We start from the raw sequence: 55,802 nt of genomic DNA, 5'->3' as shown, positions 1-55,802 counted from the left end.
TCGTGGCTCGCTGGACTTCGTCCGGCAAAGGGCCCTTGAGTGCGATGACGCACACCACGGCGGCCATGATTGCGAGCACCGGCCATATCAGCACGATGTACCCGAGCGACCCTGTGATCAACTGGAACTCGGACGACCAGTCGACTGCGTCGAGAGCCTCAAGGAGGCCGAATGCCAGAAGGAGGAGGTGAGCACCGAACACCGCCGCGGCCCAATAGAACAGCCGTCGTCCAGTTCGAGCGTCACGTGCCTTCGCCGAAGGCGGCGGAACCGACTCAAGCCGACTCATGCTGCGAGATTATCGGAGCACCTCGTCGTGCGAGTCGCCGCCACGCGCACCCAGGCGGGCGAGGACGGCTGCCTTCCGCTCACGACCCACGACCCACGACGGTGGCGGCACCCAATCCACCCCGGCTCCGTCATCAGCCGACGGATGTCCTCGACGAGCCGCGCCGTGTGGAACCCGTCGGCCGAGGCGTGGTGCACCCGCACGGCGAGCGGCATGAGGGTGCGCCCGTCGCGTTCGACGTACCGGCCGATGGTGAAGATGGGCAGCAGGTGGCGGGTGCCGCCGTCGATCTGCAACGTGAACCCGGTGAAGCTCGTCCACGGCACGCTCGAGACGTCGAACACGTCGGGCGGCAGCTCGCCCTGCGGGAACATCGTGTCAGCGGATGCCGCGTCGGCGACCACCGCGGACGCGCGATCGTGGAACGCGGCGAAGTCCGCATCGTATGGCGTCCAGACCGCGGCGAACGTCTCGCGAGCGGGGTTGAACACCGTGAACGCGCGATGCACGACCGGCCAGGTCGCGGGCGCGCCGGCCTCCGTGAGCGCATACGGAACTCACGGTGGCGGTTCACGGCGGTGGCGATCGCCCAGATCTGGGCGGGATAGGTCTTCCGACCGGTGCGTCGCATCGCCGCGACGAGTTCGGTCACGTCGATCTCGACGGTGATGGCGTAGGTGTACTGCACCTGCTCGCGGTAGTACTCGAAGGTCTCGCGTCGCGTCCAGGTGCCGAGGTCGAGCGGGTCGGGATTGGCTATCCGTCGATTCTCTCTCCGGGCCGACGCCTTCCCTTGCGACGAGGAGGATCTCGCAGCCTGATCCGCATTCTGGTATCAGCCTGATACCAAGCGGTACGATGGTGGTCGACGGAAGGACCTTGCCATGGCGATGACCCTGCGACTCGACGAGTCCCACGACCAGCTCCTCGAGGCCCTGGCCGCGAAGTTCGGGCGCTCGAAGACCGAGGTCGTGCAGATCGCGCTCGACGACCTCGCGGCTCGTGCCGACAAGTCCGCCCGCACGCGTGCGGCATTCGATCGAGTCCGTTCCCGCGACGCCGAACTGCTCGAGCGTCTCGCCCGGTGACGGCGGGTCGCGAGGTCGAGTACCTCGACCCCGACGACGTCGAGGCGCTGCTCGACGACGAGGGATTCCACTTCAAGGACGGCGCTCGCGGGCGCAATCTTCTGCTCTCGGCTCTTGCCGCACCGATGCCCGTGTTCGGCGAGGAGGTGCATCCGACGCTCGACGAGAAGGCCGCGGCGCTCCTGCTCGCCGTGATGCGCAACCATCCGCTCGCCGACGGGAACAAGCGGCTGGCGTGGTTCGTGACCGTCGCGTTCCTCGAGCTCAACGAACTCGACCTCGTGGTCGATGACGTGGGCGAGGCCGACCAGTTCCTCCGCGAGGTCGCGGCGGGTGCGGTCGATCTCGACGCGGTCGCCGCGTGGGTTCGCGCCCGCATCCGTCCGCTCGCGTGACCGTGACCATGCGGTGCCGCGTCGTGGCGGCGGTGTTCCGCTGACGTGATGAAGGTCGAGTACGAGGCGGCTCACGCCGTCGCCGCGAGCGCCCGCACGGTGCGGTCGACCGCCGGACGCACGTCGAGTTCGGGGTCGACCGTGAGTCGGTGCAGCACCAGCCCATCCCCGAGCGCCATGAGGGCGCGTGCCGCCGGCACGGGGTCGGGGATGCCGGCTGCGGCGACGAGCCGGTCGGTCCACCGTTCGAACTCGCGACGCTGGCGGCGCAGCGGCTCGAGCAGCTCGGGGTCGGCGGCGAGTTCGACGAAGAGGGCGTAGCGCGCGCGAGTGCGGGTCGCGGCGGGGCCGGTCTGCACGAGCAGCACGGCGCAGATTCCCTCGGCGATCGAGTCGGGCGTCGGCTGCTCGAGCAGTTCCGGCGCGAAATCGGCGCGCTCGAGTTCGGCCATCCAGTCGATGATGCCGGCGAGCAGGGCCCGCCGGGTGCGGAACCAGTTCGAGGTCGATCCTGCGGGCAGCCCGGCCCGTTGGTCGACGCGCGCGTGGCTGAGTGCCCGCACGCCATCGGTGCCGAGGACCTCGACCGCCGCCTCGAGGGCTCGCTCCCTGGTTGCTGCAGCCATCGGCGCCTTTCACGTCGCGTACGTCGACGAGTCTCGCACGGGCGCGCGTGGCGCCGTGGCATCCGCTCGCCGTGGCATTCGCAGACCGGGTCGGGGGAGGCGGGTCGAGCTCAGTCGGCTCGCCGAATCCAGTCAAGCGTGAGGCTCGCGACCGCGTCAGGTGCCTCAGCGGGGAGGAGCTTGCCCCCGTCGTCGACGAACGCGAACTCGACGTCGTCGGCGAATCGCTCGGGATTCGCGCAGAGGCGGTGGATGAGCTCCTCGTCGAACCTGGTGTCGACCCGGCCGAAGGCGAAGAGCGTCGGGACGGTCAGGCGCATCCGCTTGTACACGCCACGGCTCAGACGCATCGACTCGGGGATCACCATGCCTCGGTAGAGCGCGCGGACCGCCTGGTCGATGGCGGGGCGCTGCATGGGCGCGAGATGCGCGTCGATCTCCGCCTCCGGCGTCCGTCTCGCGTTGTACTGATCGGCCCATACGCCCCGGAGCGAGCTGCCGGGGCGATGCCAGAGCAGCTTCGGCATGTGCCGGAAGGCGGCGACCAGTCCGGGGCTGAACGAGATGAACCCGGGCGGCACCGAGAGCTGAACCGCCCTCCCCACGCGTTCAGGGTGGGTGTAAGCGAGCTGCATCGCGGTGATCGCGCCCATGTCGTGACTGACGAGGTGCGCACGTTCGACGCCGAGCGCGTCGAAGAGGGCGAGCAGGTCATGCAGTCGCGTCTCGCGCTCGATGCCGGGGTCGTCGGCTTCGGTCCAGCCGGCACCGCGAAGGTCGGGACAGATCACGCGGTAGCCCTGCTCGGCGATCAGCGGCGCGACCTGATGCCACTGCCACCAATGCAGCGGGAAGCCGTGGAGCATGACGACGGGTTCACCGTCGCCCACGGTGGCGACGTGCGTGCGCACGCCCGGGGTCTCCACGATGAGGTCGTCGAACCCGGATGCCTCGGGCAGCGGCGGTGCGAGATCCGCCGGTGCGGCGGTCGAGTGACGGTGAGGTTCTGGTGCACGCATGACGACTCCCTCGTCGGTGCGGGTTACTACGTTTATAGTACACGGATGGCGCACGCTTGCCTGCGCGGCATCTCCGTCCGAGACTCGGCCTGGTCACGTCGTCGGCGACGGTGCTCGCCGACTTGGGGCACATCGAGGGCCGATCTGCATCTCGCGGGTCGGGCTCCGCGGGTGGATGGCGCGGCCGCGCGCCGGATAGCCGTTCCGGGGCTTGCTGATCGAGGTGCTGCCGCGGCTGCGGGAGGAGCATCTGGCGTTGCGGGTGCCGACGCGTCAGCGAGCCGCGGGAGACGACCGTGCTGGCCGCGTCGGGTCAGCGCGACCTCGGCATCGTGCACCGGTGGGGCGGGGTCGCGCTGGCGATGCCCGATCACCTGGTCGAGACGCCCGTGTTCACGGATGTCGCGGACGTCTCCTGCGCCGCGAGCACCCGCTCGCCGACCGCTCCCAACTGACCCCGCTCGACCTCGCCGAGGAGCAGTGGATCGCGACGTTCGACTCGACGATCTGCCGCCAGTGGTTGCGGCGCCTCTTCGACGGCGTCTCGAACTCGCCGCGCATCGTGCACGAGTCCATGGAGTTCGAGAACCACCTCGAGCTCGTGCGCGCCGGGCTCGGCGTGGCGTTGATGCCGCGGATGGGGCGCCCGCCGCTGCACCCGGATCTCGTGGCCGTGCCGACGGTGTGGCCGGCGTCGACGCGCGTGGTCTCGGCCGTGCACCGACGCAGCCAGGCGGACTCCCCCGTGTTGAGGGGGTGCTTGGACGCGGTGGAGCGGGCGCGGCCGGGCTGCACACTCCGTGCTGCGGCCGGTCTCCGATGTGGGCGGCGTGGATGCGCCTCCATCGCCTCCGACTATCCGTGCTCGGGAGGTGCTCTTTCCCAGCCGTTCGAGGGGATGCCGAAGCCGCTACCGCGTCCGAATGTGCGCTCAGGCGGTGACCGCGATGCATTCGCGTAGGCAACGCGACTTGGTTGCCCGCTATGGTCGCATCATGGCCACAACTAGCCCCGAAAGCCTCGAATCCGACGAGGATATCCACCGAGGCATGGCGGTGCTCGAACGAATTGGTCTCCGTATGCACGGGCTAGAAGACCTCTCACGCCCGAGTCCGGGTTCAATTCTGGCGGTTGAGGATCAGCTCGTCCCGTACGAGCCGGCCAGCCACCTCGTTCGTCACTACGACGGGGTAGCCCGAGATAACCTGCAAGCCGTAACAGATGTCGCGCTCGCGGCACTAGAAGACCCCCGAAACAGCGGACTGCCATCGTTTGCCCTCTATAGCCAGTTGCGCGGAAGCATCGAGGCCACCGGATGGGCGCATTGGCTCATTCTGCCGAGCCCTAAGGCCAAGCGGCTTCTTCGTGCAATGCAGATCACCTACGGTCATGCCGAAGACTTCGGTGACACGATTCGCAATCTTGGGCTTGAATTTCCTTCCGAGGCTCGAAAGGAGCGTCTAATTCAAATCAAGGATGAGATCCCGCAACTTCGACAACGGAAGCTGACTCGGCCGCCAACGACAACGGCAATGCTGCGCGAATCGGGATCGATACTTCCGCCCCACCCGCTCAGCGCACTCAACGCATGGAAGTTGTGCAGCGGCATGGCGCATGGCAGTCGTCCGGTTGTTTACAACTTGAGTGAGCGGCGGCAGCTTGCAGGTCCTGACGAACACGGTAGCGTAGCGCTGCAGTTGCAGGTACGAATCGGATGGGTTGCAACTATCGCGAAATTGGCGGACGACTTCATAACCGCAACACGAGGCCACTACCTGTATCTTGCATCTCACGACCATGCAGGCCGGCCGGTTCTGCCATAGCACGACGCGCACCACGAGGGACCAGCGCCTTCGATGAGTGACGTTGCGCGCGCGATGTATGGCGGCACCTCCTCGATTCGTTCTCAGGACCGCCGTGACCTGGATTTGTACCGAGCGCAGGCTGTGGCGACGCTTGCCGTGTGCCAGACTAGGCGAACCTATCGCGAGGAGTACGGTGTCCGAAGTCCGTCCTTTCCAGAGAACTCCCAGCCCGCAGACTGCTAGCTGGTTCCTGGATCTTAACTCTGCCCGTCAATTGGAACTCGATCCGCCTTACCAGCGTCGTAGCGTTTGGAATCTCGAGTATCGCCAATTCTTCATCGATTCCGTTATTCGCAACTATCCAACGCAATCAATATTTGTGGATGTGGCCATCGACCCCGACGGGCCGACCCAGTATCGAGTCCTGGACGGAAAGCAGCGACTCACTTCGTTGATCATGTTCACGCAAGACCAATTCGCCACTCCGGAGACGTTATCCGACCTCAAGCTGGAGGATACATACTATTCCGACTTGCCGCGCGAAGTCCGGACGAGAGTGCTGAGCTACCTCTTCACCGTTGAGACGGTCACAAATGCAACGGCAGCAGAACTCAATCAAGCGTTTGATCGGCTCAACCGCAACGTCTCACGCCTAAACAAGCAGGAACTGCGCCATGCACAGTACGGCGGGGCATTTGTGACGAAGATGGAGACATTTGCTGAGGACACATTCTGGGATCAGATCGGTCTAATCACGCCGGCCCGCAGGCGCCGAATGCTCGACGTTGAGTACGTTTCGGAACTATATGTGATCGCCGCACGAGGGATCCAAGACGGCAAGGACTATCTGGACAGGGTATATTCCGAGTGGGACGACGAAATCGAGGGCGAAACCCACGCTGACGTCCGATTCCGCAGTGCTCGCCGGTTCTTCGAAGACCTGAACGACCACCTCCCGCTTGGTGCAACGAGATTTAGCAACGTCGCCGATTTTTACTCCCTATGGTCAGCCGTTCTCGATGTTCTTGAATTGGGAGCTATCGATCCGATTGCTGCAGCTGAACGCCTGCAACGGTTCCAGGAGGAGTTGGAAGCTCAAGAGACCGAGCGTGCTAGGACGTACTACCTCGCCGCACGCCAAGGCTCCAACAAGTCGACCAACCGGATCGCGCGCGCCGAGACGTTGAAGCGGGTACTCCTGGGGCAAGAATGATCCCTGCTTCGCTCTCCGCCCGATTCGAGCTGCTCGAACCACTATTGACGAAGCTTGTCAAATTCATGAAGGATCGCATCGAGAACGACCTAAGCGACCTGAATTTGGTATCCGTAACAGCCAGGCCCAAATCCGCGGCTAGTACGCTCCAGAAGCTTCACACTGGCAAATATGATGGAGTTGACTCACTAAAAGACTTGGTCGGCGTTACGGTTGTGGTTCTCTATAGGCGGGAGGTCCAAGAAGCTCTGTCAATAGTGAAGGGTGCCGGATTAACGCTCGTAGAGGAGCCGACGCGGGCGGTCGAGCCAACGGACTTCAGATACCGCGAGCCGAAATTGCTCTTGAAGCCGCCGCCGGATTACCTCGATCGGAATCCCGACCTTGCGGACATCGTGTGCGAGGTTCAGTTCACGACGGCCCTCCAGCATGCGCTCGATATGACCACTCACGACTTCGACTATAAGGGTCAATCGTATTCATGGAAGAATTTCCGTCTGGTCGCGCAGCTTCGCGGAATGCTCGAACTTGTCGATAGAATGATCGACGATATTGAGGGAGTTTCGATCGCTGATCATGAAACGATCGAGATCCCCAAGCGGTTTGTGTTTGCTTCCTCTGTCCTCGAGAAGCTGGTTGACTTCTTCGGCGAGGGTGCGCTTCCCACCGACCGGCGACGACTGGCTGATACCGCTGCGGACTGGGCGATCGCGGCAGGCCTGACCGTGGAAGAGCTCGCCGAGCTCCTCACTCGCCACGCCGACCTTACGGCTGCGGTGTCCCTGGATCCGACCAGCGCCATCCTCGGCGCAATAGTGCGTGAGCGATCAACTCAGTTACTCGAAGGCTTTTCAGGGAAGTTCTGCGTCAGCAGCGAACTCGAGTCGCTCTGCGCTGAGGTGGCTCAGATCCCGCCGGAGCGTCGAACCACTCTGAGCTAGACACGGCGGGACACACCGCGCGCTTCCCGGTCGACCGACTACTCCCTCGAACCGCGTGTTCTCGACGTTGCGGTGGTCGCGGCGTGACCAGGTGGCGAGACGGGATGCAGCTCTTATGAAGTCGGATCTGGACAGACCCTCTCGGAATGCCCCATCACCCGTCCGTACATCCTCGGCCGTCGGTAATCTCGGACTGTGAATGTGAACCCGCCGCAGAGAACGCACAAAAACGCTCTGTTCGAGATTGCGCTTGGTGGCGCTGGTGTGCTGGTCGGTTGGGTCGTGACGCGCGTGCTCGACGGGTGGGCGAGTGAAGCCGGCTGGCCGTGGTGGGCTTACGCGGTTGGTATCGTGATCGGGCTGAGTGTGGCGCTGCTGTTGATGTCCCTCCTCATCACGTCCTGGCGTGCGAGGACTTGGGGTCGCATCGCCGCGGGTTTCGCGTGGCTTAGCAAGATCCGACTCGTTACCGAGCGCCAGCGAGAAGAGCTGCTGAAGGTCGGTTACGACCGCCGTAACGAAGAGGTGGCCGCCGAGAGGGCGACGGTTCCTCAACCCAGTTGGCGAGTGGAGTCGCGCGACATGCGTGGTGAGCACGGGCTCCATTGGCTATACAACCACGGCCATCAGGTCCACGACGTGGAGCTGTCCTGCGACCCCGACCTATTTGTTCTGGAGGCGAGCGTCTTCTGGAGGGGGCCATTTGGTTCCGATGGCCCCGGGGGTGCCGAAGGACGATGGTTCAAGGGCGCCGCAACCGAACGGGGGCGAGTCGAAGGCGTCACCTTCTATGTGAGCTGGGTAGATCGAAATGGGGATCGCCACTCCCAGAACGTTCGCCTTGCCCCCGCATCGATCCGGGCCGCTGCCGATAGGGTACGAGAAGCTGCGCTTTTGGAAGGCGTCCAGTTGGGAAAAGAGATGGCCGCCCAAGAAGCAGCGGCGTCGCTTCCCCGGCCGGCGCCGAGATGGCGGATCGAAGTCGTGGAAGCTACGCGATCGGCTGAGGGCGCAACGGCCGCGATGGTCCTTCAGAACCGAATGCCGGACAGCATTGCTCGAGGCGTTCGTATTGAGCCGACGAATGGAGAAACGGAAATCGTAAGCGCGGGATACTGGGCGGACCTCTCGGGCGAAGCATCCGGCACGTTCGAGCTCTCCGCCAATCAAAATGCGGCGCATTACGGCTCGCTAATGGAAGTGGAATGGTACGACGAGAAGGGCAACCCACAGCACGAAGCAGTGCGGCTGATCTCGCTGTTCGAGCCTCCGAGTGAGCCATATCTGACCGTGTCCTAAGCCAAACCAGTCTGACGAGGCAGGTGGGCCCTCGTGAACCGCGAGTCGACCCATGGCTCCGCACGGTGACTGCGCGCTGCGCCCATCAAAGTGGCCCAGCTCTGAACCTTGTCCTCCTGCGGGGATGGCCGAGATCAGTACGCGCTCTCGTTTGCCTGCACGATCGTCCCAACGAAGGGCCGCAGTCCCGCAAGGCGACTGGCGTCTGGAATATCCGAGCGCCCCGCGCGTTGAACTTGAGCGTACCCAACTCAAGTTCCCCAGGAGGACTAGGTGCCCGACAACTTCAACGAGGCCGGCTCGAGCTCGTTCGACGAGTTCCTGAGCCGCTACCTCGCGGGTGAGCAGGCCAGGCAAGCGCGGTCGATCGACCTCAGCCGGTTCCTGACCTCGCGCACCCAGAGCATCCTGCAGCGTGCCGGACGCTTCGCGCTCGAGCGCGGACAGACCGAGCTCGACGCGCTGCACATCCTGCGCGTCATCGTCGAGGACGAGTCCGTCGCGCAGGCGATCACGCGCGTCGGCGCGAGCCCCGAGCGCATCATCTCGGCGACCGAGGCGCGGCTGCCCGCGGCATCCGACACCGCCGACGCGAACGCGGCGACCATCACCCCGTCGGCCAGCCGCGCGCTGTTCCACGCGTACCAGGTCGCACGCTCGAGCGGGTCGACGTACATCGACCCCGAGCACCTCTTCTTCGCGCTCGTGCTCGGGCAGGACGCCCCCGCCGGGCAGGTGCTCGCGCGCGCCGGCGTCACCGCCGAGGCGCTCGCGGCCGGCCTGGGGGAGCACGTGGCATCCGATGTCGACTCGGACGAGGGGTCTCGATACGGCGCTGGCGCGCCTACTCGACCCACGGAGGAGTCCGCCACGCCCATGCTCGACAAGTTCGGCCTCGACCTCACCGAGCGCGCCATGAACGGCGAGCTCGACCCCGTGATCGGCCGTGCCGACGAGATCGAGCAGACCATCGAGATCCTCAGCCGTCGCACGAAGAACAACCCCGTGCTGATCGGCGAGGCCGGCGTCGGCAAGACCGCGATCGTCGAGGGCCTCGCCCGCGCCATCGTCGAGGAGAACGTGCCCGAGGCACTGCTCGGCAAGCGCGTCGTCGCACTCGACCTGCCCGCCATGCTCGCCGGCACCCGCTACCGCGGCGACTTCGAGGAGCGCCTCACCAAGACGATGGAGGAGATCGCCGAGCACAAGGGCGAGCTCATCGTCTTCGTCGACGAGGTGCACTCCGTCGTCGGCGCCGGCGGCGCCGGTGAGGGCATGGACGCGGGCAACATCCTGAAGCCCCGCCTCGCCCGCGGCGAGCTGCACCTCGTGGGCGCGACCACGCTCAAGGAGTACCGCACCATCGAGAAGGACCCCGCGCTCGAGCGCCGGTTCCAGCCGGTTCGCGTGGGGGAGCCCTCGATCGAGGACTCCGTGCTGATCCTGCAGGGCCTGCGGCCCGCGTACGAGGAGCACCACGGCGTCACCTACACCGACGAGGCGCTGCGCGCCGCCGTCGAGCTCTCTGCGCGGTACCTCACCGACCGCGTGCTGCCCGACAAGGCGATCGACCTGATCGACCAGGCCGGCGCGCGCCTGCGCCTGAAGCTGGGCGTGAAGGTGGATGTCTCCGCCCTCATCTCGCGGTTGGCAGACCTGGAGGCCGACAAGAACGCGGCCGTCCGCGCCGAGCACTACGAGGAGGCGTCGCGCATCCGCGACGAGATCGAGAAGGTGCAGGAGCGGCTCGACGAGGCCACCGCCAAGATCAGTCAGCAGAGCGCCGCCGCGCAGGGCCGTGCCGTGGCATCCGCTTCGACTTCGGCGGATGGCGCTGCCGCGACCTCGACCGTCATCGACGAGGCGCAGATCGCCGCCGTGATCTCGCGGGCCACCGGCATCCCGGTCAACCGGGTCACCGAGGGCGAGCGCGAGCGTCTCGCGAACCTTGAGGGCGAGCTGCACGCCCGGGTCATCGGGCAGGACGACGCGGTCACCGCCGTCGCCCGCTCGGTGCGGCGCAACCGCACCGGCATGGGCGACGCGAAGCGGCCAGTCGGCTCGTTCCTGTTCCTCGGACCGACCGGCGTCGGCAAGACCGAGCTGGCGCGTGCGCTGGCGTCGTCGCTGTTCGACGACGAGGGCGCGATCATCCGCTTCGACATGAGCGAGTTCGGCGAGCGGCACACCGTGTCGCGGCTCGTCGGCGCCCCTCCCGGCTATGTCGGTTACGACGAGGCCGGGCAGCTCACCGAGCGGGTGCGGCGCAACCCGTACTCGATCGTGCTGTTCGACGAGATCGAGAAGGCGCACCCCGACGTGTTCAACCTGCTGCTGCAGGTGCTCGACGACGGACGCCTGACCGACGGCCAGGGTCGCACGGTCGACTTCCGCAACACGGTGGTCATCATGACCTCGAACCTCGGTTCGGAGTTCCTCGCGTCGCGGTCGGGTGCGCTCGGGTTCGTGGCGTCGGCGGATGTTGCGGCCAACGGCTTCTCGTCGATGGACGACGTGCGCCAGCGCGTGATGGGCAAGGTGCGCGAGGCCATGCGGCCGGAGTTCCTGAACCGCATCGACGAGATCGTGCTGTTCCAGAAGCTGTCGTCGGCCGAGATCGCTGAGATCGTGCGCCTGATGCTGGGTGCGACCTCGTCGCGGCTGGCCGCGCGCGAGATCGGCTTCGAGGTGACGGATGCCGCGGTGGCGCTCCTCGCGGAGCGCGGCTACGAGCCCGAGTACGGTGCTCGTCCGCTGCGTCGCCTGATCCAGCGCGAGATCGACGACCGCATCGCCGACCTCTTCGTCGCCGGCGCCCTCGGCGACGGCGAGGGCGTGCGGGTGGATGCCGCCGACGGCGAGTTCGTCGTGGCATCCGTGCCGAACGCGACGGTGGACCTGGCGCAGGCGGCGTAGCCCGAACTGGGGTCGAGGATCACCGCGCAGCGGCGCTATCGACACTCCAACACCCGCGAGTCCCGGGAACTGGTTGCCTGACGCACCAGTTCCCGGGACTCGTCGCATACGGGCTGCGCTTCGCTCCCGAACATTGCGCGAGTGGAGCACCGCCTCGGGACGGCGCGATTCGATTCCTGCTGACATCCCGGGCTTCTGCGACATCGACCGCGGAAGCCCGGGACGCGGTCGTTCGGTGGCGTGGACCGCACGTGCATGAGCAGGATGGACCCCTCGACACTCGGGCGGCTACGTCAGGTCGACCACCTGGATCGCCGACTCCGTCTCCGCTGCGTTCGGACTGCCGCTGGTGAACACCTGGACGCTGTAGGTGCCCGGCTCCAACGTGATGCCGTCGTCGGGCGTCGAAGCGTGGAACCGCCCGTCGGACTCGCTGGTCGTGTACAGCCTCCAGGTCTCGCCGTGTTCGTCGACGATCTCGACCACGATCGGGACATCCCAAGCGCCCGGTTCGAGTACGCCCCATACGTAGAGCGCGTCACCGCCGGCCTCGAGCCCGAAGTCGATCTTGACGCCCGGCACCGCGCGCACCGGGGCAAGTATGCCGCCGATCGACCGGTACTCGTCGACGTAACGCGTCCACCCTGACACCGTCGGGAGGGCGAGCCGTTCGCCGGGGCCGAACTCGAGGCCCCAGGTCTCGACATCCGTCCAGATGATCGTACGGACGGGCGCCGATGCATGGTCCTCGAGCCAGACGTGCGAGGTATCCACGACGGCGTGCCATCCCTCGGGAAGGCGGTCGACGATCAGGTCGATCCGTTTCAGGATGGTGAACGGACTGCGCACCTCGGCGGCGAGGATCACCGGCTTGTGAGACGAGCTCGACGGGCTGTCGAAGATCGCCACGTTCTCCTGTGCGAAGTTGTTGTCGACGTCGATCTCGCCGAGCTGCGGCAGCACGGCGACCGAGATGCAGGTATGCGCTGCGACGCTCGGTCGCCATGCGAAATCGACGACGACCTCGCCGTGGCCGGGGATCTCGGCGACCTCTGTGGTCTCGAGCAACTGCCAATCGCCGTTGTCGCCGATGCCCGGCGGCTGCGTGATGTAGCACGACACCCAGACGTGCTCCGCCTTCTGGGGGCCGGTGTTGCGAACGCGCGCGTGGATCGTGTTGTCGTGGCCGACCCACGGTCGGTCGCCGCTCAGGATCGGGCGTCCCGGGTCGCCTTCCTCATGGAAGTCGTAGGTGCCCGCCGGACCACGGGACGAATCGATCCAGATATCGACCGTCTCGTACGTCGTGAGATTCCACGGCGTGATCGTCATGTCGAACGTGCCGTCCGGAGTGTCCGGGATCGGCTGGTTCCAGCGCACACGGACCCGTTGGACGAGCGGGTCGGGTTGCACCTCCGACTCGACCGTGATCACGAGGTTGCGGATCGCATCCACCGCCTGCTGGCCCTCTCTGAGCGCGCCCATCAGCTGCAATGGCCGCTCGAACGTATTGTTGAGCACGCTCTTCTCCTCGGTCGCGCGGATCACGACGACGCGACCGGGTTGACCGGCAGGAACCGGCAGATTCTGGTCGAACGGGAGGCCAGGCGGACTGGCTTGCCGGAGCTCGACCCAGTACGCGAGCCCACTCGCCGCGACGAGCTTCAGCGCGTGCCAGCGGTCGCTCGCAGCATCCGCTGTCGCGCCGTGAGCGACCAGGTCGAACGACTGGTCGAGCTGTGTGGTGGCCGACCAGGTGAGCTGCTTCACGTTGTCCGACGGCGCGTCGCCGATGGTCCACCACTTCAGGATGTCGGCGGTGCGCTGTGCGCTGAACAGCGGTCCGAGGTGATGCAGGCCGCTCATGCACCACGCCTCGGCCGATCCCGCCAGGATGGTGCCGTTCGAGAACGCCTCTTCGTATATGTCGGAGATGCCGAGCCAGTGGACGATTTCGTGAGCGAATCGGTCCCACGTGAAGTTGGATGCCACGTAGAACACGCCCTTCTTGGCGTTGAAGTTCTCGATGCGGCCGGCTCCAGCGTCGAACCCGGACGAGAGTCCGCTTTGTCCACGGAGGAACGGGCCGTTCACGACGACCACCACGCCCTCGTAGGAATCGAGATCAGCCATCGAACGACCCGTGGTGGCGTACCAGGCTCGCAGAGCATCGACGTAGAAGCGGTTCGCGTCCTTGATCAGGTTCTGACCGTCGATGGCGAGGTGCAGCGCGGCGCGGCGACCGGGCAGGTCGCCCTCGGAGCCCGAATCGAGCTCGGTACCGTTCACTGCCATATTCGTCGGGTCGCTGATCTTCACCGAGACGAGCACGGTCGAGCCGACGGCGACCACTGCTTCATCGCCGGTGACGCTCAGCGCATAGGCAGGTTTGCGGAACTTCCTCACTCCCAGCTTCACCGGTGCAGCGAGATTGCTGAGGTCGTAGGCGACGAGCCCATCCTCAGACGCCGCCGCGAACGCGCGCGTACCCGCGAGCCGTATGGAGCGCAGGTGGGGGTGCTCAGCATGCTCGCCGCGGACGACGGCGCCGCCGGGAGTGACCTCGACCGCAACGAGGCCCGCGCCGTCCGTCGCGACCGCGCAGATGCTTCCGGCCACGACTATGTCGGTGATCCATTCGTCGAGTCCGAGAGCGGCGAGGTTCGTGAGCCCGCCTCCGCCCGAGATCGTGTCGACCCGGAGTGTCGCCCCGCGGTTGGAGTACACACGACCGCCCGCGACGGCGACGCGCGTCGTCCAGTTCGAACCGGTGCCGACCCCGGGCGCCAGCACCGACGGCAGAGCGGGATTCGACACGTCCACCCTCGCGATCCCGCCTGGGCCGAGCGCGACGAACGCCGTCGTGCCGGTGACGTCGATGTCCCACACCGGGTTGCCGAGGTCGACGGCGCCCCGGAGCACCGCCGAGCCGGGAGTGGACGCGTCGTAGACGGCGAAGCGACCTCCGGCGGTTCCGACGTACAGCGTCGACCCGACCCGCTTCAGAGCGCGGACGGGCGTGGCGTCAGGCGCCTTGCCCAGAAGGAAGCTCCACGAGAGCGGCGACGGATGGTCGATCGGGATGAACCCCGCACCGCTCGTCGAGGTGATGATGCTCGACCCGTCACGGATCATCGTCCGGGCGAGGGACAGGTAGTGCAGGCGGGCGTCATCGATGTCCCGCTGCTCCCAGAAGTAGGTGCGCCGGGGCTGGGGGAGCGGCACCCAGTCGGTCACGTCGACGGACCAGGTCGTCGAGCCGTAGGAGGCTCGGTTCCAGTAGTCACGGGCGGTGTCGACGCGGTTGATGATGTCGGTCCGCAGATTCGCCCGCGCCACTGCGCCGCCCGGATCGTGGTCGGTGGGGTAGGTGATGATCGTCATGACCCGCTGATTCGTGCGGTTCGTCTGAGGCGTGCCGTCCTGCGGCCCATGGAAGAACCTGGGTGCACCGTGTGTCGTCGGGTCATCGGGGTCGGGCCAGTCGAGGACGCTGAACTCGCCGCCGTCGGCGAGCTTGCCGGCGACCTCGACCGTGATCGGTCCGCTCTGCGTCTGCTCGCCTGCCATCACGAGCAGCCGTTCAGCGGAGGCCTCGAGGACCAGCGCTCGATCGCCGCCGATCATGACAACGTCGGCGTCGCGATTCGCGTCGAAGCGCGTACCGCGGATCTCGACGACGGTTCCGGGCCACCCCTCGCGCGGCGAGACATCCGTCACGCTGAGCTTCGGTTGCAGCGGTGCGAGGTGGTCCCAGCGCACCCAAGGCTGCTTCCACCATTCCTTCAGATACTCGGACATGACAAGCGCCCTTCCCCCGGCGATGCTGGTCGTCGCACGCCAATTTTGGCGCGGTCGCACCGCCTCGTCCAGCAGCCGGATGGCGATGTCACCATGGTTCGGAGTCCTTGGCGTGGGCCGGCGGGCGTGCGCCGCCCCTCCGCCGCCCCCATATCCCCGCTTGGACGGAATTCGGCGTCCGGCACCCGCCCCGACCGCGACAATTCGTCCAACGAGCAACGAAGGCCCGGCACCCCATCAGGTGCCGGGCGTTCGTCGTACTCGTGCGCCGCGTGCGGCAGCCGTCTGCCTTCCGGCGCCAGTCGGGCGTCACCACCCCGGCGCGCAGGGAGCCTCCCGCTAGGGTCGGGGGAGGCGAGCGCGACCCGGGGGAAGCGATGGCGACGACACAGGCGACCGATGCCGAGACATCACGGCGGTTCGCCGCGATCGTGACGAAGGCGCCCGCGACGATCGCCACGGTCGCGGTCATCCTCATCGCGGGGCTCGCGACCGGGGCGCTGTGGTCGCCGTTCGTCGACCATCCGCTGTTCGAGAGCGTCGCCTACGGGCTTCCCGCCTTCGCCGAGGGCAAGTTCTGGACCCCGATCACCGGCACGTTCTTCGTCGACCATCCTGTCGTCTACCTGTTCGCGATCGCGAGCTTCGCGGGCATGGCGTTCCTCGAGATCAAGCGCGGCACGCGCACCGCGCTCGGGTACTTCTGGGTCGGGCAGCTGTTCGCGATCCTCGCGAGCGCGCTGTTCCTCTGGCTCGCCGCCCTGCTGCCGTGGCCGTGGGCCCAACTCGAGGCCACCGTACTCGATGTCGGGCCGTCGGGCGGCACCGTGGCGTGCATCGCCGCCGCGGTCGGGCTGTTCGTGCAGCCCTGGCGGGTGCGGGCGTGGCTGGTGCTCATCGCGTTCAGTGTGGTCACGCTGCTGTTCTGGGGGAGCCTCGCCGACCTCGAGCACGCCTTCGCCGTGGGCCTCGTGCTGGTCGTCGACCGGTCGCTGAAGGTCCAGCGGACGACCGTGCACGAGCAGCGGATCATCGCGGGCATCGCGAGCCTCGCCCTCGGCGCCATCGTGCTGCTCACCACGCTCGCGCCCACCTTCGGCCCGTTCGGTCGCACCGAGCCAGCCGGCGGCTCGCTCGTCGACCTCGCCCTCGACGTCGCCGTCATCCTCATCGTCACCAACGGCCTGGTGCGTGGTCGACGCTGGGCCTGGGTGCTGACGGTCATCTGGGGTCTGCTCAACTTCTTGGTGTCGGTCGCGCTCGTGGTGCTGCTCCTGACCGTGCTCCGCGATGCCGAGGCCGACGCCGTGATCGGCGGCGACGCCGGCGTCGCGATCGCCACCGGCATCCTCTGGCTGATGATGGCCGTCTACCTGATCACCGTCCGCCGGGCGTTCGCGGCGGGGCGCCGGTCCGAGCTCGGCATCGCGCCCGCGCCGACGCGCGACGACGTCGCACGGGAACTCCGCGCGCACGGCGGCGGCACGCTGTCGTGGATGACCACCTGGCCGCACATGCAGTACGCCCGCACGTCGTCCGGCATCGTCGCCTACCAGCGCCGGGCCGGCGTCGCGCTCGTGCTCGCCGACCCGCTCGGACCGGCCGCATCGCGCGACGAGTCGGTGCTGGAGTTCATCGACATGGCCGAGCACGCGGGGCTCGTGCCCTGCTTCTTCAGCTCGGGCGAGGCCACCCGGGCGGCCGTTCCCGACGGATGGCGCAGCCTGGTCGTCGCCGACGACACCATCGTCGACCTCGAGGGGCTCGCGTTCTCGGGCAAGCGGTGGGCCGCGGTGCGCGGTGCGCTGAACCGAGCCGAGCGCGAGGGGATGGAGTTCCGCCTGACGCGACTGGCCGACGAGAGCTGGGGCATCCGAGCCCAACTGCGGGCCATCAGCGAGCAGTGGGTCGGCGACAAGGACCTTCCCGAGATGGGCTTCACCCTCGGAACGCTCGACGAGGCCGCCGACCCCGAGGTGCGGCTCGCGCTCGCGATCTCGCCGAAGGGGGATGTCGACGGGTTCCTGTCGTGGCTGCCGGTCTACGGCGACGCCGGCATCCGCGGATGGACGCTGGAGCTCATGCGCCGCCGCGAGCACGGGTTCGGGCCCGTGATGGAGTTCCTCATCGGCTCGTCGGCGCAGCGCTTCGCCGAGGAGGGGGCGGAGATCATGTCGCTGTCGGGCGCGCCACTGACCCACGACTACCCGCCGGACGCCGGGAGGATCGCCGAGCTCTCCGAGCTGCTGTCGAGGGTGCTCGAGCCGGTGTACGGCTTCCAGTCGCTCCATCGGTTCAAGGGCAAGTTCAACCCGCGCTTCGAGCAGCTCTACCTGCTCTACCGCGACGAAGCCGACCTCACCCGGATCGGAGCCGCCCTGACCCGAGCGTTCCTGCCCGATGCCAGCGTCCGGCAGTTCGCCGGCGCCGGGCTCGAGCTGGTGCGGAGGCCCGGCGGCGCAGACTGACGACCGGCGCCCGGCTTCGTCTCGAGGTCGGGCGTCGGCGGATGGTTCGGGGCTCTCGTCTCAGGACGACGCGCCGCGCGCGCCCACGAGCACCGCCTGCAGGGCGGGGCCGAGGCGGGCGGCGAGCTCGTCGATGTCGAGCGGTTCGAGCGCGTCGACCCCCAGGATGCGGGTGTGGAAGGCGACGCCGACCATGAGCGCGCTCGCGAGGGCGACGCGGACGGGAGCGTCGTCGTCATCGCCGGCGAGCCCCGCCGCGTGCGTCAAGAGTGCGCGACCGATCGTGTCGCGGACGCCCAGCGGATCAGCGAGATGCCGATGCCCTAGGGATCGCCGATGAAGCGGCGCAGGAACGTGCGGGCGAGGACCTCGCCGCGGTCGAGAAGACGCACCGCGACGGGTTCACCCTGCTGCTGCAGGTGCGCGGAGCAGTTCGTCACTGCCGTGCCGCGCATGCTCGATTCGATCGCACAGGCCGACGAACCGGTCGGTCAACGTCGAATAGACGACTGCTTTGGTGGTCTCGTCGGCGTCGCTGAGGCGAGCGTCGAGCAACCCGATGCGCCCGTCCGGCAACTGATGGTCGAGGAGCAATTCCAAGCACGCGTCGGCCAACTCGTCCCACCGGCCGAGTTCTACGAGCCAGCCGAGTACCCCGATGAGCGCTCCGTAGTCGCGTTCGGCCGCGAGCGCCGTAGCCAGCGCGATGAGGACCTCGGGGTCGTTGGTCGGGTCGGGCCCGCTCCGGAGGGTCGCGGCGAGTTCCAGGCGGTCCACGCGGAGCGTCGTGTCCCAGCCGATCTTCGCGACGCCCTCGGGTTCGGTTTCGGGTGCGGTTCGCACGCCCTCGGCACGCCCGAGATGGGCGACCGCCAGGAGCTTCGGCGAGGCGATGTCGCGTTGCGGTCCGGTTCGCCAGACCCGGTGCGAGGCCGCAGGTGCGCTGCGCGGCGTGGAAGCGGCGAGGAACAAGCCGACCAGAGTGGTGTGGTAAACCGCATCGAAGTCGGCCTGCGGCTCGATGCGGTCCATCGCGTCCAGGGCACGGGCCGTGGCATCCGAGGGCAGAATCGCCCCGTCCGGGCGGACGGCGGAGGCGAACTGCCGCTCCGACTCCTGCGCGAGCTCCCGGTTCGCGCCAGGCAGCAGCTTCATGCAGATCAGGAGCTCGCCGACGAGATCCCAGTCGCGTCGGCGCGTGAAGCGCACCAGGGCGGATTCGACGAAGTGGCGGGCGGCCTGCAGGTGTGGCCATGACGCATCGACCGGGACCAGCCCGAAGGAGGTCGCGTACAGGATGGTGTGCGTGACACTGTACGCGGCATCGCGATCGGCATGGATGATGCTCGGACCGGACGCAAGTGACGTCCGATCGATCGCCGTTCGCAGTTCAGGAGCACGGGATGGATCGAGCAACTGAAGGAAGAAGAGCTGATCCGCTCGGCGGTAGGGCACTACCTCGAGCGTCTCGGGGAATCCCCAGCGCTGCGCGGCCCGGAGGGTCTGATCGTGCCACGAGTCCGACCACAGGTCGAGGCTGCGGAGCACGACGTACGGCATGAGCCATGCGTGCGCCGTCGGAAGCTCCGCGCGGGAGCGCTCCCGGATGGAGTCGCGGTCGAGGTACGCCACGAGGGAGTCGCGCCATGGCAGCCAGCCCAGGGCATCGACCGACCCCTCGGTGAGCACCCGCGTACGAAGGGCGAGCGCGAGCTCGCCGCAGCGCTGGATCTGCTGGATCCGGGTGACTCCCTGGTCCGAAGTGAACGCGTGGAGATGACGATCGAGCCAGCCGACGTGCGCCCAGTACCGCTCGTCCCTCGTCAGGGCGCCGAGGCCGCCCGCCGGCCGGCCCATGATCACCTCGTACCCTCGGTGATGATGACCTCTTCGATGCCATCGTCCGCAATACCGGACTTGTAGACATACCAGGGGCCGACGAGCGTCGCGCCCGCCTTCTCGAGGGCGGTCTCCAACGCGTTCGCCTCGACGACCGAGCCGAGCGTGGCATCCAGGTCGATGACGCCGAACTCCGCGAGCACCTTCACGTGCTCGGAAGAGATCATCTCGTCAACGCCCTCGGGCAGCTGGTGGTACACGTACCAGTCGCCGATGAGCGTGGGCACGCTCACCGTGCCGTCCAGTTCGCTGAGCCGTTGTCCCGCCTCGACCAGGCGAGCGAGCGTGACATCCGGGTTGACCAGTCGGGCATCGAGTGCGCGGCCGATATTTCGCTTCTCAGGCATGGGTCTCTCCATTCTCGAACCGTGCCGCCTCCAGTGGCGGTACGTGTTCGAAGCCCACCGCATCGCCCGATCGGCGGTCACCGGGCTGTCCCGGACTCGCGGCTCCGGGGAGACGCGGATGAGTGATCGACGAAACGAGCCGTCAGGCGGCCGGACCATCCCCCATGCGCTCGTGCCGACGCGACGTGTGCCCGGAACAGGGCGGATCTCGGCGTAAGGACCGCCTGAGCATGCCCGCTACGATCCGACCACGGCGGCCCGGCGACGCCCCCGCTTCAGCGCACCGCACCGCGCTCGTGCGCCCAGATCGCGAGCTCGACGCGGTTGCGCACGCCGATCTTCGCCATGAGGCTCGCGACGTGCGTCTTCACCGTGCTCAGTGAGATGTGCAGCGCCCGGCCGATCTCGTCGTTGCCGAGGCCGCGGGCGACGGCGGCGAGCACGTCCTCCTCGCGGTCGGTCAGCGGGGTCGCGGGCGGGGGCGCCGCCTTGGATCGCGCGGATGCGGCATCCGACCCGGCGAACGCCTCGATGAGCCGGACGGTCACGTTCGGGTCGATGAGCGCGTCGCCCCGGGCCGCGGCGTGCACGGCTTCGGCGAGCATCGTCGGCCCGGCGTTCTTCAGGAGGAACCCGCGCGCGCCGGCGCGAAGCGCGCCGTAGACGTACTCGTCGAGGTCGAACGTCGTGATCACGACGACGGGGATCGGGTCGGCGACGTCCGCGCCGGCCAGCAGGCGCGTGGCCTCGAGGCCGTCCATGGCGGGCATGCGGATGTCGAGCAGGCAGACGTCGGGCCGGAGGTCGCGCGCGAGGGCCACGGCCTCGACACCGTCGACAGCCTCGCCGACGACCTCGATGCCGGGCTGCGCGTTCAGGATCATGCGCAGCCCGGCGCGCACGAGATCCTGGTCGTCGGCGATGAGCACCCGCACGGGCGCGCGGTCGCTCACGCCGACCATCCGTCGCGCGGCAGCACCGCGGTGACGACCCAGCCGCGGCCGTCGGGGGCGGGCCCTGCGGTGCAGGTGCCGCCCAGCACGGCGGCGCGCTCGGCCATGCCGGTCAGGCCGAATCCGGGGGCGACGGATGCCGCGGGCGCACCGTCGTCGACCACGTCGACCCGCACGCCGTCGCCGGCGACCCGCACGCGGACGTCGACTCGCGTGGCGTCGCGCGCGTGCCGACGTGCGTTCGTCACGGCCTCCTGCGCGATGCGGAAGACCGCGGCGCCGACGGCCGGCGGTACGGCGTCGGGGTCGCCATCGATGCGCACGTCGATGGCCGGGTCACCGGACGCGGCCGCGGATCGGTCGTCGCGGGCGGTGGGAGAGTCGGACGGGGTCGAGGCGGGGTCGTTCCCGAATGCGCGGACGCCCCCGTCGCCGGGCGCGCTCGGGCCGGCCCGCGCGAGCCGCCGGATGTCGGCGATGCCGGGCGTCGGCGCCAGCTCCGCGGCATCCGCTCGCCTCAGGACCCCGACCATCGATCGCATCTCGTCGAGGGTCCGGGATGCCTCGCCCTCGATGACGCGGAGGGCCTCGGCCGCCGCCTCCGGGTCGGACTCGGCGACGGCGCCGCCCGCCTGCGCCTGGATCGCGATCGCCGAGACGTGGTGTGCGACCGTGTCGTGCAGGTCGCGCGCGAGCTGCTCGCGTTCGACGAGCCGCACGCGATCGAGCTCCCGCGCCCGCGCGGCCGCCCGCTGCCGGAAGACGATGCCCAGCGCCATCGTCGTCGCCGCGACCGCGATGCCGCCGACCACGTCGCCGGGCGTCGGATCGCCGAACGGCAGGGAGACGAGCGCGCCGGCGATCACGAGCGCCGCGCCGCCGAGCATCGCGCGGCCCGATCCCCACCGCATCACCGCGTAGACGAGGATCAGGAAGTACGCCGTGCCGAACAGCTGCGGGTCGCCGCCGGTCGCGAGGCCGACGGCCGTTCCGACGCCGAACGGGATCGCCAGCATCGTGAAGGGGCGGATGCGGCGCCACAGCAGCGTCGGCACGAGCACCACCAGCACGACCGCCCAGAGCCAGCGCCACGGGACATCCGCTCGCAGGGCCGCCTCGATGAGGATGAGCGGCGGGAGCGCCGCGACGAGCGCCCAGTCGCGCCAGACCCGGCGGGGCGGCGGCGGGGAGGCGGCCGGAGCATCCCACAGCGCCCGGACGGGACTCGTCATGCCGCTCATGATAGGCGCGCGCTCGCCGCCGCGGATCGGCCGGAAGTACGGGAACGGCGGGGCCCTCGGGCGGTGCCCGCCGCGCGGCGCCGGATGACGAACTCGGCGACGACGAGGTTGATCACCCAGCCGGCGCCCATCAGCACCGAGTGCATGGCCTGGTCGGGCGCGCCGAGCACGAGCGTCCACGGCAGGAAGGTCAGCACCTGCGTGCCGGCGCCGAGGCCGATCGCGTAGGCACGAGTCATCCACGCGCTGTGCGTCGTAGCGTCGCCCCGACGGATGGCGCCGAAGGCGACCACGATCGCGGCGGCCATCGCCGAGGCGAACACGAGTCGCATCACGAACAGGGCCGGGCCGTTGATGGCGGGCATCTCGTAGAAGAGAGTCATCCAGAGCGCCGACCCGGCCGAGAGCAGGCCCGCGGGCGCGACGATGCGACCGGCGATGCGGTGCCAGCGCCGTCGGCGGAGGGATGGCACGAACTGCAGGGCGCCGAGCACGAGGAACACGACCGAGCCGATGATGTGGACGATCACCGGCACGGGGGAGTCCACGAAACGGGCGTTCTCGGCGGTCACCCGGGCGCCGGTCGCGAGCGTGGTGAGGCGGAAGGCCCCGGCCGCGACGGGCACGAGGCTGAGCGCGATGAGGCCGGCGGGCGCGAGCCACTCGGGAAGGCGGGGACGGCGTGTGCCTGGCGCGGTGCGGAGAGCGGTCGTCATACGTCGATGCTCGCCGTGCGGGTCGCAGCGCACATCGGCCGTCCGGCTCCGGCCGCCTCGGCCGATCGGCCGAGGACGCGACCCCCGTTCGCGGGCTGGCGCGCTGTTCCGGCGTGGTCGAATGTTGGCCTCAGTGCCGTGCCTCGCCGCGACGATGCGTCTCGATGGCCACGGCGGCCAGAGGAGACCCGATGTCCCACGCGTCTGTCCTGAACTTCCGGCTCGGTGCGCGGGCAACGAATCCGCCATCTCGATTCGTCGTCGTGCTGCTTGCTGTGACGGCGATGATCCTCGCGCTCGTCACGCCGTCGGTCGCCTTCGCCGACACCGCCGCCACCGAGCTGCGCGTGGCGTGCGCGCAGAAGTCGAACGGCCTGATGCGCGCCGCGGCGACGGCCAGCGACTGCCGCCCCAAGCAGGAGACTGCGGTCACCATCTGGCCGGGGCCGACGTCGCTGTGCATCCAGCCCGACGGGTCGGTGCGGCGCTACACGTCGGCGAAGGCGTGCATGGGCGCGAAGCCTGCCGGCGCCGTGCTGGTCGTGCCGACGACGAACGGGCAGCCCGTGTTCTTCTGCGCGCCGAGCTCCGGGGTGCTGCGGCGAGTGGCTGCGTCGACCGAGTGCCTCGCCGGCGAGCAGCGGTACGTCATCGGCAACCACGACCCGAGCGACCTGACCCTCTCGAACGCCGACGTGCTCGAGAACGAGCCCGCCGGCACGACCGTCGGCACGCTCGGCCTCGTCGACCCCGATCCGGCCGCCACGCCCGCATTCGCCCTCGTGAGCGGCACGGGCGACGCCGACAACGCCTCGTTCACGATCACCGGAACGACGCTCAAGACCGCCGCGAGCTTCGACTTCGAGACGAAGGCGAGCTACTCGATCCGGGTGCGCGGCACCGACGGGTACGGCGGTGCCCGCGAGGAGGTCTTCACCGTCTCGGTGCTCGACGTGGTCGAAGACGTGCCGCCCACGGCCGTCGACGACGCCGCGAACGTCACGGAGGACTCCGCCGCCTCGACGCTCGATCTCCTCGCGAACGACACCGATCCCGACGGCGGTCCGATCTCGATCAGCCAGGTCAGCCAGCCGGCGCACGGCACCGTCGTGCTCGCGGCCGACGCGGCATCCGTCACCTACCAACCCGACGCGGACTCCTGCAACGCCCCGCCCGGCACCGTGACCGACGACTTCACCTACACGCTCGCGCCGGGCGGCTCGACGGCAACGGTCAGCGTCACGGTCGCCTGCGTCGACGACGCCCCGATCGCCGTGAACGACGACGCGACCTTCGACGAGGATGCCCCGGCCACGGCGATCGACGTGCTCGCGAACGACACCGACGTCGACGGCGGCCCGATCAGCATCGCGAACGTGACGCAGCCGGGCATCGGCACGGTCGTCATCACGGGTGGCGGCACCGGCCTCACGTACGACTCGCCCCCCGGGTACTGCAACCTGCCGAGCGGTGACGGACCCGACACCTTCACGTACACGCTCGCGCCCGGTGGGTCGACCGCGCTCGTGAGCGTGCAGGTCACCTGCGAGGCCGACGCGCCCGTCGCCGACGACGAGACCTTCGACGGAGCCGACTCGGCCATCGGCAACACGGTGCTCGTCATCGACGACCCGACCGACGGGCCGCCGGCAGTCGCCGGCCCGCACCTCACGATCACCGGCGACCTGCTCGACGGCGACACCGACCAGGACCCCGGGACCGTGCTCGCCATCGTGCCCGGCACGTTCGCGACCGAGCAGGGCGGGAGCGTGACGATCGAAGCCGACGGCGACGTCGTCTACACGCCGCCGGCAGGGTGCACGACCGTCTCGGACGGCTTCGACTACACCCTCACCGACCAGGGGCCCGTCGTGCCGCTCACCGACACCGGCCACGTGACGATCGCGATCGCCGACTGCGTCTGGTACGTCGACAACGACGCGCCGGGCGACAGCGGTACATCGGCCGAGCCGTTCGACACGCTCGCGCAGGCCGCTGCGGCGAGTGCCGACGGCGACGACGTGTTCGTCTTCGCGGGCGACGGCACCACGACCGGCTACGCCGACGGCATCGTGCTCGACGACGACCAGCAGCTCATCGGCGAGGCATCCGACCTCGTCGTCGGCGGTCGCACCCTGCACACGGGCGACCCGGCGAAGCGACCGACGATCACGACGACCGCGGCCGGCGGAACGTACGTCGTCGGACTCGGCGTCGGCAACCGCATCGCGGGGCTCGAGGTGCACCCCGTCACCGTGGCGGGCGGCATCGGCGTCGTCGACTACAACGCCGACCCGGCGGGCGATGTGACCATCGACGACGTGCGCATCATCGACACCGTGGCGGGCGGCATCGGGCTCGCCCTGCAGGGCGCGACGGGCACGAACACGATCGGCGACCTCGAGGTCGACGTCACCGGTTTCGGCGTGCTCGTCGACGACACCGCGAAGGTCGTGTTCGACCCCGCGGCGACCGTGCAGATCCGGACCACGGGCACCGGCTGGGCGCTGCTCGCGCAGGGTACCAACCTCGAAGGCAGCCAGATCGACCGGGTCGTCGTCGACGGCGGTACCGGCGGTACCGGCGGCATCTTCCTGCAGCAGACGACCGGCGCCGTCGCATTCGGCGACCTCGACCTGCGCACGACGAACTCGAGCCAGGCGGTCTTCAGCCTCAACTTGACCGGCCCGGTGACGGTGCCCGCGAGTGCGACCGCGAAGATCGTCGCGACCAACGGGCCGGCGGTCCAGGTCGTTGCATCGGCAGGTTCGTCGCTCTCGTTCGACGAGGTCACCGCGACGAAGAGCAACGTGTTCGGCATCAACATCGACCAGATCGGCGCAGGCTCGTTCTCGGCGGCGAGCGGCGAGCTCTCCGGGGGAGCGTTCGGCTTGACTCAGATCCGCGTGGTCGGCGGCAGCGGCGACATCTCGTACGGCGGCTCGATCAACGACGGACCCGCGACGAACAGCGTCGAGATCCTGAACCGCACCGGCGGCACCGTGACCCTCTCGGGGTCGATCACCGACGGCAGCGATGCGGGCGGCGGCGTCAGGGTGGTCGGCAACACCGGTGGGGCGACCGTGCTGTCCGGGGCGTCCAAGCACCTCGAGACCGGCACATCGACCGGCATCGAGTTCGGCGCATCCGGCGGGCACCGCCTGTCGATCACGGGCGGCGGGCTCGACGTCGCGACGACAAGCGGCGGGGCCCTCGACGCGCACACGTCCGGCACCATCGTCGTCACCGGCACGGGCAACCGGCTCGCGAGCACGACCGGCGTCGCGCTCTCGATCTCCGGGACAAGCATCGGAGCCGACGACGTCACGTTCGAACGCATCTCAGCGAACGGGGCGCCTTCGGGCATCAGGCTGGTTTCGACTGGCTCCGCAGGCGGCCTGCACGTCACGGGCGGCGGCAGCGCGGCACAGGGCGGCGACGCCTCGGGCGGCACCATCGCCGCCGCCACGAACCATGCGATCGACCTCTCCGGCACCGCGGATGTCTCGCTCCGCAACATGCGCATCGTGAACCCCGCCGGCAACGGCATCAGCGGGGCGGATGTCGCCGGGTTCACGTTCCGCGACGGCACGATCACGGGCGCGGGCGACGCCGACGGCGAAGACGGCATCGCCTTCGACGGCAGTGCGCTGTCGAACCTCTCGGGCACGGTGGACATCTCGAACAACGTGCTCGAGCTCAACGAGGCATCCGGCGTCTCGATCGCGAACCGCGGCGGCACGATCCCGTTGGTGACGATCAGCGGCAACCGCATCTCGGACGCGGGCGACCTGCTCACGCCCGGCTCCGCGATCGTGCTGTCGGCCACCGGCAGCGCGACCGGCGCCGCGACGATCACCAAGGCGACGATCGCGTCGAACACGATCACGGACTTCCGTGCCGGGTACGGCATCCGCCTCCTCGGCGGCAACACGGCGGGCACCGCGAAGTCGACGCTCGGGGTGCCGAACAGCGACCAGGACTTCGTCGCCGTCGTGGGCAACCGCATGGACGGCGGCGACGGCGGTGTCGGGCAGCAGCCCGACGGGTTCGTCGACATCCAGGTGTCCGGCGGGGCCGACGCCAATCTCGCCGTCTCGCGCAACGGCGAAGTGGGTGACCCGATCCGGCATGTGGACTGCCAGGCGATCGGGTTGACCGCGGCGGGCCAGGCGAACGTCACCGCCGTCATCGCGGTCAACAAGATCGCCGCGGGCAGTGCGTCGGGGTGCGCGGGCATCGCCGCGACGGCGAGCACGCTCGGCAGCGCCTCGGCCAAGCTCGCCCTCGTGGTGGCGAACAACGAGATCAGCGCGGCCGGTGGGCCGGGCATCGCCGTCGAGGCCGCCGACTCGGGCATCGTCACGGCGCAGGTCGTGTTCAACACGGTCGCCGCCCCGACCGGCCCGGGCCTCGCGGGCATCCGCGCGTCGTCGGGCTCGCCGTTCGGCGGAGACGCCGCACTCTGCCTCGCGATCACGAACAACGTCACCACGGGCTCGCTCGATCCGGGGTTCGGGTTCACGGCACCCGGCATCCAGCTCTCCAAGATCACGACCGACCCGGCCATCAACGTGTTCGGCATCCAGGGGCTGCCGGCGGGCCAGACGGCTTCGCCCGCGGTCGAGGCGTCCGTGAACTCCCTCAACCCGGGCAGTGCACCCGGCACCATCGGCGTCGGCGGCACTCTGCTCTCGCCCGCAAAGAGCGGGTTCACCCCGTGCACGATCGTCGAGTGAGCGTGCGGGGTCGCGTGCCCGGAGACCTCGAGGCCGGCGCGGCTACCAGCCGAAGGAGCCCGGACCGCCCTTGAACGGGCCGACGACGTTCGAGGTGATCCAGCCGCCGTAGAACCCGCCGGGCTGCGGCGGCGTCGTCGCCGGCGTGCCCGTGGCCGTGGTCAGCGTGCGTCGGCCGAGCCCGACACCAGCCCGTCGAGCAGCCAGCCGAGGCCGCGCTCGAAGACCTCGTCACCGCTCCACCGCGAGATCGGCTCGCTGAGCTCGGCGGTCACGCCGCCGAACTCCGCCGCCCGCTCGCGTCCGCGGCGACCCCGTGCTGCGGGGTCGGGGTCCCGCGTGCGGCCGGTCTCGAACGCCGCCGACCCGATGGTGTGCACGAGCAGCAACTGGAGCCCCGTGACGGCGGCCGCGCCATCCAGCCCGGCCTCGCGGAGCGCACCGAGCGTGGCCTCGCCGAGGCGCAGCGCGTTCGGTCCCACCGACTGGCGAACCAAGGCGAACGGCACGAGGTCGGGATGGGCGAGCAACTCACGTCGGCTGTCGCGCATGACGCGTTCGATGCGGGCGCGCCATCCGTCGTCGGTCGGGGTCGGGACGCCAGCGAGCATCGCGTCGATCAGGTCGTCGACGAGCGCCGCCTTGTCGGCGACGTGCGCGTAGATGCTGTTCGGCGCGACGCCGAGTCGTTCGGCGACCCGTCGCATCGAGACGGCGTCGAGGCCGTCCTCGCGCAGCAGCTCCATCGCGGCATCCGTGACCTGCTGCCGGGTGAGGCCGGCTCGCTGTCCCGCGGTTCGTCCCATACAGGTATTGTACGCCGATCAATTGAGTTGTACGCTGTCCAATATGAACGAGATCCTCCTCTTCCACCACGGCCAGGGACTCACCGACGGGGTCCTCGCATTCGCCGAGACGCTGCGCTCGGCGGGTCACGTCGTGCACACGCCCGACTACTACGACGGCAAGGTCTTTGCCACGCTCGACGAGGGCGTCGCGTACCGCGACGAGATCGGCATCCCCGAGCTCTCGAATCGCGCGGTCGCGGCGGCGCAGTCGCTGCCGGCCGGCCTGGTGTACGCCGGCTTCTCGCTGGGCACCGGCCCGGCGCAGCTGCTCGCGCAGACTCGCCCGGGCGCCCGCGGCGCGCTGCTCATGTCGGGCTGCCTCCCGTCGGCCGCCTTCGAGACGCCGTGGCCGACGGGCGTCCCGGTCGCCGTGCACACGACCGAGCACGACCCCTGGGTCGACCTCGAGGTCGCGCGCGGGCTCGTCGCCGAGGCGAACGGGGTGCTCGAGGTCTACCCGGGGTCGGCGCACCTCTTCGCCGATCCGACGAACGCCGATCACGACGCCGAGCTGAGCGCCCGGCTCGAGGCATCCGTCATGGAATGGCTCGACGTCGTCGCGCGATCACCGCGTGCGACCCCGGCCGCGCGGGTCGGCTGACGACGAGCGTCGGCACGGCGGCGCGACCGGGCGAATCAGATCGATCGCAGCAGGGTCCACAGGCCGATCGCACCCGCCGCACCCGTGCCGATCGCCGCTCCGGGGCCTCGAGCGCGCCCGAGCGCGACGAGGCCCCGGCCGGCGAGCACGCCCGCCCCGGTGATCGCGCCCCAGGCGACGATCCTGAGCCCGATCGCGCGGCTCGCCCTGGCGAACAGCGGCGAGGTCGTGCCCATCCTGGGCAGGTCGGCCGACGGACCGGCCGACGCCGGGGGAGTCGACCCGGCGAGGTACCCCGCAACGTCGACCAACTGGGCCGGCTTCGCCAGCGCCGCGCCGTGGCCGCCGACGAAGGTGCGCGATTGGTCGATGGTGACGCTCGAGACGTTCTCGAACCCGCTGACGCCGGCGGTGCCGACATCCGCACTGCCGAGCCCGCTGAGCCACGAGCACAGCATCCCGACGGGCACGTCGCGCGTCGCGCGGTCATTGCGGATGGTTCCGGGCGACCACGCGCCGTCCTCGTCCCAGTACCCGATCTGCCGTTGGTCGAAGCGTCGCTGCCAGTCGAAGCGGCGCGGCAGCACCGTCCCGGCGAGGAAGATGCGCCGGAAGCGCATCGACGGCACCCGGTCGAGCGCGCGTGCCATCATGTACGTGCCGTTCGAGTGCCCGGCGAACACGAACAGATCCGGGTCGCGGGTGGCGTACGCGTCACCGTAGAGCTTGAGGAACTCGTGGACCTTGCGCCGACGCGTCCCCGGGAGCGCGAACTCCATGGCCGTGAAGTAGCCGGTGTCCGGGCTCACCACGAGTGCCGAATCGGATGCCGCGGCATCCCGATAGGCCGTGGCGAGGTCCTCGACCCAGGTCCCCAGTGCCGAGGCGCGGATGCCGTGGAGGATGAACGCCGTGGGGCTGGGGTCGAGCTGCTTCTCGTCATCCACCGCCTCGTCGGCGCGCCCGAGGATCGCGGTCTTCACCTGCTCGTAGCGCCGCGACGGCGATGGCGCGTCGTCGATCGCGATCAGACCCGGATGGTCGGCCCCGGGGATCTCGTACACCGTCGAATTCGGCATGAATCGGAGGTCGAGGATGTCCTCGTGCGTGACGAGCCGGTCCGACGTGCCGAGCACCTGGACGACCTTCGGCTTCGATTCGAGCCGGCGGAACGTCTCGAGCCAGCGGAGCCGGAGGTCGGTGATCCAGTAGCCGCCGGACTGCACGTTCTCGATCGTGAAGTCGAAGAACGGCGTCGCGAGCGCGTAGGCCAGGCGCCACGCCGCCGGAGTGCCCGGTGCGTCCAGCCGGAAGCCGGCGTTCGGGCTCCCGAGCAGCACGAGGCGTCGCACGAGGCGCGTCCATTCCCGGCCGGGGTGATCGGCGGTGCCGGCGTCGTGCAGGAATGCGGCGCGGGCCAGCACGCCGCCGAAGCTGTGCCCGACCAGGATGATGTCGGTCGGAACCTCGACGTCGGTCGACAACTCTCCGGTCCAGTCGCGGATCTGCGCCGCGAGATGCCGCACCACCTCGTCGGGATCGGTGCGCGAGGTCGCGTGCACACCGTGCTCGAACACCTCGACGCGCCATCCCGGCCCGAGCTCGGCGCGCATCCGTTCGATGAGCGACACCCAGCCGGGCCGACCCCGTCGGCGCACGGGCAGCCCGGGAACGAAGATGAAGAGCCCAGCGGATGCCTCGGTGCCGGCTTTCGACGCAGGGCGTCGGGATGCATCGGACATCGACCCTCGCCTCCCCCCGATGACGTGGTCGTCTGGGGCTCATCATGGCCCGACGGACAGCCGACGTCCAGCGTCGGCGTGTGCCCGGAACGGGTTCGAGATCGGTGACGGCGTCGCCGTCGGGCCGGGATTCGTCGCGCTGACCTGCGCGGGACCGAAGGCCCGGCGGCGCCTTCGACCCGTTGTTAGGTTCCCGGGGGGCGGCGCCGCCGCGGCGCGGCCGAGTCTGGGGGAGACATGTCCGAGGAACCGCAGCTGCACGAGTATCGACCCGGGACGACGTTCCCGGGCGTGATCGCGCGCACGTTCGACGAGTCGTCGCCGGCCTGGCCCGAGCCGCTGCGGCCAGCCGAGGGGGCGCCGAACGTGCTGTTCATCGTCATCGACGACATGGGCTACGGGCAGCTCGGCTGCTACGGCAGCCCGATCCGCACGCCGAACATCGACCGCATCGCGGCCGGCGGCGTGCGGTTCGCGAACATGCACACGACCGCGCTGTGCTCGCCGTCGCGCACGTGCATCCTGACCGGTCGCAACCACCACTCGAACCACATGGCGGCGATCACCGAGACCTCGACGGGCTTCCCGGGATACGACGGCAACGTGCCGTTCGAGAACGGGTTCCTCGCCGAGATCCTCAAGGGCGAGGGCTACAACACGTTCGCCCTCGGCAAGTGGCACCTCACGCCGACCGACCAGGCGACGGCGGCCGGGCCGTACGACCGTTGGCCGCTCGGGCGCGGGTTCGAGCGGTACTACGGGTTCCTCGGCGGCGACACGCACCAGTACTACCCGGAGCTCGTGCACGACAACCACCGGGTCGAACCGCCCAAGACGCCCGAGGAGGGATACCACCTCACCGAGGACCTCGTCGACCGCGCGATCACGTTCATCGCCGATGCGAAGCAGGTCGCGCCGACCAAGCCGTTCTTCACGTACTTCGCCACCGGCGCGATGCACGCGCCGCACCATGCGCCGAAGGAGTTCACCGACCGGTACGCCGGCATGTTCGACGAGGGATGGGACGTCTACCGAGAGCGGGTGTTCGCGAAGCAGAAGGAGCTCGGCCTGGTGCCCGCCGACGCGGAACTCTCGCGCCACGACCCCGACGTGCAGGACTGGGACTCGCTCTCGGCCGACGAGCGCCGGCTGTACTCGCGCATGATGGAGGTCTTCGCCGGCTTCCTCGAGCACACGGACCACCAGATCGGCCGACTGCTCGCCTTCCTCGAGGAGCTCGGGGTGCTCGACGACACGCTCATCATGCTCATTTCCGATAACGGCGCGAGCGCGGAGGGCGGCCCGACCGGGTCGATCAACGAGAACAAGTTCTTCAACTTCGTGCCCGACTCGCTCGAGCAGAACCTCGCCGCGATCGACGACCTCGGCGGTCCGAAGTACTTCAACCACTACCCGTGGGGCTGGACCTGGGCCGGCAACACCCCCTTCCGGCGGTGGAAGCGCGAGACGTACCGCGGCGGCATCAGCGACCCGTTCATGGTGCAGTGGACGAACCGCATCCCCGCGCGCGGCGAGATCCGCACCCAGTACGCGCACGCCATCGACATGGTGCCGACCGTGCTCGACCTGCTCGGCATCGAGCCGCCGACCTCGATCCGCGGCGTCACGCAGTCGCCGATCGAGGGCGTCAGCTTCAAGGACGCGCTGACCGATGCATCCGCCACCTCGCTGCACACGACGCAGTACTTCGAGATGATCGGGCACCGCTCGATCTACCACGACGGATGGCGCGCCGTGTGCCCCTGGCCCGGAACCTCGTTCACGGAGTCGGGGCGCGCGTTCGGCGACCCGATCACGGCCGACGTCCTGCGCGAGCTCGACGCCGACGGCTGGGAGCTGTACCACGTCGCCGAGGACTTCGCCGAGAACCACGACCTTGCCGCGGACCATCCCGACCGCCTCGGCGAGCTCATCTCGCTCTGGTACGTCGAGGCGGGCAAGTACCACGTGCTGCCCATCGACGGCCGCGGCCAGCAGCGCTTCGCCGAGCAGCGTCCGGTGATCGCGAAGGACCGCTCGCGGTACGTGTACTTCCCGCACACCTCGGAGGTCGCGGGCAGCGCCGCGCCGCGGCTCGTGAACCGCCCGCACTCCATCAACGCGCTCGTCGAGATCCCGGACGGCGGCGCCGAGGGCGTGATCGTCAGCCAGGGCGGCGTCGATGGCGGTTACAGCCTTTACGTCAAGGACGGGCGGCTCGTCTACACGTACAACTACGTGGCGGCGGAGTACTTCCACGTCACGAGCGACGGCGACGTGCCGACCGGCAGGCACATCCTCAGCATGGAGTTCGCGCCGACGGGGCAGCCGAGCATCCGCGAGGGCAAGGGCACCCCGGCCACGGTGACGCTGTTCGTCGACGGGGAGCCGATCGGGAGCGGCGACCTGCCCGTCACGATCCCGATCATGCTCGGACTCGCCTCGGGCGTGTCCGTCGGCCTCGACGCCGGGGCGCCGCTGACGGATGCCTACACCGCGCCGTTCGAGTTCACCGGCACGATCCAGCGGGTCGTGTTCGACGTCTCGGGCGAGCACATCGTCGACCACGAGGCGGAGCTGCGGGCCGCGCTCGCGCGCCAATAGGGGAGAGGCGGGGCGATCCAGCCGGTCCGCAGCGTCGCATCTACGAGTTCGCGGAAATCGCGAGCCCGCCGAAGATGAGGAGGAACATCGCGGTGAGCGCACCGAGCGCGACGGCGATCCATCCGATGATCACGGCGGCGAGCGCCAGCCCGCGACCCCTCTCGCCCGTCTTCTTGATCTGCGAGAGCGCGATGTGGCCGAAGATCAGGCCGAGGATGACCGTGAACCAGACGGTCACGAAGGCGACGATCGCGAGGACGTTCCAGCGATCGGTCTGCGGGGTGGTGGCGGCAGTCATGGCTGGAGGCTAGCGCGGGGTGCCGCATCGCGGCAGGGGTCCAAGGGCCTGCGGCGGTCGCACGCCGGCACGACGGAGGCCCGGCTCCCTGGGGGAACAGGCCGGGCCTCCGGGTCGCGATCGCCGAGGCGATCGCCGCGCGCCGGGTCAGTGCGCGTGCGGCGCGTCGCTGCGGCGGTACTGGTACGGGTTGGTGAGGATCTCGGTCTCCGGGATCTCGGGGTTCATGCCCGCCTTCCACGTCTCCTCGCCGAGCTCGCCCTTCAGGTACTCCACCGTGTTCTCGAGCTTCGTGCGCACCGACGGCAGGTCGCCCGAGACGAGCTTGCCGTCCCACTTGACCGGCTCCCCGCCGACGAGCACGGTGTGCACGTCGCCACGGCCCGCCTGGTACACGACATGGCCGTAGGGGTTCACGATCGGCACCATCGTGGGCGAGTCGTCGTTCTTGATGAGCACGACGTCGCCGAGCTTGCCCGGCTCGAGGCTGCCGATCTGGTCCCACTTGCCGAGCGCCTTGGCGCCGCCGCGCGTGGCCCAGTCGACGACCTCCTCGACGCGGATCTTGGCGTGCGTGACGGTCTCGTCGGACTGGTGCGCGATGTAGTGCTCGAGCGCCCGGTCGGCGCCGATCGTGGTGCGCATGGCCGAGAACATGTCCGCGCTGAACCACACGCTCGTGTCGACCGACATCGAGGCCGGGATGCCGTGCTTGCGCAGCGCGTGCGCGGGCGGATAGCCCTGGCCGCACGTGAGCTCGCTCTCGGTCGCGAGCGCGACCGACCCGCCCGAGGCGGCGATCATCTGGTACGACTCGTCGCTCAGCGTCGCGGCGTGCACGTAGATGTTGCCCGGCTGCATGGCCCCGTGCTCGTACATCAGGCGGATGCCGTTGTCGTTGGTCGCACCCCAGACGCCGGCGTGCGTGGTGACCTTCAGGCCGAGGTCGCGCGCCGTGTCGAACGCGGGCTGCTCGGGGAAGTTCTCGTCGCCGGGCACGTCGAACGCGATCTGCGCGCCGAAGAGGCGGGAGTCGTCGCGTGCGCGTTCGATGAGGCTGCGCACCGCCGGGTCCTGCGTCCACTCCCACGGCGCCTGCGCGAGGTTGCCGTAGGCGAGCACGAAGCGTCCGGGCGAGGTCGCGAGGGCCTCGTAGGCGGCCTCCCCGTGGTCGACGGTGCGCAGGCCGTGCGACCAGTCGACGGCGGTGGTGACCCCGGACTCGATGGCGTCGAGCGCGGAGATGAGGTTGCCCGCAGCGACGTCCTCCGGCCGGAACTTCATGCCGTGCTCGAGGTAGTACCAGACGAAGTACTGCGTGAGGGTCCAGTCGGCGCCGTAGGCGCGCATGGCGGTCTGCCACATGTGGCGGTGCGTGTCGACCATGCCCGGCATCACGATGCCGCCCTTCGCATCGATCTCGAGGGCGCCGTCGGGCACCGGCACGTGGGTGCCGACCTCGGCGATCTTCCCGTCGACGACGAGGACGTCGCCCTCGGGGAGCACGGTGTGGGCGTCGTCCATGGTCAGGACGATCCCGTTGCGGAACACGATGGGTTGGCCGGGCTGAGGTGCCGGGGTGCCGCTCATTCTGACGCTCATCCTCCTTGACTCGCGATGGTGCGCGTCGTCGCGCAGGCCTCCGAGACGGCGCCGGCGGCGGGTGGGCCGCTTGACTTCGACCGAATCGGTCGGCTTGACTCAGGTTAAGCAATGCTGCACAACGATGTCCAGTAACACTTTCAGGAGGCCGGAGCGGTGGCAGACAACGCGAGGACGATCGTCATCGTCGGCGGAACGTCGGGAATCGGCCTGGAACTCGCTCGCGACACCATCGCGCGCGGCGACCGCGTGGTGATCACGGGGCGCGACCAGGCCCGTACCGAGGAGATCGCCGCGTCGCTCGGGCCGGGGGCGACCGCGGTCGCGCTCGACATCTCCGAGCCGAAGACGATCGCCGGGCAACTCGGCTCGATCGGGCAGGTGCACGGGCTCGTGCTCGCCGCGATCGAGCGCGACCAGAACACGGTCCGCGACTACGACATCGACCGCGCCACGCGGCTCGTCACGCTGAAGCTCATCGGCTACACCGAGACGGTGCACGCCCTGATCGACCGGCTGGAGCCGAGCGTCGACACCGGCATCGTGCTGTTCGGCGGTCGTGCGAAGGACCTGCCCTACCCCGGTTCGACCACCGTGTCCTCCATCAACGGCGGGGTCATGGGCCTCGTCAACACGCTCGCGCTCGAGCTCGCTCCGATCCGCGTCAACGCGCTCCACCCCGGCATCATCGGCGACAGCCCGTTCTGGGCGAACAAGCCCGAGGGCGTGCTCGAGCAGTACGAGCGCCGCACCCCGGGCGGGAAGCTCGCCACGATGGCGGACGTCGTCGACGCCGTGCAGTTCCTGCTGCGCAACCGCGGGGTCTCGGCGGTCAACCTCTACGTGGACCGCGGCTGGAGCATCACCTAGGCGCGAGATCCTGCAACGCGCTGTCCAGCCTCAGCGCACGCCGAGGGCAGCGGCCGTCGGGCGAGTCGGGCCGCGCCCACGCATTCCGGTCAGGTCGCGCCGCGCCCGGACCGGGCCTCGGTCGCTCAGAGCAGGTCGCGCCGGCTGACCTCGGCGATGGCACTCCAGTCCGCGTCCTTCAGGTCGGGATCGGCCATCGCACGCTCGAACACCGCCACGAGCGCCGGCATCGTCGCGAGCGTCACGCCGCCGGCCTCGGCGACCTCCTCCGCGAGGCCGAGGTCCTTCCGGCCGAGCGAGATGTGGAAGCCGGGCGGCGTGTAGCGCTGCTCCGCGATGATGCCGCCGTAGCCGCCGTAGACCACCCCGCCGAACAGCGTGCTCGAGAGCAGCTCGACGAACTGCGCGGCGGGCACGCCCTGGCGCTCGGTCATGGCGATCGATTCGCCGAGCGCCTGCATGGCGTGGATGATGTTGTAGTTCACGGCCGCCTTCACGGCGTTCGCGACCGAGGGGCGCTCGCCGAGCCGCCAGATGCGCGACCCCATCGCCTCGAGGTACGGCAGCGCGGCGTCGACCGCGTCGGCCGGCCCGGCGGCCATGATGTTCAGCTGCCCGGCCGCGGCGACGGCGGGCCGGCCGAGCACGGGCGCCGCGACGTACGTGGCCCCTGCGCGGTCGAACCGCTCGGTCAGACGGTCGGCGAGCGCCGGGCTGATCGAGGCCATCATCACGTGCGTGCGCCCGGCGGCGGCGCGGATCGCGTCATCCGTCAGCACCGCCTCGGCGGCCTCGTCGTTGGCGAGCATGGCGAACGAGACATCAGCCGCAAGGGCCTCGGCGGGCGTCGCCGCTCGCTCGGCGCCGGCGGCGACCAGCTCGTCGACGGCATCGGGAGACCGGTTCCAGGCGATCACCGCATGGCCCTCGTCGACGAGGCGGCGCGCCATCCCGCTGCCCATCGTGCCGAGGCCGAGGAACCCGAGCGTCGTCACGCCTCACCCCGTCCCCACGTGGTGTTGCGGTGCGACTGCGAGTCCCGCTCGAGGTTCAACGGGCCGTCCACCGTGTAGTACCGGCGGCCGGCCACGATGAGCTCCTCGGCCGGGAACTTGGTGATGACCTCGCAGCCGTCGGCGGTGACGACGACCTCCTCCTCGATGCGCGCCGCGCCCCAGCCGTCGGCCGACGGCCAGTACGTCTCGAGCGCGAACAGCATGCCCTCCTGCAGTTCCTCGGGGTGGTCGAGGGAGGTCAGCCGCGAGAAGATCGGCTTCTCCCAGATCGAGAGCCCGACGCCGTGGCCGTACTGGAGGGCGAAGGCGGCCTCCTCGTCGGGGAAGCCGAACTCCTGCGCCGTCGGCCAGACCTTCACGATGTCGGCCGTGGTGGCGCCGGGCTTCACGAGCGCGATCGCGCGGTCCATGTACTCGCGCGCCCGCGTGTAGGCGTCGCGCTGGGCCGAACTCGCCGAACCGACCGCGAACGTGCGGTAGTAGCAGGTGCGGTAGCCGTTCCAGCTGTGCAGGATGTCGAAGAACGCCGGGTCGCCGGGCCGGATCAGCCGATCGGAGAAGACGTGCGGGTGCGGCGAGCAGCGCTCGCCGGAGATGGCGTTCACGCCCTCGACGTACTCCGATCCGAGGTCGTAGAGCGTCTTCGCGACGAGCCCGACCGCCTCGTTCTCGCGGACGCCGGGGCGGAGGAACCGGTAGAGCTCCTCGTACGCGGCATCCACCATCGACGCGGCCTGGGTGAGCAGCCGGATCTCGTCAGGGGTCTTGATGCGCCGGGCCTCCATGAACAGCTGCTGGCCGTCGACGACGTCGATGCCCTCCTGCTGGAGCGCGAAGAGCACGGGGAGCTCGATCACGTCGACGCCGAGCGGCTGGTCGGCGACCCCGAACTTCTCGAGCTCGCGCTTGATCTTCTTCGCCAGCCCCTGGGCGATCTCCGCGTCGGGCGGGAACGCGCCGCGGAGCGTGGAGATGCCCGCACGGGCGCCCGACTCGAGCCGCGGGCGCTTCGCGCCCTCGTGCGGGGCGTTGGGGTCGGCATCCATCTCGGCCGTCGTGAGGTCGAGCCAGGGGTTGTACAGCGCGTGGTGCTTGGCCGCCGAGCCGAAGTCCCACACGATCGGGTCGGTGTTCCGGGTGAGCAGCGCGAAGCGGATGAGCTTGTCCATCGCCCACGTGCCGATGTGGGTGGCGCTCATGTACCGGATGTTCGAGAAGTCGAACGCGAGGACGGCGCCGAGGTCGGATGCCTCGAGCTGCGCCTTGAGCCTCGCGAGGCGATCGTCCCGGAGCCGCGCCATGTCGACGCGCTCCTCCCAGTCGACGGCGTTGGGTCCGGTCGAACCGGTGCTCTTCATCGAGACCTCCTTGACGTTCCTCCGCGCGCCACTGTACGCCGCGTACAGCACAGCTTAACATTTCGCGACCCGTCGAGCCCTAGAATGGCCTCGACGGCCGGGCCGAAGGCGGCGGACGGCCGCAGCCCGGGGACAGGGGAGCAGACATGGCGGACAGCCTCGGTGAACGCCTTCGCGAAGCACGCCTGCAGCGCGGACTCAGCCTGCGGAGCGTCGCGCAGGCCCTCGGGGTGTCGGCGAGCCTCATCTCGCAGGTCGAGATCGGCAAGACGCAGCCGTCGGTCGCCACGCTCTACGCCCTCGCGAACCACCTGGGCGCCTCGCTCGACGACCTGCTCGGCATCGGTGCGCCCGGCGGGGCGCCCGCACCGTTCTACGGGCATCGCGGGCCGGCGCTGCCCCCGGTGCAGCGTGCGGCGGACAACCCCGTCATCGAGATGGAGAACGGTGTCCGCTGGGAGCGACTCGCAGTCGGCAGCAGCGGCCCGGCCGACGCGCTCCTCGTGACCTACGAACCCGGCGCGAGCAGCTCGGTTGAAGGAAAGCTCATGCGCCACGCGGGCGTCGAGTACGCCTACCTGCTCGAGGGGCGGCTCACGCTGCACCTCGAGTTCGACACGTACACGCTCGGCCCCGGCGACTCGCTGGAGTTCGACTCGGTGCGCCCGCACCTCTACGTCAACGAGGGCGACACGGTCGCGAAGGGCGTCTGGTTCGTCGTCGGGCGGCGCCAGCAGAACCAGTCGATGCCGGCGGCGCCCGGCTCCGATGCAACGAACGGATCGCCCGCGATCGGCTCGGCCGTCGACGTGCTGCGGTCCATGGACGAGCTCGGGGCCTGACCCGCCGCGTCCGGCCGGCTCCCTCCGACGCCGATGTCGCCGCCGATGCCGGGGAACGGCGCTACTCGCGGACGTGCACCGCCGGCCGCGCCTCGGAGATCCACGGGTCGACGAGCGTCTTGATCCGGCGAGGACCGCCGCGCAGCATCGGCTCGAGCGCGTCGACGGCGACGCGCTCGAGCGGGATCGCCTCGCCCGCGACATCCGACCAGTCGGACCTCATCGCGAGCAGGCGCACCGCCTCGGGGAAGTCGGTCGCGAAGACGTGCGCGACCGTGCCGACGACGAGGAACTCGCCGAGCGTCACTCGCGCCAGGTGCAGCTGCGGCTCGCCGCGCTGCACGCCGACCGGCACGATCGTCGCGCCGGGCTTCGCCGCCTCGAGCACGGAGGCCAGGCCGGGTGCCGATCCGCTGACCTCGAAGAACACGTCGGGTTCGATGCCCTTGCCCTCGAGGTGCTCGGCGAGCGACGTGGTGCCTGCGCGGAGCGACGCGGCCGCCCCGAGCCGCTCGGCGAGCTCGAGGCGTTCGGCGTTCGGGTCGACGACGAGGACGTTCGCACCCGTCGCCGCGGCCGCGAAGGTGATGAACGCACCGATGCCGCCGACCCCGACGATGACCGCGTGCTGTCCCGCGCGGAGCCCGCTGCGACGCACTGCGTGCACGCCGATCGCCATCGGCTGCGCGAGGCCGAGGGTGTCCATCGGCAGTCCGGAGTCGGACACGTCGAGCACGATGCCCGCGGGGGCGGTCACGTATTCGGCAAGCCCGCCGTCATGGTGGAACCCGATCGTGGTGTAGCTGCGGCAGAGGTTCGTCCGCCCCTGCCGGCACGGGCCGCACTCGCCGCAGGAGACGCCCGCACCGCACACGACCGTGGCGCCGACCGCGACCGAGGTCACGCCCTCGCCGACCGCCTCGACGACGCCGACGAACTCGTGCCCGAGCGTCACCGGCGGCTGCGCGAGCACCAGGCCGCGACCGTACTCCGTCGCGTCGCTGCCGCACACGCCGCAGACGCCGACCCGGATCAGCACCTCGCCGGGGCCGGGCTCGGGCACGGACACCTCGTCGATGCTCAGGCGCCCGACCTCGTGCAGCACCGCGGCCCGCATCGGGCTCACCGGAACGAGCCCTCCTCGACCGGCAGCTGCACGGCGCTGCGCTCCGCGATCATCCGGCCGAGCAGCCGGTCGTAGACCGCCGTGTGCGACGGGTGGTCGAGGTAGGCGTCGAGTCCCGCGGCGTCCTCGACCAGCGCGGCGACGCCGAAGTCGGCACCGCCGGGCCGCAGGTGCAGGTTCGGGCCCGCCGCGTACGACCGGATCTCCGGGATGCGGCCTGCCATCTCGAGCAGCGCGTCGGTGAGGTCTGCGACATCCGTCTCGGCGACGTCGTCCTTCCAACGGAACGTGGCGATGTGGAGGATCATGGCTCCTGCTCTCGTCTTCGAGAAGTGTTCACCCTCGATGAACAACGAGGGTCCGATTGGTCCAAATTATCAGCGAACCCGCGCGCTGGTGTACATCACTGCTGTATTCTCATCGCGTTCCGATGGAGGTGCGGAGGCGTCATGGGCGAGCAGCGGATCGCGGTGCTGGGAGCGGGGGCGAACGGCGCCTCGATCGGCGCCGACCTGACGGCGGCGGGGCTCGACGTCGTGCTCATCGAGCAGTGGCCGGCCCACGTCGAGCGCATGCGCGACGACGGCCTTCGCATCCACTCGCCCGAGGGCGAACTGCACGTGCGGCCGCGCACGATGCACCTCTGCGAGGTCGCCGAGCTGCGGCACCGGTTCGACGTCGTGCTGATGCTCATGAAGGCCTACGACTCGCGCTGGGCGGCCGAGCTCATCGCACCGTACCTCGAGCACGACGGCCTCATGGTCGGCGTGCAGAACGGCATGACCGCGCGCACGGTCGAGGAGGTCGTGGGCGTTCACCGCTCGATCGGTTCGGTGATCGAGTGCTCGGCGACGATGGACACGCCGGGCGAGGTGCAGCGCCACACCGGCGTGCCACGGTCGTGGTTCGCGGTCGGCGCGCTCCCCGGCGGTCCCGTCGACCGCGTCGACGAGATCGCCGCCCTGCTCCGGCACTCCGGCACCGTGCAGGCGGTCGACGACATCGAGGCCGCGAAGTGGATGAAGCTCGTGAGCAACTCCACGCTGCTCGTGACCTCGGCCATCCTCGGGCTGCCGATGCTCGACGCGCTGCACCTGCCCGGCTTCCGCGACGTCATGGTCGCCGCGGGGAACGAGGCCCTCGCGGTCGGCGTCGCCCTCGGGCATCCGATCCTGCCGATCTTCGGGCTCGAGCCGGCCGACGTCGCCGACCCCGGCCGGGTCGTCGACATCATGACCGACAAGCTCTTCGCGGGGTTCGTGGTCCCGGGCGCGACCACGACCGTGCTGCAGGACTGGCGGAAGGGGCGGCACAGCGAGGTCGACGACCTCAACGGGCACGTTCTCGCCGAAGGGGAGCGGCTCGGGGTGCCGACCCCGGTCAACGGGGCGGTCGTCGGGCTCGCGCATCGCATCGAGCGCGGCGAGCTCGACCCGGACCCGTCGCACCTCGGGTCGCTCATCGCCGCGCTCGGCTGAGCCGCGCCGGCCCGGCGTGCTCGGTGGCGCCCGGCCCGGCCGGCGGGCTCAGGCCTGCAGGGCCTCGAAGAGCTCCGGATGCCGCGACAGCCGCCGCCGCGTGCGCCGGATGTGTCCCGCCAGCACGCGCTCGGCGTCCTCGACGTCGCCGTCGCGGAGGTCGGCCACGATCAGGTGGTGCTCGTCGTGCACGATGCGCGCGGCGTCCGCGTCCATCGACCGCGAGTAGGCCCGACGGTACGGCTGCGTGGTGTTCCACAGCTTGACGACGAGTTCGCCGAGCTGCGTCGTGGTCGCACCGCGGTACCCGCCGAGGTGGAAGGCGCGGTCGAGTTCGAGGAACTCGTCGACGTCGGTCGTCGCCGCCATCCGCTCGGCGAGGCCCTGCAGCTCGTCGAGGTCGGCCGCCGTGAGCCGGGGCGCGCTGAGGCGGAGCAGCAGCGGTTCGAGCCGCTCGCGCATCTGGTAGATCTCATCGCACTCCTCGAGCGTGAGGCGCGACACCCAGGCCCCGGTGTTGGCCACGAGCGTCACCAGGCCGTCGTGCTCGAGGATGCGGAGCGCCTCCCGCACCGGCACCCGGCTCGCGCCGAACTGCGCGGCCACGTCCTCCTGGCGGATGCGGGAGCCGGGCGGCACCTCGCCCTTCAGGATGCGCTCGCGGAGCTTCTCCGCGATGCGCGCGCCCGCGTCGCCGCCGCGCGTGCCGCGCCCGCCTGCCGTGACCGTCATGCCCTCATGCCTACCGGCTCGGGTGGGCCGGGTGCCAGAGCGTGCGGTCGAGTCCGCGCTCGTACGCCTTGCCGTCGGGGTAGCTGACGAGCTCGAACTGCATGCCCCACGGGCTGAGGAAGTAGACCCAGCGCTGGCCCTCGCTCGCGTTGCGGCTCACCGTGGGGTCGCCGAGCACGCGCACGCCCTCGGCGCGGAGGTACTCGACCGCCGCGTCGAGGTCGTCGACGTAGATCGCGAGGTGGTGTCCGCCCAGGTCGCTGTTGCGCGGCACCGGCCGCTGCCCGTCGGCGGGCTCGTACTCGAACACCTCGAGGTTCGTGCCGTTGCCGAGGCGGTAGAACCGGAGCCGCCGCATCACGGTGCGCGGATGGACGTTCAGGTGCTCGGCCATCCAGTCGCCCTCGTCGAACGAGAACGGGCCGAGCTCGTAGAAGCGCTCGGCGCCGAGCACACGCACGAGGAAGTCGTCGGCCTCGTCGAGGTCGGGCACCGTGACGCCGAAGTGGTCGCTGCCGCGCATCCCGGGGAGTGGCATCGAATCCTCCTTGATTGGATACAAGCATCCCGCTTCAGGTGGCGGATGTCGAGCTTCGGCCCCATTGGTCCTTTTGATTGGATGCAATCACGACTAGCATCGGCACCAGCGCACGGTCGTGCGCGACGCATCCTTCATCGATGGGGAAGAGGGAGATGCCGAGACGGACACCGCTCGACGCGGCCCAACCGTGGGTCGAGCTGACGACCACGCCCGAGGACTGGGAGAACGCCGATCCCGAGCTGCTGTCGGGCATGCTCGCCCAGCTCCACCTGATCCGCGCCTTCGAGGAGACCGTGCTCGAACTCGCGGCCGAGGGTCTCGTCCACGGCCCGGCGCACTCGAGCATCGGGCAGGAGGGCGGTGCGGTCGGCTCGATCATCGGCCTCCGCTCGAGCGACGCCGTGAACGGCTCGCACCGGGGGCACCACCAGTTCCTCGCCAAGGCGCTCACGCACGTCGCCGGCGGGCGCCACGACCTCGAGGGCGTCGTCACCCCGCCCGTCCAGGAGGTGCTGCAGCGCACGCTCGCGGAGATCCTCGGCCTCGCGCAGGGGTACTGCCGCGGCCGCGGCGGGTCGATGCACCTCCAGTGGTTCGAGGCCGGTGCGCTCGGCACCAACGCGATCGTCGGCGGTGGAGTGCCGATGGGCGCCGGCAACGCGTGGGCGCAGCGGCACGCGGGAACGAGCGACCTCACGGTGAGCTACTTCGGCGACGGCGCCGTGAACATCGGCTCGGTGCTCGAATCCATGAACCTCGCGGCGGCGTGGCAGCTGCCGTTCGCGTTCTTCATCGAGAACAACCGCTACGCGGTCTCCACGAACGTCGACGAGTCCACCGCCGAGCCGCGACTCTCGGCGCGCGGCCTCGGCTTCGCGATCCCGGCGTGGCGGGTCGACGGCATGGATCCACTCGCCGTGCACCTCGCCATGCGCGACGCGGAAGCGCGGCTCCGCGCCGGCGAGGGGCCCGCGGTCATCGAGGCCGAGGTGTACCGCTTCTTCCACCAGAACGGGCCCTACCCGGGCAGCGCCTTCGGCTACCGAACCAAGGAGGAGGAGGCCGAGTGGCGCGAGCGCGACCCGCTGCTCCTCGTCGCCCGCGAGATGGAGCGGCTCGGCCAGGTCACGCCGGAGGGGGTCGCGGCCGTGCGCGAGCAGGCGCAGACGGCGATGCGCGCGGCCGTCGGCGAACTGCTCGAGGACGACCCCGACCAGCCCGGGAAGCGCCGCATCCGCCCCGAGCTCTGGCCCGACCCCGAGTTCGTCGACGTCGGGGTCCGGGGCGACACGAGCGAGCTCGCCGGCGCCCGCACGCTCGAGCCGATCGGCGCCGACGTGCCGATGACGCCGACGAAGTTCGTCGACGCCGTGGCATCCGTCATGGGCCGTCGCATGGAGGCCGACGACCGCATCGTCGTGATGGGCGAGGACGTGCACCGGCTCGCCGGGGGAACGAACGGTGCCACGAAGGGGCTCGCCGCCCGATTCCCCGACCGAGTGCTCGGCACCCCGATCAGCGAGAACGCGTTCGTCGGACTCGGCGGCGGCATGGCGCTCGACGGCCGCTTCCGGCCGGTCGTGGAGTTCATGTACCCCGACTTCATGTGGGTCGCCGCCGACCAGGTCTTCAACCAGATCGGCAAGGCGCGGCACATGTTCGGCGGCGTGAACCCGGTGCCGCTGGTGCTGCGCACCAAGGTCGCCATGGGGTCGGGCTACGGCTCGCAGCACCTCATGGATCCCGCGGGCATCTTCGCGACCAGTGCAGGATGGCGCATCGTCGCGCCGTCGACCGCGGCCGACTACGTCGGCCTCATGAACGCCGCGCTCGCGCTCGACGACCCCGTGCTCGTCATCGAGCACGTCGACCTGTACGGCCTCGCCGATGAGATCCCCGAGGGCGACCTCGACTACCAGCTGCCCTTCGGGCGAGCGGGTGTGCGGCGCACCGGCGACGACGCGACGATCATCAGCTACCTCTCGATGGTGCGGCACTGCCTCGAGGCCGTCGAGCAGACGGGCTTCGACGCCGACGTCATCGACCTGCGCTGGCTCGACCGGGCGTCGATCGACTGGGAGACGATCGAGGCATCGGTGCGGAAGACGAACGCCGTGCTGATCGTCGAGCAGGGCGCCCGCGGCACCTCGTACGGCGGATGGCTCGCCGACGAGATCCAGCGACGGTGCTTCGACTGGCTCGACCAGCCCGTCCAGCGGGTCACGGGCGGCGAGGCGAGCCCGAGCATCTCGAAGGTGCTCGAGCGCGCGGCGATCGCGCGCACCGAGGAGGTCGTCGAGGCCATCGAGGTGCTCCGCACCGGGATGGGCGGTGCGTGATGGCGGCGGTGGTGCGGATGCCCGAGGTGCTCGCCGGCGTCACCGAGGCGGCGATCCAGGCCTGGCTCGTCGAGCCCGGGCAGGAGGTCTCGGTCGGCACGCCGCTCGCCGAGGTCGAGACCGAGAAGGCCGTCGTGGAGTACGCCGCCGAGGCCGCGGGGACGGTGCTCCGACTGCTCGTCGAGGCCGGCGCGGCAGTGGCGATCGGCGACCCGATCGCGGTGATCGGGGCGCCTGGGGAATCGGCCGGGGCGCCGTCGCCGCAGCCCGACTCCGCGGGATCCGACGCCGGTGCGCCCCGCCGGTTCGCGAGCCCGATCGTGCGCAGGCTCGCCCGCGAGCAGGGGATCGACCTGGCACTCCTGCACGGGACCGGACCGGGCGGCCGGATCGTACGGCGCGACCTCGAGGCGCAGGCTGGGGATGCGGCATCCGCATCGCCGTCGAAGGCCCCGCCCGACACGGCACCGGGCGCCCCGCTCGCCGCCCCGCCTGCCACTGAGCCCGGCTCGGTCGAGGACGTCCCACTCACGCGGATGCGGCGCGCGATCGCGCGTCACGTCACCGAGAGCGCCACCAGCGTGCCGCACTTCTTCCTCACGGCGGACTGCCGCGTCGACGAGCTAGTCGAGCTCCGGCGTCGCGTGAACGAGGCCGCGCCGGTCAAGGTCTCGCTGAACGACTTCGTCGTGAAGGCGTGCGCCGGGGCCTTCGCCGACGTGCCCGAGGCCAACGCGACGTGGGGCGAGACCGTGATCCACCGGCATCGCAGCGCCGACATCGCGGTCGCGGTCGCGATCGACGACGGCCTGCTGATGCCCGTCGTGCGCGGCGTCGACCGACTCGGGCTCGTGGAGCTCGCGACGACCGTGGCCGACCTGGCGGAGCGGGGCCGTTCGGGCCGGCTCCGGCAGGAGGAGCTCGAGGGCGGCAGCTTCGCGGTCTCGAACCTCGGCATGTACGGCACGACCGAGTTCTCGGCGATCATCAGCCCGCCGCACGCCGGAATCCTCGCAGTCGGGGCGGCCCGGCGGATGCCGGTCGTCGACGACGAGGGCGGGCTCACCGTCGGCCAGGTCATGACGGTGACCCTCTCCGCCGACCACCGGGTGCTCGACGGCGCGCTCGCGGCGCGTTGGCTCGCGGCGTTCCAGCGACGGATCGAGCAGCCGCTCTCGATCCTGATCTAGACGCGAGCGGCCGGTGCGCGGCCCGGCGCCGCTACATCGTGTCGGCGTGCCGGTGCACGACCTTCCACTCGCCGTCCTCGCGGCGGTAGACCTGGGTCGCGCGCACGGTGAACGTGCTCGGCGTGCCGTCCTTCGTCGCGGAGATCCGCTCGTACCCGACGGTGTACGCCATGTCGCCCGCGACGTCGAACGAGATCAGCTCGAACGCGTAGTCGGTGCAGGCGGCGAAGCTCGCGGCGACGCTGTCGAACGCGTCGAGCAGCTCCGAGCGGCCGACCGCGTTGCGCCACGCACCGAGCACGCTCACGTCGTCGGAGGCGGACCACGTCGAGCGCCGAGGGCGCGCGTCGCCGTCGAACAGGGCGCGCTCGGCCCGGACGAGCGCGTTGTTGATCCAGATCAGGAATTCCTCGCGGTCGTTCATGGGTTCAGGATCCTCCCGTGCGGCGTCGGGCACAATCGCCGGCGTCGCGCGGCGGAGTCCTCGACCGCGTCACGGCTGGCGCAGCGCCGACTTCCGCGGCCGGGCGGCGAGCCGTTCGAGCACGCCGAGCGCGTCGGCCGCACCGTCCTCGTCGGCCATCCGGGCGGCCGCGGCATCCACGGCGGACCGGAACGCGGGCGCGGCGGCCAACGCGTCGGCGAGGCGATCGGCGGTGAGCCTCCGCTGCGGGATCGCGGCGGGCGCGAGCCCGCGCCGGTGGAGCATCGCACCCCAGAACGGTTGGTCGGCGATGAACGGCACCACGATCGACACGGTGCCCGCCGCGGTCGCGGCCTGCACGGTGCCGATGCCGCCGTGGTGGATCGCGGCGATCGCACGGGGGAGCACGGCCGCGTGATCGACCGATCGGGTGACGAACACGTCGTCGCCGCGCGCCTCTTCGGGCACGGCGATGCCGCCGAGGCCGGTCGCGACGAGCAGGCGGATGCCGCGAGCCCGTGCCGCCGTCACGAGTGCGCGCCCGCGGGCCACGGGGTCGCCCGCGGCCATCGACCCGAAGCCGGCGTACGCGAAGTCACCACCGTCGAGGAAGTCGGCGAGGGCGGGGTCGAGGGCGGATGCCGCGGCATCCGTCGTCGCCGCGCGCCACGCCCCGGTCAGCGCGACCGAATCCGGCCAGTCGGCCGGACGCGGCAGGATCGCCGGACTGATCGGGAGGAGCGTCGCCGCGGGCGGCGACGAGCGTCGGGTGCCGGGCGCGCCCGCCAGCTCGGCCGCCTCGTCGACCTCGCGCCGGAACATGGCGCCTGCGGCCGCCGCGGCCCGGTAGGTGAGGCGGTTGAAGGGTCCGAGATCGAGCGTCACCGTGCCGGCCGCGGGGAACTCGCGCGTCGGCGTCATCGCGGGCACCATCTCGACGAGCGCGTGCGGGATGCCGAGCGCGTCGGCGACGATCGGCGCCGAGAGCACCTTCGGATGCCACGCGATGACGTCGGGCCGGAACTCGAGGGCCGCGTGCACGGCGTTCACGATCACGCCGCGCATCACCGGCCGCACGACGTCGCGCAGGTTGCGCATCGCCGCCATCGGCGAGACGCCCTGCGACTCGATCATCGCCGAGAAGTCGACCTCGAGGCTCCGCACGTCGAGCCCGGTCGTGTCGACGCCCGACCGGTCGGGGAGCGCCAGGCGGACGTCGTGACCCGCCGCCGCCGCGCGACGCGCGAGCGCGGCGAACGGTTCCACGTCTCCGCGCGAGCCCGCGGTGACGAGCATCAGCTTCATCGTGCCTCCTCCGGAACGAGACCGGTCGCGGCGAGCAGCCGGTCGTCGGTGACGAGCCCGCCGGAGTAGAGCTCCGCGAGCGGGACGGCCAGCCGCGCGAGCGCCGCCTCGGGGTCGCCGCCCGCCCAGGCCGCCAGGCGGTCGAGCAGCAGGAACGGAGCGACGCCGAGGAGGACGAGCGCGGCGGCCTGCGCCTCCGGATCGCGGGACGGGCGGAGCCATCCGCCCGCCGACCCGTCGTCGATCGATGCGCCGGCGACCGCGACCAGTCGGGCGAAGAGGGCGTCGGATGCCGCACCGCCGTCGCCGAGCATGCGCGCGAGATAGGGGCCGTAGGTGCCGAGCACCTCGCCCAGCACGTCGGACGGCGCCGCGGCATCCTGTTTCTCGGCGATGAACCGCGCGACGCGTGCGTCGCACTCCTCGCGGAGCGCCTGCTTGGTGCCGAAGTGGTGCGTGACGAGGGCGGTGCTGACGCCGGCGCGCGCGGCGATGTCGCGCATGGTCGCCGCGTCGTACCCGTGCACGGCGAAGCGGTCGAGCGCGGCGGCGACGATGCGCGCGCGGGCGGTGAGGTCGCCATCGACGACCGAGACTGTACGCATGTACAGCATTCTGACTCGTCGTACAGTTCGGCGCAAGGCCCGAGTGACGGAAGACCGTTGGCAGCGTCCGCGGGTCGTGCGAGGCTGACGGTATGCCGGAGTCCCCGGAGGTCCAGGCCCTCGTCGACGAGCTCGAGTCGTCGCTGCGCGGTCGCACCGTCGCGGCCGTCGACGTCGTCGAGTTCCGCGTCACGAAGACGCGGAGCCGGCCGCTGACGACGCTCGTCGGCGAACGCGTGCTCGGCGTCACCCGCCACGGCAAGCTGTTCGCGATCGAGCTCGACGGCTCCGAGCTGCTCGTCGTCTCGCTGGGCCGCCACGGCTGGGCGCGGTGGGGTGCAGGCGAGGCGGATGCCGCGGCCGACGCCGCAGGCGTGGACGTCGCCGCAGCCGAGGCCGCCGAGCCGCCGCCGCCCACGCTCGCCGCACTCGAGTTCGACGACGGCGCGGTGCTCGAGCTGACGGATGCCGGCGGCTGGGTGTCGCTCGGGTGCTGGGTGGTCGACGAGGCGAACGAGGTCGCCGCCGTCGCCAAGCACGGACCCGACCCGGCCGATCCCGCCTTCACGCGCGCCGAGTTCGACCGGGCGGTCGCCGGGCGCCGCAAGCAGCTCAAGGCGATCCTGCAGGAGCAGGAGTCGCTCGCCGGCATCGGCAACGCGTACTCCGACGAGATCCTCTTCGCGGCCCGCCTCTCACCCGTGGCGCACGCGGCGACGCTCGCCGACGACGAGCTCGCGCGCCTGTTCGATGCGACGGTGGGCACGATCCGCGACGCGATCGCCGCGCGCCAGGGCATCCCGATCGACCGGCTGAAGGCCGCGAAGGTCGACGCCATGCAGGTGCACGGGCGCGCGGGGGAGCCCTGCCCGGCCGGGTGCGGCGGCGAGATCCGCGACTTCACGTTCGCGAGCACGACCGCGCAGTACTGTCCCGAGTGCCAGACGGGCGGCGAGATCCTGCCGCTGAAGGCGGGGGACTCCGCGTGACGAGTGCCGGGCCGGGCGGCGATCCCGAGTCATCCGCCCCGCCCGTCGTCGTCGTCGTCGACGTCGCCAACGTCATGGGCTCTCGGCCCGACGGATGGTGGCGCGACCGCGCCGGCGCCGCGACCGGGCTGCTCGGGCGGATGCCGGAGCTCATCGGTCGGAGCGTGGCCGTGCCCGGCGCGGCCGACGAATCGACCGTCGCGATCTCGCGGATCGTCGCCGTCGTCGAGGGTGCGGCGAGGACGGCGTCCGCGCCCGACGGGATCGAACTCGTCCGGGCGCCCGCGGACGGCGACTCCGCGGTCGTCGAGCACGCCGCTCGACTCCTCGAAACGGGGGAACGTGTGCTCGTCGTCACGGCCGACCGCGGCCTGCGCGCGCGTCTCGCCGCCGGAGTGCAGGTCGCCGGGCCGGGCTGGTTCAACGAGCTGACCGGGCGCTGACGTCGCACCGGAGCACCGCGAGCGCACGCGGATGCGCGGCCCGACCCGGGCGCATCCGCGTCGTCACGCCGCCCGGCTCGGCCAGACGACATGAGCGGGAAACACGCGCGGAGGAGAATGAGGCGGTGAGCACCGCCCCCGCCCTCGACATCCACCGCGCCGATCTCGGAGACCCCCGCGTCATCCGCCTGCTCGAGGACCACCTCGCCGACATGTTCGCGACCTCCCCAGCCGAGAGCGTGCACGCGCTCGACGTCTCGGCGCTCTCGGAGCCCGAGGTGACGCTGTGGACCATCGGCGAGGGCGAGCACCTGCTCGGCTGCGTCGCGCTGAAGGAACTCGACCCCGCGCACGGCGAGCTGAAGTCGATGCGAACGGACGCCGCAGCCCGCGGCCGTGGCCTCGGTGCACGCCTGCTCGAGCACGTCCTCGCCGAGGCGGCCCGTCGCGGGTACGCCCGTCTCAGCCTCGAGACGGGCTCAGAGGAGTTCTTCCGCCCGGCCCGCACGCTCTACGCCAAGTACGGGTTCGAGGAATGCGCGCCGTTCGCCGACTACGTCCTCGACCCGAACAGCGTGTTCATGACGCGCGAGCTCCGGTGACCGCGGCGACGAACGTCGCCAGGTAGACGGGCACGTAGACGAGCCCGACGAGTACCGCGTGCGACGCGACGAACCCCAGCATGTCGGCGACCCGGCCCCCGGGGGCGAAGTACTCGCGCGTCTTGCGCAGCATCGAGCCGGGGTGTCGGACATCCCAGCTGTTGAAGCGCAGGTAGCGCCCGAGGTAGACGCCGAGCGCACCGAGCACGATGACCGCACCCGCGAACCACCAGCTCGCCGCCGGCGGGCCGGCGGAGACCTCAGCCGGATCGAGCACGATGAGCACGAACGCGGTCTGCACGACCCCGAGGCTGAAGACCGCGTTCGCGATGCCCGAGAGGGTGAGCGTCAGCGTCTGCACGATGTCGTACCAGAGCGGGACCGGGTCGTCGGGGCCCCGATGGCTGAAGTTCAGTTCGGTGATGAGGTAGATCGAGTTCGGGAAGAACAGCACCCACAATCCCGTCGCCACGAGGAGGTACGCCCACTCGAGGAACGGCGCCGCCGCGATGCCCCACGACGGCAGGGCCACGAGCGCCGGGACGAGCGCGATGAGCACCGCGAACGCGAACACCGCACCGACCACTGGCAGGAACGAGAGCCCGACGTTGACGATCATCGGCCGGTACAGGGCGACGCCGTAGACGCGCGCCCGAAGCACGATGAGCACGACGGCGTAGGCGTTGAGTGCGACCAGCGCGATCGTGCCGGCGACGGCGGCGTTCATCTCGTCGGCGCGACCGCGACGCTACTGCGTGTTCGCCAGGTACATCCCGCCGGTGACCAGCAGCAGGATGATGATGAGGATGGCGCCGGCCACGGCGATCCAGCCCAGGATCACTGCGGCCAGGGCGAGGCCGTGCCCCCGCTCACCGGTGCGCTTGATCTGCCCGAGGGCCATGTACCCGAAGATGAGGCCGAGGATGCCCGTGAACCACACGGTCACGAACGCGACGATCGCCCAGACGTTCCACGTGTCGGTCGCGGGTGCAGGAGTTTGCGTCATGCGATGAGGGTACGCGCCGGGAGCCGGTACGACGGGAGCGCGCGCCGACGGACGAGCCACTCCGCGACGAGCATGTTCGGCAGCCAGCAGAGGAACGGCACGGCCGCGTAGGCGTTCGCGAACGCGGCGTCCGCGTCGAAGCCGGCCGCGCCGGCGAACGGCACCTGGGCGAACATCAGCAGCGGCAGCCAGAGGCGCAGCGTCACCGCGGCGTACGTGAGGGCGAACGCGCGCATCATCCAGGCGCGGTGCGAGGGCACGTCGCCGCGGCGGATCGCGCGGTAGCCGCGCCATCCGGCCACCACCCACAGCACGGCGAGCGCGCCGAACCCGAACGTGCCGACGAGCCCGGCGGCGCTGAACGGCGCGAGCGAGAGGCCCGCGAGGCCGGCGACGCCGATCGCGACGAGTGCGACGCGACCCGTCCAGCGGTGCACCCGGGGTGCTCGGTCGCGCAGGCCGCGCCAGAACTGGAACGGGCTCGTGACGAGCGCGATGCCGCCCGCGACGATGTGGACGTAGAACACCGCGAGGACGAACGGCGGCTGACCCGCGTAGTGCTCGGCGAGGCCGCCCGAACGCGAGGCGGCCAGCTCGGGCAGCGACGACGTCAGGTACGGCACGACCGCGAACGCCGCGATCGCGAGCGAGGAGAGCAGGATCCAGGCCCAGCCGATGCGGGCGCCGAGGCGCTCCCGCTCCCGGCCCGGTCGACGGACCGGCCGACGGGCCGGGGGTGAGGCGGTGGTGGCGGTCGTCGTGGCGGCGGCCGCGGTGGCGGCGGTCGTCGTGTCGCCCGTCTCGGTCGTGGTCATGCCGCGACGGTATCGGCGGCTGTGGACGGCGGGCATCCGGCGAACCCCCGGATGCGGCGGAGGGCTGCCCGCCGCCACCGTCGGATGGCATCATGGCTCGGGTGCGGGCCCGAGTCCGTGGCCGTACGGTCACCGGTCCGCATCGCGGAGGGGGAGTGATGGACGACCTCACAGGAACGGCGACCGAGCGGATGGCGCAGCTGCGCGAGGCCGGCGACGGCGGGAAGGATGCCGCGTGGCTCGAGCGTCAGCTCGTGTCTGCGCTGCAGGGCTGGCAGGGCACCGAAGACGCCCTCGCGACGCTGCGCGAGGCGCACGAGGACTTCTAGGCGTCGGTCGCCGGGGCCGGTGCACCGTCGGCGCCGCGCGACTCGAGCGCGTGCCGCACGTCCTCCTCGACGAGGTCGGCGTTGATCGCCGCGCCCGTGAGGCTCCCCGACGACATCGCCCACGGTACGGACGACCTCGGGCCGACGACGTTGCCGGCCGCGTACAGCCCGCGCACGCTCGTCCGGCCGTCCTCGTCGACGATCACGTGGTCGACGCCGCCCTGTCGCATCGACCGCGCGCGCAGTCGCCGCAGCAAGTCGTCATGGGGCACCGCCTTCGGCGCGACGAACACGGCATCGGCCTCCCACTCGCTCCCGTCTTCGAGGCGGATGCCGCGGAGCCGGCCGGCGTCGTCGGAGAACACCTCGATCACCCGACGGTCCTCGACGACGATGCCCCGAGCGTCGAGTCCGGAACGTGCCGTCGGCGTGAGCACCGCTCCCAGCGTGCAGAAGATGACATCGGCCGAGAGCTGGCGCATGAGCTGCGCCTGATGGGCGTTGGCGGCGCTCGAGGCGATGACGGCGATCCGCCGGTCGCGCACCTCCCAGCCGTCGCAGTACGGGCAGAGCACGACCCCGCGACCCCACTGCTCGGCGAGGCCGGGGATGTCGGGCAGTTCGTCGCGCAGGCCCGTGGCGACGAGCAGCCGCCGCGCGCGGTGGCGCTCGCCGGAGTCGAGCACGACCTCGAAGCAGGGGCCGCCGGGCTCACCGGCCTCCGCATCGACCTCGGCGGCCTCGGCGACCTCGCCCGATTCGATCGCGACGTCGTAGCGCGTGAGCTCGGCACGGCCCGCCGCGAGGAGGTCGAGCGGCGAGGTGTGGTCTCGTCCGAGCACGCCGTGCATGTGCTGCGCCGGTGCGTTGCGCGGCCGGCCGCCGTCGACGACGAGCACGCTCCGCCGGGATCGTCCGAGCATGAGCGCCGCGGAGAGACCGGCGCTGCCGCCGTCGACGATCACGACGTCCCAGGTGGCCATGCCTACCCGGTCGGCTCGGACGTCGCGGAGGCCGACGTCGTGGGGGGTTCGCCGGCCGTCGTCGTCGGCGACGCCACGACGAAGTAGGCCCCGCTCGGGTCGGACAGGCCCGCCCGCCGACCGTCGGGAACGTCCCACGGCGGCACCACGAGCGTGCCGCCTGCGGCGACGGCGCGCGCAACCGTCGCCTCGACGTCGTCGACCTGGAACCCGACGTGCCACGCGGGCGGCAGGTCTGCGCCCAGGAGCTCGGCCGCGTCGAGGAGCCGCGCGAAGGTCCGGCCCGCGTGGCGGTAGACGGCGTAGCGAGGTTCGCCCTCGCCGTGCTCGATGTCCCAGTGGAAGGCGTGCGCGTAGAAGCGCTCCGCCGCGTCGAAGTCGCTCGCGGCGAGTTCGAAGCGGGTCGCCGCCCCGGTCTCGTCGAACGCGTCGAAGCCCGGCAGCCCGCCCGGCTGCCAGTAGCCGACGACCGCGCCCGTCGCGTCGATCGCGAGGCCCATGACGCCCATGTCGGGGATGTCGAGCGGCTCGAACAGCACCGTGCCGCCGGCCTCGCCGATCCGCTCGCTCGTCGCGGCCGCGTTCCACGTCAGCAGGTAGACGGTCCAGTGCGACGGCGACGGGTCGTCGTCGGTCCGGCGGCCCGCGCCCGCGACGCGCTTGCCGTCGAGGACGAACGTGGTGTAGCCGCCGTAGCGTTCGTCGGTGCTGCGATCGGCGGTCCAGCCGAACACGCTCGTGTAGAACTCGATCGCCCCGTCGAGGTCGGTCGTGGTCAGGTCGACCCAGGCCGGCGCGCCCGCGACGAGGTCATCAGATCCGGGCATGCGGGCCTCCAGTCGGTGCATCGGAGCGGCGGCGCCGTCGCAGAACGTGGCGCTTCCGGATGCTAGCACCGGGGGTCGCCGCTGCGACAGGCACGATCGAGCGCGCCGCCTACGCGGGCGATCCGGGCAGGGTCGCGAGGACCCGCGCGCGCAGCACGTTCGCGCGCTCTGCGAAGCCGCGCTGTCGCCGCACGTACTCGGCCTTGCCGTCGGTCGTCTCGATGCGCACCGGGTCGCCGCCCCACGGCTCCATGTCGTACGGCGATGCCTGCATGTCGAGGTAGCGGATGTCGCGCGCCAGCTCGAACGCGTCGAGCAGCAGGTCGCCGGGCACGAGCGGGCCGAGCTTGACCACCCACTTGTACACGTCCATGTTCGCGTGCAGGCAGCCCGGCTGCTCGATCTCGGGCTGGGATTCGCGGGTCGGCGCGAAGCGGTTGCGCGGCGTGGCATCCGGGGTGAAGAACCGGTACGCGTCGATGTGCGTGCACCGGAGCTCGTGCGCCTCGACGACCTCGTCGGTCGCCGCCTG

The 55,802-nt window shown here is 70.4% G+C and carries 52 protein-coding genes and 2 pseudogenes (2 of these 54 only partly in view); 22 read left to right on the top strand and 32 right to left on the bottom strand.

What is annotated here, in order from left to right; translation table 11 throughout:
• From ACSJD1_RS05855 to ACSJD1_RS05845, 3 genes and pseudogenes are all read right to left on the bottom strand, one after another.
• Positions 1-289, bottom strand: partial view of a hypothetical protein gene (locus ACSJD1_RS05855; protein ID WP_438854371.1) — the 5' portion only. Its footprint begins 95 nt before the window's first position; only the first 289 of its 384 coding nucleotides appear in the window; its start codon is at positions 287-289; its stop codon lies beyond the left edge, outside the window.
• Positions 286-798, bottom strand: a complete 513-nt coding sequence (locus ACSJD1_RS05850) for a CatA-like O-acetyltransferase (RefSeq protein ID WP_438854370.1) — start codon at positions 796-798, stop codon at positions 286-288. Before ACSJD1_RS05850 ends, ACSJD1_RS05855 begins: the two co-directional genes overlap by 4 nt.
• A 98-nt stretch (positions 799-896) precedes the next feature.
• Positions 897-977: pseudogene (locus ACSJD1_RS05845) on the bottom strand (hypothetical protein); the annotation flags it as partial.
• 196 nt (positions 978-1,173) lie between these two features.
• Between ACSJD1_RS05845 and ACSJD1_RS05840 the strand changes: the two are divergent.
• The gene (locus tag ACSJD1_RS05840) at positions 1,174-1,377 is read left to right on the top strand and encodes a TraY domain-containing protein (RefSeq protein ID WP_155842860.1); all 204 of its coding nucleotides are present in this window, start codon (positions 1,174-1,176) and stop codon (positions 1,375-1,377) included.
• Complete coding sequence (locus ACSJD1_RS05835) at positions 1,374-1,772, top strand: type II toxin-antitoxin system death-on-curing family toxin (protein WP_438854369.1); 399 nt, start codon at positions 1,374-1,376, stop codon at positions 1,770-1,772. The genes ACSJD1_RS05840 and ACSJD1_RS05835 overlap by 4 nt, the downstream gene beginning before the upstream one ends.
• 71 nt (positions 1,773-1,843) lie before the next feature.
• Here the strand turns inward: ACSJD1_RS05835 and ACSJD1_RS05830 are convergent, their stop codons facing one another.
• Positions 1,844-2,398 (bottom strand): TetR/AcrR family transcriptional regulator, encoded by a 555-nt coding sequence (locus ACSJD1_RS05830; protein WP_438854368.1) that lies wholly within the window; start codon positions 2,396-2,398, stop codon positions 1,844-1,846.
• Positions 2,399-2,508: 110 nt separating this feature from the next.
• On the bottom strand, positions 2,509-3,417 hold the full coding sequence (locus ACSJD1_RS05825; RefSeq protein WP_438854367.1) for an alpha/beta fold hydrolase: 909 nt from the start codon (positions 3,415-3,417) through the stop codon (positions 2,509-2,511).
• 296 nt (positions 3,418-3,713) lie between these two features.
• On the opposite strand from ACSJD1_RS05825, the gene ACSJD1_RS05820 reads away from it, so the two are divergent.
• The 7 genes from ACSJD1_RS05820 to ACSJD1_RS05790 all read left to right on the top strand — a co-directional run bounded on the left by ACSJD1_RS05820 (position 3,714) and on the right by ACSJD1_RS05790 (position 11,591).
• Positions 3,714-3,872, top strand: coding sequence for a hypothetical protein (locus tag ACSJD1_RS05820; RefSeq protein ID WP_438854563.1), 159 nt, complete (start codon positions 3,714-3,716; stop codon positions 3,870-3,872).
• Complete coding sequence (locus tag ACSJD1_RS05815) at positions 3,833-4,378, top strand: LysR substrate-binding domain-containing protein (RefSeq protein ID WP_438854559.1); 546 nt, start codon at positions 3,833-3,835, stop codon at positions 4,376-4,378. Before ACSJD1_RS05820 ends, ACSJD1_RS05815 begins: the two co-directional genes overlap by 40 nt.
• Before the next feature lie 34 nt (positions 4,379-4,412).
• Positions 4,413-5,240: a hypothetical protein gene (locus ACSJD1_RS05810; RefSeq protein WP_438854366.1), complete on the top strand. Its 828-nt coding sequence runs from the start codon at positions 4,413-4,415 to the stop codon at positions 5,238-5,240.
• 175 nt (positions 5,241-5,415) lie between these two features.
• Positions 5,416-6,435 (top strand): DUF262 domain-containing protein, encoded by a 1,020-nt coding sequence (locus tag ACSJD1_RS05805; RefSeq protein WP_438854365.1) that lies wholly within the window; start codon positions 5,416-5,418, stop codon positions 6,433-6,435.
• 65 nt (positions 6,436-6,500) lie between these two features.
• The gene (locus ACSJD1_RS05800; protein ID WP_438854364.1) at positions 6,501-7,376 is read left to right on the top strand and encodes a hypothetical protein; all 876 of its coding nucleotides are present in this window, start codon (positions 6,501-6,503) and stop codon (positions 7,374-7,376) included.
• Positions 7,377-7,571: 195 nt separating this feature from the next.
• Positions 7,572-8,675, top strand: a complete 1,104-nt coding sequence (locus ACSJD1_RS05795; RefSeq protein ID WP_438854363.1) for a hypothetical protein — start codon at positions 7,572-7,574, stop codon at positions 8,673-8,675.
• A 273-nt stretch (positions 8,676-8,948) separates the two neighbouring features.
• Positions 8,949-11,591 (top strand): ATP-dependent Clp protease ATP-binding subunit, encoded by a 2,643-nt coding sequence (locus ACSJD1_RS05790; RefSeq protein WP_438854362.1) that lies wholly within the window; start codon positions 8,949-8,951, stop codon positions 11,589-11,591.
• A gap of 288 nt (positions 11,592-11,879) precedes the next feature.
• On the opposite strand, the gene ACSJD1_RS05785 is transcribed toward ACSJD1_RS05790, so the two are convergent.
• A complete protein-coding gene (locus ACSJD1_RS05785) occupies positions 11,880-15,392 on the bottom strand; it encodes an IPT/TIG domain-containing protein (protein ID WP_438854361.1) in 3,513 nt (1,170 codons plus the stop codon).
• A gap of 377 nt (positions 15,393-15,769) precedes the next feature.
• On the opposite strand from ACSJD1_RS05785, the gene ACSJD1_RS05780 reads away from it, so the two are divergent.
• Complete coding sequence (locus tag ACSJD1_RS05780; protein ID WP_438854360.1) at positions 15,770-17,860, top strand: bifunctional lysylphosphatidylglycerol flippase/synthetase MprF; 2,091 nt, start codon at positions 15,770-15,772, stop codon at positions 17,858-17,860.
• 60 nt (positions 17,861-17,920) lie between these two features.
• On the opposite strand, the gene ACSJD1_RS05775 is transcribed toward ACSJD1_RS05780, so the two are convergent.
• The 6 genes from ACSJD1_RS05775 to ACSJD1_RS05750 all read right to left on the bottom strand — a co-directional run bounded on the left by ACSJD1_RS05775 (position 17,921) and on the right by ACSJD1_RS05750 (position 23,016).
• On the bottom strand, positions 17,921-18,142 hold the full coding sequence (locus ACSJD1_RS05775; protein ID WP_438854558.1) for a TetR/AcrR family transcriptional regulator: 222 nt from the start codon (positions 18,140-18,142) through the stop codon (positions 17,921-17,923).
• Between the two features lie 120 nt (positions 18,143-18,262).
• Positions 18,263-19,717, bottom strand: coding sequence for a DUF6895 family protein (locus ACSJD1_RS05770; RefSeq protein ID WP_438854359.1), 1,455 nt, complete (start codon positions 19,715-19,717; stop codon positions 18,263-18,265).
• A gap of 2 nt (positions 19,718-19,719) precedes the next feature.
• Positions 19,720-20,106 (bottom strand): hypothetical protein, encoded by a 387-nt coding sequence (locus tag ACSJD1_RS05765; protein ID WP_438854358.1) that lies wholly within the window; start codon positions 20,104-20,106, stop codon positions 19,720-19,722.
• A 275-nt stretch (positions 20,107-20,381) separates the two neighbouring features.
• Positions 20,382-21,059 (bottom strand): response regulator, encoded by a 678-nt coding sequence (locus ACSJD1_RS05760; RefSeq protein ID WP_438854357.1) that lies wholly within the window; start codon positions 21,057-21,059, stop codon positions 20,382-20,384.
• Positions 21,056-22,291, bottom strand: a complete 1,236-nt coding sequence (locus tag ACSJD1_RS05755; RefSeq protein ID WP_438854356.1) for a sensor histidine kinase — start codon at positions 22,289-22,291, stop codon at positions 21,056-21,058. Before ACSJD1_RS05755 ends, ACSJD1_RS05760 begins: the two co-directional genes overlap by 4 nt.
• 5 nt (positions 22,292-22,296) lie before the next feature.
• Positions 22,297-23,016: a DUF2306 domain-containing protein gene (locus ACSJD1_RS05750; protein ID WP_438854355.1), complete on the bottom strand. Its 720-nt coding sequence runs from the start codon at positions 23,014-23,016 to the stop codon at positions 22,297-22,299.
• Between the two features lie 191 nt (positions 23,017-23,207).
• On the opposite strand from ACSJD1_RS05750, the gene ACSJD1_RS05745 reads away from it, so the two are divergent.
• On the top strand, positions 23,208-27,755 hold the full coding sequence (locus ACSJD1_RS05745) for a beta strand repeat-containing protein (RefSeq protein ID WP_438854354.1): 4,548 nt from the start codon (positions 23,208-23,210) through the stop codon (positions 27,753-27,755).
• 42 nt (positions 27,756-27,797) lie between these two features.
• Here ACSJD1_RS05745 and ACSJD1_RS05740 read toward each other — a convergent pair.
• A pseudogene (locus tag ACSJD1_RS05740) lies at positions 27,798-27,884 on the bottom strand (DUF427 domain-containing protein); the annotation flags it as partial.
• 32 nt (positions 27,885-27,916) lie between these two features.
• Entirely contained in the window at positions 27,917-28,561 is a 645-nt protein-coding gene (locus ACSJD1_RS05735) for a TetR/AcrR family transcriptional regulator (protein ID WP_438854353.1), read from the bottom strand.
• Between the two features lie 43 nt (positions 28,562-28,604).
• Here ACSJD1_RS05735 and ACSJD1_RS05730 point away from each other — a divergent pair, with 43 nt between their 5' ends.
• Positions 28,605-29,204: a dienelactone hydrolase family protein gene (locus tag ACSJD1_RS05730; protein ID WP_438854352.1), complete on the top strand. Its 600-nt coding sequence runs from the start codon at positions 28,605-28,607 to the stop codon at positions 29,202-29,204.
• Between the two features lie 35 nt (positions 29,205-29,239).
• Here ACSJD1_RS05730 and ACSJD1_RS05725 read toward each other — a convergent pair whose 3' ends face one another.
• Entirely contained in the window at positions 29,240-30,946 is a 1,707-nt protein-coding gene (locus ACSJD1_RS05725; RefSeq protein ID WP_438854351.1) for an esterase/lipase family protein, read from the bottom strand.
• 237 nt (positions 30,947-31,183) lie between these two features.
• Here ACSJD1_RS05725 and ACSJD1_RS05720 point away from each other — a divergent pair, with 237 nt between their 5' ends.
• On the top strand, positions 31,184-33,550 hold the full coding sequence (locus ACSJD1_RS05720; RefSeq protein ID WP_438854350.1) for an arylsulfatase: 2,367 nt from the start codon (positions 31,184-31,186) through the stop codon (positions 33,548-33,550).
• Positions 33,551-33,590: 40 nt separating this feature from the next.
• Here the strand turns inward: ACSJD1_RS05720 and ACSJD1_RS05715 are convergent, their stop codons facing one another.
• Positions 33,591-33,848 (bottom strand): DUF4190 domain-containing protein, encoded by a 258-nt coding sequence (locus ACSJD1_RS05715; RefSeq protein WP_438854349.1) that lies wholly within the window; start codon positions 33,846-33,848, stop codon positions 33,591-33,593.
• Positions 33,849-33,995: 147 nt separating this feature from the next.
• Positions 33,996-35,438, bottom strand: coding sequence for an amidohydrolase family protein (locus ACSJD1_RS05710; RefSeq protein ID WP_438854348.1), 1,443 nt, complete (start codon positions 35,436-35,438; stop codon positions 33,996-33,998).
• A 168-nt stretch (positions 35,439-35,606) separates the two neighbouring features.
• On the opposite strand from ACSJD1_RS05710, the gene ACSJD1_RS05705 reads away from it, so the two are divergent.
• The gene (locus ACSJD1_RS05705; protein WP_438854347.1) at positions 35,607-36,320 is read left to right on the top strand and encodes an SDR family NAD(P)-dependent oxidoreductase; all 714 of its coding nucleotides are present in this window, start codon (positions 35,607-35,609) and stop codon (positions 36,318-36,320) included.
• Between the two features lie 125 nt (positions 36,321-36,445).
• Here the strand turns inward: ACSJD1_RS05705 and ACSJD1_RS05700 are convergent, their stop codons facing one another.
• Both ACSJD1_RS05700 and ACSJD1_RS05695 read right to left on the bottom strand, forming a co-directional pair.
• Positions 36,446-37,315, bottom strand: coding sequence for an NAD(P)-dependent oxidoreductase (locus ACSJD1_RS05700; RefSeq protein WP_438854346.1), 870 nt, complete (start codon positions 37,313-37,315; stop codon positions 36,446-36,448).
• Positions 37,312-38,694 carry a M24 family metallopeptidase gene (locus ACSJD1_RS05695; protein WP_438854345.1) on the bottom strand — a complete coding sequence of 461 codons (1,383 nt, stop codon included), beginning with the start codon at positions 38,692-38,694 and terminating at the stop codon, positions 37,312-37,314. The genes ACSJD1_RS05700 and ACSJD1_RS05695 overlap by 4 nt, the downstream gene beginning before the upstream one ends.
• Before the next feature lie 146 nt (positions 38,695-38,840).
• Here ACSJD1_RS05695 and ACSJD1_RS05690 point away from each other — a divergent pair, with 146 nt between their 5' ends.
• Positions 38,841-39,536 (top strand): helix-turn-helix domain-containing protein, encoded by a 696-nt coding sequence (locus tag ACSJD1_RS05690; RefSeq protein ID WP_438854344.1) that lies wholly within the window; start codon positions 38,841-38,843, stop codon positions 39,534-39,536.
• A gap of 61 nt (positions 39,537-39,597) precedes the next feature.
• Here ACSJD1_RS05690 and ACSJD1_RS05685 read toward each other — a convergent pair whose 3' ends face one another.
• Both ACSJD1_RS05685 and ACSJD1_RS05680 read right to left on the bottom strand, forming a co-directional pair.
• On the bottom strand, positions 39,598-40,653 hold the full coding sequence (locus ACSJD1_RS05685) for a zinc-dependent alcohol dehydrogenase (RefSeq protein ID WP_438854557.1): 1,056 nt from the start codon (positions 40,651-40,653) through the stop codon (positions 39,598-39,600).
• A gap of 5 nt (positions 40,654-40,658) precedes the next feature.
• On the bottom strand, positions 40,659-40,970 hold the full coding sequence (locus ACSJD1_RS05680) for a Dabb family protein (protein WP_438854343.1): 312 nt from the start codon (positions 40,968-40,970) through the stop codon (positions 40,659-40,661).
• Between the two features lie 141 nt (positions 40,971-41,111).
• Between ACSJD1_RS05680 and ACSJD1_RS05675 the strand changes: the two genes are divergently transcribed.
• The gene (locus ACSJD1_RS05675; RefSeq protein WP_438854342.1) at positions 41,112-42,140 is read left to right on the top strand and encodes a ketopantoate reductase family protein; all 1,029 of its coding nucleotides are present in this window, start codon (positions 41,112-41,114) and stop codon (positions 42,138-42,140) included.
• A 48-nt stretch (positions 42,141-42,188) separates the two neighbouring features.
• Here the strand turns inward: ACSJD1_RS05675 and ACSJD1_RS05670 are convergent, their stop codons facing one another.
• Both ACSJD1_RS05670 and ACSJD1_RS05665 read right to left on the bottom strand, forming a co-directional pair.
• Entirely contained in the window at positions 42,189-42,872 is a 684-nt protein-coding gene (locus ACSJD1_RS05670; RefSeq protein WP_438854341.1) for a GntR family transcriptional regulator, read from the bottom strand.
• Between the two features lie 10 nt (positions 42,873-42,882).
• Positions 42,883-43,410 (bottom strand): VOC family protein, encoded by a 528-nt coding sequence (locus ACSJD1_RS05665; RefSeq protein WP_438854340.1) that lies wholly within the window; start codon positions 43,408-43,410, stop codon positions 42,883-42,885.
• Between the two features lie 155 nt (positions 43,411-43,565).
• Here ACSJD1_RS05665 and ACSJD1_RS05660 point away from each other — a divergent pair, with 155 nt between their 5' ends.
• On the top strand, positions 43,566-45,752 hold the full coding sequence (locus ACSJD1_RS05660) for an alpha-ketoacid dehydrogenase subunit alpha/beta (RefSeq protein WP_438854339.1): 2,187 nt from the start codon (positions 43,566-43,568) through the stop codon (positions 45,750-45,752).
• Positions 45,752-46,942, top strand: coding sequence for a dihydrolipoamide acetyltransferase family protein (locus ACSJD1_RS05655; RefSeq protein WP_438854338.1), 1,191 nt, complete (start codon positions 45,752-45,754; stop codon positions 46,940-46,942). Before ACSJD1_RS05660 ends, ACSJD1_RS05655 begins: the two co-directional genes overlap by 1 nt.
• A 31-nt stretch (positions 46,943-46,973) precedes the next feature.
• Here ACSJD1_RS05655 and ACSJD1_RS05650 read toward each other — a convergent pair whose 3' ends face one another.
• From ACSJD1_RS05650 to ACSJD1_RS05640, 3 genes are all read right to left on the bottom strand, one after another.
• Complete coding sequence (locus ACSJD1_RS05650; protein WP_438854337.1) at positions 46,974-47,366, bottom strand: nuclear transport factor 2 family protein; 393 nt, start codon at positions 47,364-47,366, stop codon at positions 46,974-46,976.
• Positions 47,367-47,435: 69 nt separating this feature from the next.
• Positions 47,436-48,671, bottom strand: a complete 1,236-nt coding sequence (locus ACSJD1_RS05645; RefSeq protein ID WP_438854336.1) for a glycosyltransferase — start codon at positions 48,669-48,671, stop codon at positions 47,436-47,438.
• The gene (locus ACSJD1_RS05640) at positions 48,668-49,276 is read right to left on the bottom strand and encodes a TetR family transcriptional regulator (protein ID WP_438854335.1); all 609 of its coding nucleotides are present in this window, start codon (positions 49,274-49,276) and stop codon (positions 48,668-48,670) included. Before ACSJD1_RS05640 ends, ACSJD1_RS05645 begins: the two co-directional genes overlap by 4 nt.
• 92 nt (positions 49,277-49,368) lie before the next feature.
• Here ACSJD1_RS05640 and ACSJD1_RS05635 point away from each other — a divergent pair, with 92 nt between their 5' ends.
• From ACSJD1_RS05635 to ACSJD1_RS05625, 3 genes are all read left to right on the top strand, one after another.
• Positions 49,369-50,265 carry a DNA-formamidopyrimidine glycosylase family protein gene (locus ACSJD1_RS05635; RefSeq protein WP_438854334.1) on the top strand — a complete coding sequence of 299 codons (897 nt, stop codon included), beginning with the start codon at positions 49,369-49,371 and terminating at the stop codon, positions 50,263-50,265.
• Complete coding sequence (locus ACSJD1_RS05630) at positions 50,262-50,708, top strand: hypothetical protein (protein WP_438854333.1); 447 nt, start codon at positions 50,262-50,264, stop codon at positions 50,706-50,708. The genes ACSJD1_RS05635 and ACSJD1_RS05630 overlap by 4 nt, the downstream gene beginning before the upstream one ends.
• A gap of 125 nt (positions 50,709-50,833) precedes the next feature.
• Positions 50,834-51,310: a GNAT family N-acetyltransferase gene (locus ACSJD1_RS05625; protein ID WP_438854332.1), complete on the top strand. Its 477-nt coding sequence runs from the start codon at positions 50,834-50,836 to the stop codon at positions 51,308-51,310.
• Here the strand turns inward: ACSJD1_RS05625 and ACSJD1_RS05620 are convergent.
• From ACSJD1_RS05620 to ACSJD1_RS05610, 3 genes are read right to left on the bottom strand one after another with little or no spacing between them, the layout of a single operon-like run.
• A complete protein-coding gene (locus ACSJD1_RS05620) occupies positions 51,288-52,037 on the bottom strand; it encodes a DUF1361 domain-containing protein (RefSeq protein WP_438854331.1) in 750 nt (249 codons plus the stop codon). The genes ACSJD1_RS05625 and ACSJD1_RS05620 overlap by 23 nt on opposite strands.
• Positions 52,038-52,058: 21 nt before the next feature.
• Positions 52,059-52,316: a DUF4190 domain-containing protein gene (locus tag ACSJD1_RS05615; protein WP_438854330.1), complete on the bottom strand. Its 258-nt coding sequence runs from the start codon at positions 52,314-52,316 to the stop codon at positions 52,059-52,061.
• On the bottom strand, positions 52,313-53,131 hold the full coding sequence (locus ACSJD1_RS05610) for a DUF2306 domain-containing protein (RefSeq protein ID WP_438854329.1): 819 nt from the start codon (positions 53,129-53,131) through the stop codon (positions 52,313-52,315). The genes ACSJD1_RS05615 and ACSJD1_RS05610 overlap by 4 nt, the downstream gene beginning before the upstream one ends.
• Positions 53,132-53,289: 158 nt before the next feature.
• Here ACSJD1_RS05610 and ACSJD1_RS05605 point away from each other — a divergent pair, with 158 nt between their 5' ends.
• On the top strand, positions 53,290-53,460 hold the full coding sequence (locus tag ACSJD1_RS05605; protein ID WP_438854328.1) for a hypothetical protein: 171 nt from the start codon (positions 53,290-53,292) through the stop codon (positions 53,458-53,460).
• Here the strand turns inward: ACSJD1_RS05605 and ACSJD1_RS05600 are convergent.
• The 3 genes from ACSJD1_RS05600 to ACSJD1_RS05590 all read right to left on the bottom strand — a co-directional run.
• A complete protein-coding gene (locus tag ACSJD1_RS05600) occupies positions 53,457-54,443 on the bottom strand; it encodes an NAD(P)/FAD-dependent oxidoreductase (protein ID WP_438854327.1) in 987 nt (328 codons plus the stop codon). The two genes, ACSJD1_RS05605 and ACSJD1_RS05600, sit on opposite strands and share 4 nt — an antisense overlap.
• Before the next feature lie 2 nt (positions 54,444-54,445).
• The gene (locus tag ACSJD1_RS05595) at positions 54,446-55,270 is read right to left on the bottom strand and encodes a VOC family protein (RefSeq protein ID WP_438854326.1); all 825 of its coding nucleotides are present in this window, start codon (positions 55,268-55,270) and stop codon (positions 54,446-54,448) included.
• A 109-nt stretch (positions 55,271-55,379) separates the two neighbouring features.
• Positions 55,380-55,802 carry the final stretch of a 3-methyladenine DNA glycosylase gene (locus ACSJD1_RS05590; protein ID WP_438854325.1) on the bottom strand. The gene runs 465 nt beyond the window's last position, so 423 of the gene's 888 nt are visible here — the last part of the coding sequence; its start codon lies off the right edge, out of view — the gene reads right to left on this strand; the stop codon is at positions 55,380-55,382.

It is taken from the genome of Agromyces excoecariae (assembly GCF_051715505.1).
Lineage (GTDB): Bacteria > Actinomycetota > Actinomycetes > Actinomycetales > Microbacteriaceae > Agromyces.
This window is presented reverse-complemented; position numbering and strand designations above follow the sequence as displayed.

Coding starts and splice junctions, on each gene's coding strand:
- ACSJD1_RS05615 (WP_438854330.1), bottom strand. CDS start 52,316: ATGACGCAAACTCCTGCACCCGCGACCGACACGTGGAACGTCTGGGCG.
- ACSJD1_RS05650 (WP_438854337.1), bottom strand. CDS start 47,366: ATGAACGACCGCGAGGAATTCCTGATCTGGATCAACAACGCGCTCGTC.
- ACSJD1_RS05720 (WP_438854350.1), top strand. CDS start 31,184: ATGTCCGAGGAACCGCAGCTGCACGAGTATCGACCCGGGACGACGTTC.
- ACSJD1_RS05635 (WP_438854334.1), top strand. CDS start 49,369: ATGCCGGAGTCCCCGGAGGTCCAGGCCCTCGTCGACGAGCTCGAGTCG.
- ACSJD1_RS05680 (WP_438854343.1), bottom strand. CDS start 40,970: ATGATCCTCCACATCGCCACGTTCCGTTGGAAGGACGACGTCGCCGAG.
- ACSJD1_RS05695 (WP_438854345.1), bottom strand. CDS start 38,694: ATGAAGAGCACCGGTTCGACCGGACCCAACGCCGTCGACTGGGAGGAG.
- ACSJD1_RS05645 (WP_438854336.1), bottom strand. CDS start 48,671: ATGAAGCTGATGCTCGTCACCGCGGGCTCGCGCGGAGACGTGGAACCG.
- ACSJD1_RS05715 (WP_438854349.1), bottom strand. CDS start 33,848: ATGACTGCCGCCACCACCCCGCAGACCGATCGCTGGAACGTCCTCGCG.
- ACSJD1_RS05710 (WP_438854348.1), bottom strand. CDS start 35,438: ATGAGCGGCACCCCGGCACCTCAGCCCGGCCAACCCATCGTGTTCCGC.
- ACSJD1_RS05655 (WP_438854338.1), top strand. CDS start 45,752: ATGGCGGCGGTGGTGCGGATGCCCGAGGTGCTCGCCGGCGTCACCGAG.
- ACSJD1_RS05670 (WP_438854341.1), bottom strand. CDS start 42,872: ATGACGGTCACGGCAGGCGGGCGCGGCACGCGCGGCGGCGACGCGGGC.
- ACSJD1_RS05660 (WP_438854339.1), top strand. CDS start 43,566: ATGCCGAGACGGACACCGCTCGACGCGGCCCAACCGTGGGTCGAGCTG.
- ACSJD1_RS05730 (WP_438854352.1), top strand. CDS start 28,605: ATGAACGAGATCCTCCTCTTCCACCACGGCCAGGGACTCACCGACGGG.
- ACSJD1_RS05755 (WP_438854356.1), bottom strand. CDS start 22,291: ATGACGAGTCCCGTCCGGGCGCTGTGGGATGCTCCGGCCGCCTCCCCG.
- ACSJD1_RS05750 (WP_438854355.1), bottom strand. CDS start 23,016: ATGACGACCGCTCTCCGCACCGCGCCAGGCACACGCCGTCCCCGCCTT.
- ACSJD1_RS05725 (WP_438854351.1), bottom strand. CDS start 30,946: ATGTCCGATGCATCCCGACGCCCTGCGTCGAAAGCCGGCACCGAGGCA.
- ACSJD1_RS05685 (WP_438854557.1), bottom strand. CDS start 40,653: ATGCGGGCCGCGGTGCTGCACGAGGTCGGGCGCCTGAGCATCGACGAG.
- ACSJD1_RS05665 (WP_438854340.1), bottom strand. CDS start 43,410: ATGCCACTCCCCGGGATGCGCGGCAGCGACCACTTCGGCGTCACGGTG.
- ACSJD1_RS05745 (WP_438854354.1), top strand. CDS start 23,208: ATGTCCCACGCGTCTGTCCTGAACTTCCGGCTCGGTGCGCGGGCAACG.
- ACSJD1_RS05610 (WP_438854329.1), bottom strand. CDS start 53,131: ATGACCACGACCGAGACGGGCGACACGACGACCGCCGCCACCGCGGCC.
- ACSJD1_RS05785 (WP_438854361.1), bottom strand. CDS start 15,392: ATGTCCGAGTATCTGAAGGAATGGTGGAAGCAGCCTTGGGTGCGCTGG.
- ACSJD1_RS05840 (WP_155842860.1), top strand. CDS start 1,174: ATGGCGATGACCCTGCGACTCGACGAGTCCCACGACCAGCTCCTCGAG.
- ACSJD1_RS05770 (WP_438854359.1), bottom strand. CDS start 19,717: ATGGGCCGGCCGGCGGGCGGCCTCGGCGCCCTGACGAGGGACGAGCGG.
- ACSJD1_RS05825 (WP_438854367.1), bottom strand. CDS start 3,417: ATGCGTGCACCAGAACCTCACCGTCACTCGACCGCCGCACCGGCGGAT.
- ACSJD1_RS05675 (WP_438854342.1), top strand. CDS start 41,112: ATGGGCGAGCAGCGGATCGCGGTGCTGGGAGCGGGGGCGAACGGCGCC.
- ACSJD1_RS05780 (WP_438854360.1), top strand. CDS start 15,770: ATGGCGACGACACAGGCGACCGATGCCGAGACATCACGGCGGTTCGCC.
- ACSJD1_RS05640 (WP_438854335.1), bottom strand. CDS start 49,276: ATGCGTACAGTCTCGGTCGTCGATGGCGACCTCACCGCCCGCGCGCGC.
- ACSJD1_RS05800 (WP_438854364.1), top strand. CDS start 6,501: ATGAAGGATCGCATCGAGAACGACCTAAGCGACCTGAATTTGGTATCC.
- ACSJD1_RS05620 (WP_438854331.1), bottom strand. CDS start 52,037: ATGAACGCCGCCGTCGCCGGCACGATCGCGCTGGTCGCACTCAACGCC.
- ACSJD1_RS05765 (WP_438854358.1), bottom strand. CDS start 20,106: ATGCCTGAGAAGCGAAATATCGGCCGCGCACTCGATGCCCGACTGGTC.
- ACSJD1_RS05605 (WP_438854328.1), top strand. CDS start 53,290: ATGGACGACCTCACAGGAACGGCGACCGAGCGGATGGCGCAGCTGCGC.
- ACSJD1_RS05690 (WP_438854344.1), top strand. CDS start 38,841: ATGGCGGACAGCCTCGGTGAACGCCTTCGCGAAGCACGCCTGCAGCGC.
- ACSJD1_RS05830 (WP_438854368.1), bottom strand. CDS start 2,398: ATGGCTGCAGCAACCAGGGAGCGAGCCCTCGAGGCGGCGGTCGAGGTC.
- ACSJD1_RS05810 (WP_438854366.1), top strand. CDS start 4,413: ATGGCCACAACTAGCCCCGAAAGCCTCGAATCCGACGAGGATATCCAC.
- ACSJD1_RS05595 (WP_438854326.1), bottom strand. CDS start 55,270: ATGCCCGGATCTGATGACCTCGTCGCGGGCGCGCCGGCCTGGGTCGAC.
- ACSJD1_RS05600 (WP_438854327.1), bottom strand. CDS start 54,443: ATGGCCACCTGGGACGTCGTGATCGTCGACGGCGGCAGCGCCGGTCTC.
- ACSJD1_RS05735 (WP_438854353.1), bottom strand. CDS start 28,561: ATGGGACGAACCGCGGGACAGCGAGCCGGCCTCACCCGGCAGCAGGTC.